This is a genomic window from Rhodococcus sp. IEGM1428 (genome assembly GCF_050321865.1).
Classification (GTDB): Bacteria; Actinomycetota; Actinomycetes; order Mycobacteriales; family Mycobacteriaceae; genus Rhodococcoides.
The window spans coordinates 395,502-452,138 of sequence record NZ_JBNQFW010000005.1 but is presented as its reverse complement, the minus strand read 5'-3'; the positions used below and the strand labels follow the sequence as shown (position 1 = coordinate 452,138).

General features: G+C 64.6%; 54 protein-coding genes (2 of these 54 running past the window's edge). 29 read left to right on the top strand and 25 right to left on the bottom strand.

The genetic code is table 11. From position 1 onward, the window contains the following. Positions 1–533: the 5' portion of an adenosine deaminase gene (locus tag ACQR3T_RS23360; RefSeq protein ID WP_428694953.1), read on the bottom strand. The gene continues 409 nt to the left of window position 1, outside the view; the window shows 533 of its 942 coding nt (coding positions 1–533); its start codon is at positions 531–533; its stop codon lies beyond the left edge, outside the window. Positions 534–543: 10 nt separating this feature from the next. Beyond that, positions 544–1,335 (bottom strand): enoyl-CoA hydratase/isomerase family protein, encoded by a 792-nt coding sequence (locus ACQR3T_RS23355; RefSeq protein WP_032380885.1) that lies wholly within the window; start codon positions 1,333–1,335, stop codon positions 544–546. 89 nt (positions 1,336–1,424) lie between these two features. Between ACQR3T_RS23355 and ACQR3T_RS23350 the strand changes: the two genes are divergently transcribed. Then, entirely contained in the window at positions 1,425–2,570 is a 1,146-nt protein-coding gene (locus tag ACQR3T_RS23350) for an acyl-CoA dehydrogenase family protein (RefSeq protein ID WP_428694952.1), read from the top strand. A 92-nt stretch (positions 2,571–2,662) separates the two neighbouring features. Here ACQR3T_RS23350 and ACQR3T_RS23345 read toward each other — a convergent pair whose 3' ends face one another. The 3 genes from ACQR3T_RS23345 to ACQR3T_RS23335 all read right to left on the bottom strand — a co-directional run bounded on the left by ACQR3T_RS23345 (position 2,663) and on the right by ACQR3T_RS23335 (position 5,239). Then, positions 2,663–4,117 (bottom strand): DHA2 family efflux MFS transporter permease subunit, encoded by a 1,455-nt coding sequence (locus ACQR3T_RS23345; RefSeq protein WP_428694951.1) that lies wholly within the window; start codon positions 4,115–4,117, stop codon positions 2,663–2,665. A gap of 9 nt (positions 4,118–4,126) precedes the next feature. Further along, complete coding sequence (locus ACQR3T_RS23340; protein ID WP_428694950.1) at positions 4,127–4,762, bottom strand: PadR family transcriptional regulator; 636 nt, start codon at positions 4,760–4,762, stop codon at positions 4,127–4,129. A gap of 273 nt (positions 4,763–5,035) precedes the next feature. After that, a complete protein-coding gene (locus tag ACQR3T_RS23335) occupies positions 5,036–5,239 on the bottom strand; it encodes a cold-shock protein (protein WP_008714360.1) in 204 nt (67 codons plus the stop codon). Between the two features lie 173 nt (positions 5,240–5,412). Here ACQR3T_RS23335 and ACQR3T_RS23330 point away from each other — a divergent pair, with 173 nt between their 5' ends. Both ACQR3T_RS23330 and ACQR3T_RS23325 read left to right on the top strand, forming a co-directional pair. Beyond that, positions 5,413–6,156, top strand: a complete 744-nt coding sequence (locus tag ACQR3T_RS23330) for a GNAT family N-acetyltransferase (RefSeq protein WP_428694949.1) — start codon at positions 5,413–5,415, stop codon at positions 6,154–6,156. Between the two features lie 83 nt (positions 6,157–6,239). Further along, a complete protein-coding gene (locus ACQR3T_RS23325) occupies positions 6,240–7,256 on the top strand; it encodes a glutathione S-transferase family protein (RefSeq protein WP_428694948.1) in 1,017 nt (338 codons plus the stop codon). A 19-nt stretch (positions 7,257–7,275) separates the two neighbouring features. On the opposite strand, the gene ACQR3T_RS23320 is transcribed toward ACQR3T_RS23325, so the two are convergent. Further along, positions 7,276–7,656 carry a VOC family protein gene (locus ACQR3T_RS23320; RefSeq protein WP_032380634.1) on the bottom strand — a complete coding sequence of 127 codons (381 nt, stop codon included), beginning with the start codon at positions 7,654–7,656 and terminating at the stop codon, positions 7,276–7,278. After that, entirely contained in the window at positions 7,653–8,507 is an 855-nt protein-coding gene (locus ACQR3T_RS23315) for a helix-turn-helix domain-containing protein (RefSeq protein ID WP_428694947.1), read from the bottom strand. The genes ACQR3T_RS23320 and ACQR3T_RS23315 overlap by 4 nt, the downstream gene beginning before the upstream one ends. 97 nt (positions 8,508–8,604) lie before the next feature. Here ACQR3T_RS23315 and ACQR3T_RS23310 point away from each other — a divergent pair, with 97 nt between their 5' ends. The 6 genes from ACQR3T_RS23310 (at position 8,605) to ACQR3T_RS23285 (ending at position 20,107) form a co-directional block, all read left to right on the top strand. Further along, on the top strand, positions 8,605–9,324 hold the full coding sequence (locus ACQR3T_RS23310) for a hypothetical protein (protein ID WP_428694946.1): 720 nt from the start codon (positions 8,605–8,607) through the stop codon (positions 9,322–9,324). A 43-nt stretch (positions 9,325–9,367) separates the two neighbouring features. Beyond that, on the top strand, positions 9,368–10,207 hold the full coding sequence (locus ACQR3T_RS23305; protein ID WP_032380637.1) for an LLM class F420-dependent oxidoreductase: 840 nt from the start codon (positions 9,368–9,370) through the stop codon (positions 10,205–10,207). A 110-nt stretch (positions 10,208–10,317) separates the two neighbouring features. Next, complete coding sequence (locus ACQR3T_RS23300) at positions 10,318–11,448, top strand: ABC transporter ATP-binding protein (RefSeq protein ID WP_428694979.1); 1,131 nt, start codon at positions 10,318–10,320, stop codon at positions 11,446–11,448. Further along, complete coding sequence (locus ACQR3T_RS23295; RefSeq protein WP_032380638.1) at positions 11,445–12,215, top strand: ABC transporter permease; 771 nt, start codon at positions 11,445–11,447, stop codon at positions 12,213–12,215. Before ACQR3T_RS23300 ends, ACQR3T_RS23295 begins: the two co-directional genes overlap by 4 nt. Positions 12,216–12,446: 231 nt before the next feature. Next, complete coding sequence (locus ACQR3T_RS23290) at positions 12,447–16,175, top strand: ABC transporter ATP-binding protein (protein WP_428694978.1); 3,729 nt, start codon at positions 12,447–12,449, stop codon at positions 16,173–16,175. Positions 16,176–16,285: 110 nt separating this feature from the next. Then, positions 16,286–20,107 (top strand): multifunctional oxoglutarate decarboxylase/oxoglutarate dehydrogenase thiamine pyrophosphate-binding subunit/dihydrolipoyllysine-residue succinyltransferase subunit, encoded by a 3,822-nt coding sequence (locus ACQR3T_RS23285; RefSeq protein ID WP_428694945.1) that lies wholly within the window; start codon positions 16,286–16,288, stop codon positions 20,105–20,107. A gap of 274 nt (positions 20,108–20,381) precedes the next feature. Here ACQR3T_RS23285 and ACQR3T_RS23280 read toward each other — a convergent pair whose 3' ends face one another. Further along, positions 20,382–21,032 carry a TetR/AcrR family transcriptional regulator gene (locus tag ACQR3T_RS23280; protein WP_428694944.1) on the bottom strand — a complete coding sequence of 217 codons (651 nt, stop codon included), beginning with the start codon at positions 21,030–21,032 and terminating at the stop codon, positions 20,382–20,384. 69 nt (positions 21,033–21,101) lie between these two features. Between ACQR3T_RS23280 and ACQR3T_RS23275 the strand changes: the two genes are divergently transcribed. From ACQR3T_RS23275 to ACQR3T_RS23265, 3 genes are read left to right on the top strand one after another with little or no spacing between them, the layout of a single operon-like run. Then, positions 21,102–22,670 (top strand): flavin-containing monooxygenase, encoded by a 1,569-nt coding sequence (locus ACQR3T_RS23275; RefSeq protein WP_032375903.1) that lies wholly within the window; start codon positions 21,102–21,104, stop codon positions 22,668–22,670. Further along, positions 22,667–23,500, top strand: coding sequence for an SDR family NAD(P)-dependent oxidoreductase (locus ACQR3T_RS23270; protein ID WP_428694943.1), 834 nt, complete (start codon positions 22,667–22,669; stop codon positions 23,498–23,500). Before ACQR3T_RS23275 ends, ACQR3T_RS23270 begins: the two co-directional genes overlap by 4 nt. A gap of 12 nt (positions 23,501–23,512) precedes the next feature. After that, on the top strand, positions 23,513–24,466 hold the full coding sequence (locus ACQR3T_RS23265; RefSeq protein WP_032375905.1) for an alpha/beta hydrolase: 954 nt from the start codon (positions 23,513–23,515) through the stop codon (positions 24,464–24,466). On the opposite strand, the gene ACQR3T_RS23260 is transcribed toward ACQR3T_RS23265, so the two are convergent. Further along, entirely contained in the window at positions 24,422–25,309 is an 888-nt protein-coding gene (locus ACQR3T_RS23260; protein WP_428694942.1) for a glycine betaine ABC transporter substrate-binding protein, read from the bottom strand. The two genes, ACQR3T_RS23265 and ACQR3T_RS23260, sit on opposite strands and share 45 nt — an antisense overlap. A 206-nt stretch (positions 25,310–25,515) precedes the next feature. Here ACQR3T_RS23260 and ACQR3T_RS23255 point away from each other — a divergent pair, with 206 nt between their 5' ends. The 4 genes from ACQR3T_RS23255 to ACQR3T_RS23240 are packed head-to-tail and all read left to right on the top strand — an operon-like array spanning position 25,516 to position 28,992. Next, entirely contained in the window at positions 25,516–26,490 is a 975-nt protein-coding gene (locus ACQR3T_RS23255; protein ID WP_052069833.1) for an ABC transporter substrate-binding protein, read from the top strand. Next, complete coding sequence (locus ACQR3T_RS23250; protein ID WP_032375907.1) at positions 26,490–27,641, top strand: ABC transporter ATP-binding protein; 1,152 nt, start codon at positions 26,490–26,492, stop codon at positions 27,639–27,641. The genes ACQR3T_RS23255 and ACQR3T_RS23250 overlap by 1 nt, the downstream gene beginning before the upstream one ends. After that, positions 27,638–28,303: an ABC transporter permease gene (locus ACQR3T_RS23245; RefSeq protein ID WP_032403036.1), complete on the top strand. Its 666-nt coding sequence runs from the start codon at positions 27,638–27,640 to the stop codon at positions 28,301–28,303. Before ACQR3T_RS23250 ends, ACQR3T_RS23245 begins: the two co-directional genes overlap by 4 nt. After that, positions 28,300–28,992 carry an ABC transporter permease gene (locus ACQR3T_RS23240; RefSeq protein ID WP_269607232.1) on the top strand — a complete coding sequence of 231 codons (693 nt, stop codon included), beginning with the start codon at positions 28,300–28,302 and terminating at the stop codon, positions 28,990–28,992. Before ACQR3T_RS23245 ends, ACQR3T_RS23240 begins: the two co-directional genes overlap by 4 nt. Before the next feature lie 100 nt (positions 28,993–29,092). Here ACQR3T_RS23240 and ACQR3T_RS23235 read toward each other — a convergent pair whose 3' ends face one another. The 4 genes from ACQR3T_RS23235 to ACQR3T_RS23220 form a co-directional block, all read right to left on the bottom strand. Continuing rightward, the gene (locus ACQR3T_RS23235; protein WP_428694941.1) at positions 29,093–30,298 is read right to left on the bottom strand and encodes an NAD(P)-dependent malic enzyme; all 1,206 of its coding nucleotides are present in this window, start codon (positions 30,296–30,298) and stop codon (positions 29,093–29,095) included. 267 nt (positions 30,299–30,565) lie between these two features. Continuing rightward, positions 30,566–30,859, bottom strand: a complete 294-nt coding sequence (locus tag ACQR3T_RS23230; RefSeq protein ID WP_428694940.1) for a hypothetical protein — start codon at positions 30,857–30,859, stop codon at positions 30,566–30,568. Then, a complete protein-coding gene (locus ACQR3T_RS23225; protein WP_032375910.1) occupies positions 30,856–31,470 on the bottom strand; it encodes a MarC family protein in 615 nt (204 codons plus the stop codon). The genes ACQR3T_RS23230 and ACQR3T_RS23225 overlap by 4 nt, the downstream gene beginning before the upstream one ends. Continuing rightward, positions 31,467–32,303 (bottom strand): PHP domain-containing protein, encoded by an 837-nt coding sequence (locus ACQR3T_RS23220; RefSeq protein ID WP_428694939.1) that lies wholly within the window; start codon positions 32,301–32,303, stop codon positions 31,467–31,469. The genes ACQR3T_RS23225 and ACQR3T_RS23220 overlap by 4 nt, the downstream gene beginning before the upstream one ends. A gap of 57 nt (positions 32,304–32,360) precedes the next feature. Here ACQR3T_RS23220 and ACQR3T_RS23215 point away from each other — a divergent pair, with 57 nt between their 5' ends. Beyond that, positions 32,361–33,449: a magnesium and cobalt transport protein CorA gene (locus tag ACQR3T_RS23215; protein WP_032375912.1), complete on the top strand. Its 1,089-nt coding sequence runs from the start codon at positions 32,361–32,363 to the stop codon at positions 33,447–33,449. A gap of 140 nt (positions 33,450–33,589) precedes the next feature. Continuing rightward, entirely contained in the window at positions 33,590–34,558 is a 969-nt protein-coding gene (locus ACQR3T_RS23210; protein ID WP_428694938.1) for a lipase, read from the top strand. A 5-nt stretch (positions 34,559–34,563) separates the two neighbouring features. On the opposite strand, the gene ACQR3T_RS23205 is transcribed toward ACQR3T_RS23210, so the two are convergent. Continuing rightward, positions 34,564–35,157 (bottom strand): suppressor of fused domain protein, encoded by a 594-nt coding sequence (locus ACQR3T_RS23205; protein ID WP_428694937.1) that lies wholly within the window; start codon positions 35,155–35,157, stop codon positions 34,564–34,566. A gap of 95 nt (positions 35,158–35,252) precedes the next feature. Here ACQR3T_RS23205 and ACQR3T_RS23200 point away from each other — a divergent pair, with 95 nt between their 5' ends. The 4 genes from ACQR3T_RS23200 to ACQR3T_RS23185 all read left to right on the top strand — a co-directional run bounded on the left by ACQR3T_RS23200 (position 35,253) and on the right by ACQR3T_RS23185 (position 38,881). Beyond that, positions 35,253–35,969, top strand: a complete 717-nt coding sequence (locus tag ACQR3T_RS23200) for a metallophosphoesterase family protein (RefSeq protein WP_032375944.1) — start codon at positions 35,253–35,255, stop codon at positions 35,967–35,969. Continuing rightward, positions 35,959–36,819, top strand: coding sequence for a hypothetical protein (locus ACQR3T_RS23195; RefSeq protein WP_032375913.1), 861 nt, complete (start codon positions 35,959–35,961; stop codon positions 36,817–36,819). Before ACQR3T_RS23200 ends, ACQR3T_RS23195 begins: the two co-directional genes overlap by 11 nt. A gap of 144 nt (positions 36,820–36,963) precedes the next feature. Continuing rightward, a complete protein-coding gene (locus ACQR3T_RS23190) occupies positions 36,964–38,400 on the top strand; it encodes an MFS transporter (RefSeq protein WP_032375914.1) in 1,437 nt (478 codons plus the stop codon). Between the two features lie 193 nt (positions 38,401–38,593). Further along, positions 38,594–38,881: a hypothetical protein gene (locus tag ACQR3T_RS23185; RefSeq protein ID WP_032403030.1), complete on the top strand. Its 288-nt coding sequence runs from the start codon at positions 38,594–38,596 to the stop codon at positions 38,879–38,881. A gap of 61 nt (positions 38,882–38,942) precedes the next feature. Here ACQR3T_RS23185 and ACQR3T_RS23180 read toward each other — a convergent pair whose 3' ends face one another. The 6 genes from ACQR3T_RS23180 to ACQR3T_RS23155 form a co-directional block, all read right to left on the bottom strand. Continuing rightward, entirely contained in the window at positions 38,943–40,112 is a 1,170-nt protein-coding gene (locus tag ACQR3T_RS23180) for an ABC transporter ATP-binding protein (protein ID WP_032375915.1), read from the bottom strand. A gap of 5 nt (positions 40,113–40,117) precedes the next feature. Next, positions 40,118–40,951 carry a carbohydrate ABC transporter permease gene (locus ACQR3T_RS23175; protein ID WP_032375916.1) on the bottom strand — a complete coding sequence of 278 codons (834 nt, stop codon included), beginning with the start codon at positions 40,949–40,951 and terminating at the stop codon, positions 40,118–40,120. Continuing rightward, complete coding sequence (locus ACQR3T_RS23170) at positions 40,951–41,901, bottom strand: carbohydrate ABC transporter permease (protein WP_032375917.1); 951 nt, start codon at positions 41,899–41,901, stop codon at positions 40,951–40,953. Before ACQR3T_RS23170 ends, ACQR3T_RS23175 begins: the two co-directional genes overlap by 1 nt. After that, positions 41,898–43,220 (bottom strand): ABC transporter substrate-binding protein, encoded by a 1,323-nt coding sequence (locus ACQR3T_RS23165; protein WP_032375918.1) that lies wholly within the window; start codon positions 43,218–43,220, stop codon positions 41,898–41,900. Before ACQR3T_RS23165 ends, ACQR3T_RS23170 begins: the two co-directional genes overlap by 4 nt. Positions 43,221–43,415: 195 nt before the next feature. Beyond that, complete coding sequence (locus ACQR3T_RS23160; protein ID WP_008714301.1) at positions 43,416–43,904, bottom strand: general stress protein; 489 nt, start codon at positions 43,902–43,904, stop codon at positions 43,416–43,418. A gap of 69 nt (positions 43,905–43,973) precedes the next feature. Then, positions 43,974–44,930, bottom strand: a complete 957-nt coding sequence (locus ACQR3T_RS23155; RefSeq protein WP_428694936.1) for an HpcH/HpaI aldolase/citrate lyase family protein — start codon at positions 44,928–44,930, stop codon at positions 43,974–43,976. Between the two features lie 59 nt (positions 44,931–44,989). Here ACQR3T_RS23155 and ACQR3T_RS23150 point away from each other — a divergent pair, with 59 nt between their 5' ends. From ACQR3T_RS23150 to ACQR3T_RS23125, 6 genes are all read left to right on the top strand, one after another. Next, on the top strand, positions 44,990–46,264 hold the full coding sequence (locus ACQR3T_RS23150; RefSeq protein WP_032375920.1) for a magnesium transporter MgtE N-terminal domain-containing protein: 1,275 nt from the start codon (positions 44,990–44,992) through the stop codon (positions 46,262–46,264). Positions 46,265–46,284: 20 nt separating this feature from the next. Further along, positions 46,285–46,830: a DUF1003 domain-containing protein gene (locus ACQR3T_RS23145; RefSeq protein ID WP_052064891.1), complete on the top strand. Its 546-nt coding sequence runs from the start codon at positions 46,285–46,287 to the stop codon at positions 46,828–46,830. 122 nt (positions 46,831–46,952) lie between these two features. Beyond that, positions 46,953–47,825, top strand: coding sequence for a lytic transglycosylase domain-containing protein (locus ACQR3T_RS23140; RefSeq protein WP_032375922.1), 873 nt, complete (start codon positions 46,953–46,955; stop codon positions 47,823–47,825). Between the two features lie 61 nt (positions 47,826–47,886). Then, positions 47,887–49,023: an Mrp/NBP35 family ATP-binding protein gene (locus tag ACQR3T_RS23135; RefSeq protein ID WP_032375923.1), complete on the top strand. Its 1,137-nt coding sequence runs from the start codon at positions 47,887–47,889 to the stop codon at positions 49,021–49,023. Positions 49,024–49,115: 92 nt separating this feature from the next. After that, on the top strand, positions 49,116–50,573 hold the full coding sequence (locus tag ACQR3T_RS23130; protein ID WP_428694935.1) for an amino acid ABC transporter substrate-binding protein/permease: 1,458 nt from the start codon (positions 49,116–49,118) through the stop codon (positions 50,571–50,573). Continuing rightward, complete coding sequence (locus ACQR3T_RS23125) at positions 50,570–51,343, top strand: amino acid ABC transporter ATP-binding protein (RefSeq protein WP_094704189.1); 774 nt, start codon at positions 50,570–50,572, stop codon at positions 51,341–51,343. Before ACQR3T_RS23130 ends, ACQR3T_RS23125 begins: the two co-directional genes overlap by 4 nt. A 161-nt stretch (positions 51,344–51,504) precedes the next feature. On the opposite strand, the gene tatB is transcribed toward ACQR3T_RS23125, so the two are convergent. The 4 genes from tatB to sigE all read right to left on the bottom strand — a co-directional run bounded on the left by tatB (position 51,505) and on the right by sigE (position 54,571). Then, positions 51,505–51,969, bottom strand: a complete 465-nt coding sequence (tatB, locus tag ACQR3T_RS23120; protein ID WP_032375925.1) for a Sec-independent protein translocase protein TatB — start codon at positions 51,967–51,969, stop codon at positions 51,505–51,507. 18 nt (positions 51,970–51,987) lie between these two features. Next, entirely contained in the window at positions 51,988–53,520 is a 1,533-nt protein-coding gene (locus tag ACQR3T_RS23115; protein ID WP_428694934.1) for a S1C family serine protease, read from the bottom strand. Positions 53,521–53,601: 81 nt separating this feature from the next. Then, positions 53,602–53,928, bottom strand: a complete 327-nt coding sequence (locus ACQR3T_RS23110; RefSeq protein WP_032375948.1) for a zf-HC2 domain-containing protein — start codon at positions 53,926–53,928, stop codon at positions 53,602–53,604. Positions 53,929–53,944: 16 nt separating this feature from the next. Then, the gene (gene sigE, locus ACQR3T_RS23105) at positions 53,945–54,571 is read right to left on the bottom strand and encodes an RNA polymerase sigma factor SigE (RefSeq protein WP_052058682.1); all 627 of its coding nucleotides are present in this window, start codon (positions 54,569–54,571) and stop codon (positions 53,945–53,947) included. A 239-nt stretch (positions 54,572–54,810) separates the two neighbouring features. Here sigE and ACQR3T_RS23100 point away from each other — a divergent pair, with 239 nt between their 5' ends. Continuing rightward, positions 54,811–55,422 (top strand): O-methyltransferase, encoded by a 612-nt coding sequence (locus ACQR3T_RS23100; protein WP_032375949.1) that lies wholly within the window; start codon positions 54,811–54,813, stop codon positions 55,420–55,422. 67 nt (positions 55,423–55,489) lie between these two features. Here ACQR3T_RS23100 and glgC read toward each other — a convergent pair whose 3' ends face one another. Then, on the bottom strand, positions 55,490–56,637 hold the 3' portion of the coding sequence (gene glgC, locus ACQR3T_RS23095; RefSeq protein WP_032375927.1) for a glucose-1-phosphate adenylyltransferase. It continues 67 nt past the right edge of the window; only the last 1,148 of its 1,215 coding nucleotides appear in the window; its start codon lies off the right edge, out of view; it ends in the stop codon at positions 55,490–55,492.

Genomic DNA, 56,637 nt, shown 5'->3' with positions numbered 1-56,637 from the left:
GCGAACACATCGACGAACAGCGACGGCGGGTAGCCCACCTCGGCGGAATCGAGACCGAGGCCGATGATCGGAGCCTGCATCGCCAACAGGTCGTCGAGCAGTTGATTCGCGTGCAGTACCGGCTTGTCGCGCAGAATCGACGCGATCAGCCCACTGGTGACGCCGAATTCGCGCTCACTGGTCGCACACGCGTCGGCCAATCCCTCCACGACGGCCTGGAGCGGGACACCGCGCTCGGTGTGCGCCTGCGGGTCGAAGAAGATCTCCGCGTGCGTCACCCCGGCCTGCGCGGTCCGGCGGAAGTAGGCCCGGGCCAGATCGGCGAAATCCTCGGCGGTCTGCAACACGGCCATGTTCGCGTAGTACAGATCGAGGAAGGACTGCAGGTCCGTGAACTCGTACTTCGCGCGCAGTTCGTCTATATCGTTGTACGGCAGCGTGATTGCGTTGCGCTCGGCAAGATCGAAGATCAGCGGAGGTTCGAGCGACCCTTCGATGTGCAGGTGCAGTTCGGCCAGCTGATCGTTACTCACTCATACGATTCTACTTGCCCGTGTACGTCGCCTTACCCGGGCCGACCTCGAGGAAGCTCGCGACCGCACCGCGCAGATCCTCGGTCTCGAACAATGCGCCCGAGACCTCCGAGGTGATCTCGTCCGCGCGGGCGACGCCACCGGAACGCCACGCTGCCACAATCTGTTTGGTTGCCGCGTGCGCGACGGTGGGGCCGTCGGCCAGTCGATGGGTCAGCGCGAGTGCCGCCGCGTCGACGTCGTCGTGGATCTGATTGACCACGCCCCACTCCTTCAGCGTCTGCGCGTCGTACAGATCTCCGGTCATGACGAGCTCGCGAGCCCGACCCGAACCGGCACGCTCGGCCAGACGCTGCGGTCCACCCATCGACGGCGTCAACCCGACGACGGTCTCGACGAGACCGAACTTTGCCTTCGGTCCGGCCAGGATGATGTCGCAGGCCAACGAGATCTCGAACGCCGCGGTGAGCGTCAACCCGTGCGCGGCGTAGATCACCGGGCAGGGCAGAGCCTCGAGCGGATGCGCGATGCTTGCGAACAAGCCACGCCACAGATCGGCACCCTGCGCAGCGGACAGGCCCTGGAACACGTGCACGTCGACGCCTGCCGAGTTGACCTTGCCCTCGGCGCGCAGCAGCACTGCACGGGGCGGACTCGCGACGAGATCGGCGATATCGGCGGCCACCGCGTCGAACATCGCCTGGTCGAAGAGGTTGAGCGGACCGTGATCGAAGGTGAGCACAGCGATCTCTGCGCCGGCATCGGTGGTGGATCGGACGAGCGAAGTGGGTGCGTCAGCCATGGTTCGCATAGTGCCACACCCGTCTCGGACGGTTGTTACCAGCGAGTATTGTGCGCAGATAAGTCACCGTTACCGAGAGGAACACATACATGAAGCGCAGCCTGTTCGAGGCCGATCACGAGGACTTCCGTGCATCGGTGCGCGAGTTCGTCACCCGAACCATCACCCCGGTCGAGGAGAAGCTCGTCGAACAGCGGTACATCGACCGCGAGATCTGGCTCGAAGCAGGACGCAACGGCTTCCTGGGCCTCGAAGTACCGGAGGAATACGGCGGCAGTGGAGCGGAGGACTACCGATTCAACGCCGTCCTCGCCGAGGAACTCGCCCACTCGAGTGCCGCGGTGGCGTCGTGCTTCGGTATTCACGTCGACATCGTGGCTCCGTATCTCGTCAAGCTCACCACCGAGGAGCAGAAGAAGCGTTGGCTGCCCGGCTTCTGCAGCGGGGAGATCCTGACCGCGATCGCTATGACCGAGCCGTCCGGCGGCTCGGACCTGGCCGCGCTGAAGACCACCGCCGTCAAGGACGGCGACGACTTCATCATCAACGGATCCAAGACGTTCATCACCAACGGCAACTCCGCGGACCTCGTCATCGTCGCGACCCGCACGACGCCGGAGAAGAAGGCCAAGGGCATCACGCTCTTCGCCGTCGAGAACGGCACCGAAGGGTTCTCTCGTGGCCGTAAGCTCGACAAGGTCGGTCAGCCCGAATCCGACACCGCCGAATTGTTCTTCGAGAACGTGCGGGTGCCGAGCTCGAACATGATCGGCGAATTCGACGGCGGCTTCATCCACATGATGCAGCTGCTCCCCCAGGAACGCATCAGCTGCTCGGTGGCCAACCTCGGACACGTCCGCCCCATTCTGGAGGAGACGCTGCAGTACGCCAAGGACCGCAAGGCATTCGGTCAGCAGATCGGCTCGCTGCAGTGGAACAAGTTCCTGCTCGCCGAGCTCGTCACCAAACTCGATGTGGCACAGGCGTACATCGACAACTGCATCGCCGCCCACGGAATCGGAGAGCTGACGGCCATCGATGCGGCCAAGGCCAAATGGTGGAGCTCGCAGGTGCAGAACGAGATCCTCGACCACTGCGTCCAGCTGCACGGCGGCTACGGATTCATGAACGAATACCGCGCCGCCCGCGCCTGGAAAGACGCTCGCGTGACGAAGATCTGGGCCGGATCGAACGAAATCATGAAGGAACTGATCGGCCGGGATCTGGGCCTGTAGAGCAGCTTCGCCGCATGTGCACGCGGAGCCTGCGGTCGTTCCGCAGGCTCCACTCCGGCTTCGTAGTGGGCTACGAAGTTCCGTGCACATGGCTACTTGAAGGCGGGCCGGGCGTAGAAGCAGACCGCGATCATGCCGACGATCAGCACGGCGGCGGGCAGAATCAGCGACTGCGACATGGCGGCGGTGAATCCGTCTCGCAGCATTTCGGGTACGCGACCGGCGAATTCGTTTGCGCCCGAAGCAGATCCACCGGTAGGTAGTTCGGCGGCCAAGCGCGATTGGATGAGCGCGCCGATGCCGGCGCTACCGAGTACCGAGCCGATCATGCGCGTGGTGTTGTAGATGCCCGAGCCTGCGCCTGCCTGACTCATCGGCAGATTGCGGGTTGCGGTGGCCGCCAACGGAGACCAGATCAACGCATTCGCCACGCCCATCGCCGCGATCGGCAGAAGCAGCTTCCAGATCGCGGTGGTGGGCGTCATCTCGTACGCGAACCACAGCAGCGCGGCGGCCAGGATGAACAATCCGGATCCGGCGATGTAGCGGGGATGCGTCTTGTCGACGAGCTTGCCGACATTGGGCGCGAGGATTCCGGTGAGCAGCGCCATCGGCACGAACAGCAGTGCCGACCGGGTAGGCGTCAAACCGGTGACACTCTGCGCGTAGAACATGATCGGCAACATCATGCCGGACATCGCGAAGCCCATGGCTGCGATACCGATGTTGGACAACGAGAAGTTACGGTCGCGGAACAGCGCCAAAGGCACCAGCGGCTCGTTCTTGTTCACGGACTGCCAGTAGACGAACCCCGCGAAGACGAGCAACCCCACACCGATGAGGATCCAGACGCCGGTACCCCAGTCGTACTTCTGACCTTCCTGAATGCCGAAGACGATGCAGAAGAGCCCGATGGCACTGAGCGCAACGCCCAGTAGATCGAACTTGTGATCGTGGGTCGGCAACACCGGAACGAACTTCAGCGCCAACGCAATTGCGATAATTCCGACCGGCACGTTGATGAAGAAGATCCACTCCCAGCCGAGCGAGTCGACCAGTACACCGCCGAGAATCGGCCCGACGAGCGTCGCGACGCCTGCGACTGCGCCCCATGCTCCCATCGCAGTTCCGCGCTTCTCCGCCGGAAACACACGAGTGATCACGGCCATCGTCTGCGGGGTGATCATCGCCGCGCCGAGACCCTGAACCGCACGCGCCGCGATGAGCATCTCGATCGATCCCGACAGTCCACACCACACGGACGCGAGGGTGAAGAGCACGAGGCCGGCGATGTACAGGTTCTTCGGGCCGAACTTGTCACCCATCCGACCCGTGACCAGCAATGGAACGGCATAGGCCAGGAGGTACGCACTGGTGACCCAGATGACGTTGTTGATGTCCGTGTTCAGACCGGCGAGAATCGCGGGCTGAGCGACGGCCACGATGGTGGTGTCCACCAGAATCATGAAGAAGCCGAGGCACAGCGCCCACAGGGCGGGCCACGGTCTGATGTCGTTGTGCAACGGCGCGGTCTCGACGGCGTTCATAGTGTTCTCCTAGTGCCCCGAGGCGTGGGGGTCGTGTGGTCGGTGCCGATCGGTCAGGGTGGCGTGTTGTGCGGAAATGGCATGCGGCCACTCGAGCTCGCCGCTGTCGAGGCGATCGATGTAGCTCGTCAACCACTTCACTTCAGCGGCCAGCATGTGGTAGGTGTAATCGATTCCGGCCCAGTAGATTTCGGACGACTTGCGCTCTCGCGCCAGGAGCTGGAATCCGGACAGTTCCTCGATCTCTCGAGCCAGGTCTTCGATACGCGCACGGAGCAAAGCGATCGCCTCGGACGCCGGTAGGTTGTGCATCTCGGACAGGCCGAGGGTGAACTGTGGATATTCGCGCACCGGGGAACGAAGGATCTCGGCGAGCCGATCGACGAGGACCCGCCTACCGGCGGGGGTGATCTCGTAGGTCGTGCGCTCGGGACGATTTCCCCCGCGGTCGGTTCCGACCTCGGCGATCAACTCCTGCCCATGGAGTCGAGCAACTGCGTGATACAGCGATCCGGGACGGACCTTGACGATTCGGTCCTCTTTGCGCTCGAGGAGGAGCTGATACATCTCGTAGGGATGCATCGCACCCTCCGAGAGCAGGGCGAGGACCGAGACCCCCAGCGGATTCACTGCATCCCCTCGCATCGAACCCCCCATCTCGATATCCCAATCGAATTATTCCAGTTGGAATATACGGTGATGGTTCGATGAAGCGCAACCCGGACAATGCTCTGACCTGGGCATCAATCGGACATACAGCGCGCAAGGGACACCGACCGAAGTCGATGTCCCGTTCGAACAGACGAAGGCCGGATACTCGGAATTACTTCCGTGTATCCGGCCTTGTCACCGAGTTTCTGGTGGAGATTACTTCGAGAAGGTCACTCCGCCAGGAGAAATCGGGTTACGAAGCTTGAATCAGATGGCGCGGACGCCGGTAGCCTGGGGGCCCTTCTGACCCTGGCCCACCTCGAACTCCACGCGCTGGCCCTCGTCGAGCGACTTGAAGCCGCTACCCTGAATCTCCGAGTAATGAACGAAAACGTCCGGTCCGCCACCATCCTGCTCGATGAAGCCGAAGCCCTTTTCGCCGTTGAACCACTTCACACTGCCCTGCGTCATTCTGTAAACCTTCTGTAAGCGAGCTAGATCTTCACGTCGAAGCTCTAATCTCAAATGCGAGTCTGCCATCTATCGGCGCTGAGCGAAACACCGGGGGCAAAAAAGTTCGAAAGATTGCTTTTGGACGGTGAAACCAGAACGTCGCCCACGGGCTCGATGGCTAGTCTCGACTCGTGGATTTCCCCCTTTTCGACGCCGGCCGGTTCGACTCCCACAAACTCGACATCGTTCGCCTGGCCTGGTGTCGGCAACTCGGCCTGGACGACACGGCTCTCGACACCGACGCCGACCGCGTCGAACATCTCGTTTCGACGGACAACATCACCGTGTTGTTACTGGCCGGGACCACCGTGATCGCAGGGCCGTCCTGGGCAGTGGATGCCTCCCGCTCGATCACCGGCCGCCCCGGTGCGGACCGAACCTGGATGTCCTCGCTACTGGGCGACCGCTCGGCGCACTACGAGATCGGCACCCACTCGCTGGCGTACGGCTCGGACATCGGCCATTCCATCGATGTGCACGATCCGCTGATATCCCACGATGCTGTGCACGTCCGCAACCTGGCGGCGAAGTGCGACGATGCCGACGTTGCCGAGGCCTTCGGAGAATCGGTCTCGCGGAATTGGTTCACGCTGCTCGGCGACGACAGGCCCGCAGACTCGGCGCACTCGCTCGCCTCCGCGGGCTATTCGGAAGAGCAGCTGATTCTGGCCGACATGCGCGTCCTGACCGACCCGGATCATCGCCGACGGGGTCACGCTCAGGTGGTCGGCCGACTCGCTACCAACGACGCCATCGACGAGGGCTTGATCCCGCAGTGGCGCTCGCGACCCGAGAACTCCATTGCCCGACGCCTCGCCGCGCGGCTGGGATACACCGAAATCGGCGTGTGCCACACAGCTGCGGTTCGACCCTGACCCGGTTGAGGAGTCTCCGAACTGGGTAGCGTCGAGACAACCGCCAGTGCGCCAGAACATGAATAGGTGAGGAGTTCGAGAGTATGGCCGACGATGCCGCATACGTGGAACCGGGCAAGGAATTCAAGCGCGACACCAACTACATACCGACACGGATCACCGCCGATGGCAGGGACGGTTATCCGGTGGAGCCGGGACGGTATCGCCTGATCGCTGCGCGCGCCTGCCCGTGGGCTCATCGGTCCATCATCGTACGTCGCCTCCTGGGACTCGAAGATGTTCTCTCCCTGGGCATTCCGGGCCCGACCCACGACCCGCGCAGCTGGAACTTCCAAGAGGAGCCCGGCGGGATCGATTCGGTTCTGAAAATCGAGAGGCTGCAGGACGCCTACTTCGCCCGGTTCCCCGACTACGAACGCGGCATCACCGTCCCCGCCATCGTCGACGTCCCCACAGGTGAGGTCGTGACCAACGACTACCCACAGATCACGCTGGATCTGTCCACCGAATGGACGAAGTACCACCGAGACGGCGCCCCCGATCTGTACCCCGACGCATTGCGCGGAGAGATCGACGACGTCGCCGATCTGGTCTTCAAGGACGTCAACAACGGCGTCTACCGCTGCGGATTCGCAGGTTCACAGGAGGCATACGACAAGGCCTACGACAGACTCTTCAACCGCCTCGACTGGCTCGGCGAACGCCTGTCCACGCAGCGCTACCTCGTCGGAGACCACATCACCGAAGCCGACGTACGCCTGTTCACCACCCTGGTGCGCTTCGACCCCGTCTACCACGGCCACTTCAAATGCAACCGCAGCAAGCTCAGCGAGATGCCGGTGCTGTGGAACTACGCCCGAGACCTGTTCCAGACCCCCGGTTTCGGCGACACCGTGGACTTCGACCACATCAAGCGGCACTACTACGAGGTACACCGCGACATAAATCCATCCGGCATCGTGCCGAAGGGCCCGGATCTGCAGGGCTGGCTCGAACCACACGGACGCGAAGCGCTCGGCGGATCACCCTTCGGCGACGGCACCGCTCCGCCACCGCCGAAGCCGGACGAACTGGTCCCGCCCGAGCACTGGGTGAAGTAACCGCCACGCGGGGTGAGGCCTACGCCCCGGCGTAGGTGCCGAAGCTCCAGTAGACCCCTTCGGCGTCGCGACAGGTGAATCCGCGGCTGCCGTAATCCTCTTCGCGCAGCCCCTGCGTGACATTGCCGCCCGCCGCGACGATGCGATCGTGGATGCCGTCCGGGTCGTCGGTGACGATGTAGATCGAACCGACGCCCGGCGGCATCTCGCCGATGGCACCCGCGTCGCGCACACTGCCCAGCATCACCCCACCGCCCTCGGGCCAGCGCAGTTCCGCATGATCGACGCGGTCGCCCTCGCCGTACACCGCGCGCTCCTCGAATCCCAACACGTCGACGATGAATCGGATGGCGTCGCGTGCGTTGTCGTATTTCAGAGTGGGCCAGATATGTGTCGTCATGAACCGATACCCTCCTCGTCACCGGCCGCGGAGTCTTGGAAAAATGAGAACATCTCGCGCTCGCGCCACGTCGTCGGCGACATACCCGCCATCACACGCCATTCGCGGTTCATGTGCGGCTGGTCGTAGAAGCCGCATTCGGATGCCACCGCAGCGAGGTCGGAACAGGCCGGATCACGCAACCGTCGATGCGAACGATAGAAGCGAGCGATACGCACCGCTTCCTTCGGACCGACACCGAACTCCGAACTGAACTTCGACACCAAATGCCTTCTGCTCCAACCGATATCGAGCGCAACGTCCGCGACCTTCGGAACCGAACCCGAGGTGAGTGCGTGCCACGCCCCGATCAACCGGGAATCGACTTCGCACTCTCGAAGGCGACGCAACAAGATCTCGTCCACCACATCGAAACGAGCCGCCCACTCCGGAGCCGCACAAACTCGCGCACGGAGTTCGACCGCGTCTGCGCCCAGCACTTCGTCGAGGTCGACCAGCCACTCCCCCAGCTCTGCTGCGGGGACTCCCAGCAAGGCTCTCGAGCCGAGCGGCGTCAACGACAACTGGATTCCCGACTGATTGCCGTTGTGCACGATCGTCACCGGCGAGGTGGTGATTCCGCTCGCCAGCGTCTCGAATACGCCCGCACCCTGACGCGGAGCCCGGGCGATCTCCAGACTCGGCTCCATCGCCACGATGACCGTCAAATAAGGGCCCGGCATTCCCACGTGCTCAGCCGGTGCCAACCCACGCGTCCGATACCCCTCGTACGGCCGCACGAACGGGCGCAACGCCGCACACGGCGCGCGGCGCGCGCCGTCGGACACCACCTCGCTCGGAGGAATCTGCACTTCGCGAGTCTAAATTGCCCCGTACGTGTGCAACGGAGAATTCGCGGGTAACTCCCCCGACTAGCGTCAACGACGTTCGCAACCGGAAGAGGTATCGATGGCAGGCAACAAGGACGACGCTCAGGTCGAGATCTCGAGCGGAGGCAAGCTCGAACGGGCCCTGGTCAACATCCTGGACAACGCCAGCCGCCTACAGGGACCCGCCGTCGACAAATACGTCGCGCACGTGCGTCGAGCACATCCGTACGACACCCCAGCACAGATCATCGAACGACTGGAGAAGCGATTTCTGCTCGCGGTCACCGGCAGTGGTTCCGCCGTGGGCGGTGCTGCAGCTGTTCCCGGAATAGGAACTGTCGCCTCGCTCGCCGCCGTGGGTGCCGAAACCGCCTTCTTCATCGAGTCCTCGGCACTACTGACGTTGTCGGTCGCATCGGTGCACGGCATCCCCGTCGAGAACCACCAGCAGCGGCGCGCGTTGGTGCTGTCGGTTGCGCTGGGCGAATCGGGCATTCAGATAGTGCAGCGCACGGTCGGCAAGACCGCCAAGAATTGGGGTCCGCTGATCACGTCCCGCATCCCCGGCGGCTCGATGGCCAGCATGAACAAATCCCTCGTGAAGAAGTTCATCACCAAGTATCTTGCCAAGCGCAGCGCGCTGTTGGTCGGCAAGATGCTGCCCGCCGGAATCGGTGCGGCGATCGGCGGCGCAGGCAACCGCGTGGTGGGCAAGGGAGTCATCAAGAACGCGCGTGACGCCTTCGGTCCGCCACCCGCGCGGTTCCCGGAAAACCGGATCATCGAACCGGACGAGTGAGAACGTACGGAATCTTCGCGAGCGTGCGGCGTTGTAACCCCACATGACTTCCACACCTGAACTCGGCAAGTACGGCGTCTGGCGACTTCACTCGGCGTTCACTCCCGAACTGTCTCGTGCCATCGAGTCATTCGGCTACGGAACTATCTGGCTCGGCGGTTCACCGCCCGCCGATCTGACCACTACCGAGGAGATCCTCGACGCCACCGAGACGGTCGTCGTGGCCACCGGCATCGTCAACATCTGGTCGGATTCGGCCGCCGACGTCGCGCAGTCGTATCACCGGTTGGAGCAGAAGCATCCGGGACGATTCCTCCTCGGAATCGGTGCCGGCCACCCGGAGGCAACGCAGCAATACACCAAGCCGTACGACGCTCTGGTGGCGTACCTCGACGCTCTCGACGAGGCCGGAGTTCCGGTGGAACGACGGGTGCTCGCCGCGCTCGGCCCCAAGGTTCTTGCGCTCGCCGCCGATCGCACGGCCGGTGCGCATCCGTACCTGACCACCCCCGAGCACACCCGTGAGGCGCGAGAAGCATTGGGGCCGAACAAGATTCTGGCACCCGAACACAAAGTGGTTCTGGAATCCGACCCACAGAAGGCCCGAGAGATCGGCCGACCGCCGGTGAACAACCCCTATCTTCACCTTCGCAACTACACCAACAATCTGAACCGGCTCGGCTACTCGGACGACGAGATCGGTGACGGTGGCAGCGACCGACTGATCGACGCTCTGGTGGCGCACGGCACGGCCGACGCGATCGCCGGGCGGTTGAACGAACACCTCGCCGCAGGCGCGTCCCACGTGACACTGCATTCTCTTCCCGACGACGCCGATCCGCTCGAGACCTACCGCGACATCGCCGCCGCGCTGCTTCGCTGACACAGGGGCCGCACCCGCGACGAAGTCGGTCTCACCCCGTAGCCTCGTGTACCGGTTGCCGCGTGCAACCGGTACACGTGCAGTTCGACGGCCAGGGGGATTCCGCAGCGATGACCAGCTACTCGGGAGCAGCGCTGGAAGCGCAGGCACTGACCAAGCAATTCGGCACCGTTCGGGCGGTGTCGGACCTGAGTTTCGTCGTTCCGCGCGGCACCGTCACCGGATTCCTCGGCCCCAACGGCTCGGGTAAGACGACCACACTGCGCATGCTGCTCGGGCTCGTGGCACCCACCTCGGGGATCGGTCTCGTGAACGGCGCACCATTCGGTGCAGCAACACACCCGGCCCACACAGTGGGAGCCGTTCTCGACTCGCTGAGTATGCACCCCAAACGGAGCGCCGCTCATCACCTGAAGATCTACACCGCGGCAATCGGCGTGCCCGACAGCCGCGCCCTCGACGTATTGCACCTGGTCGGCCTCGGCGATGCCGCCCACCGCCCCGCAGGCGGCTTCTCCCTCGGCATGCGGCAGCGTCTGACGTTGGCGACAGCCCTGCTCGGAGACCCCGAAATCCTCGTGCTCGACGAACCGGCCAACGGTCTCGACCCCGAGGGGATCGCCTGGCTCCGCGATTTCCTGAAGGCATTCGCGGCCTCGGGGCGGACGGTCCTGATCTCGAGTCACATTCTTCGTGAAATCGAGCAGACCGTCGACAATCTGGTGATCGTCAGCGCCGGCTCGTTGATGTACCAGGGTTCGATCGCACAGTTGCGGTCAACCCGTCCGAGCCGCGTACTCGTGGCGGCATCGGACCCGGCGACACTGGCGATCGCACTGGCATCGAACGGCCTCAACGACACCCAGCTCCTGCCCGACGGCCGCATCGGCGTCGCAGGCACCGACGCGGCCACGATCGCACGCATCGCCGCAAACGCCGATGTCACGGTGTTCGGCACCACCGCAGAGCACGTCGATCTCGAGCAGGTGTTCCTGTCGATGACGGCGGGGCAGTACACCGCGGCACCGGTCGGTCAGAATCCGTACGGGCCGCCGCCGGGACAACAGCAGGGTTATGCACCACCGCAGAACTACGGTCCGCCTCCCGGTTACGGCCCGCCTCCGGATTACGGCCCAACTCCGGGTTACGGCCCAACTCCGGGTTACGGCCCAACTCCGGGTTACGGCCCACCTCCGCCCGAATACGGTCCGCCGCAGAACTGGAACGGGGGCCGGCGATGAATGCGCTGCTGACGTCGGAGATCCGCAAGGTCACGACGCTGAAGTTCTGGTGGGCACTGGCGATCGCGCCGATCGTCGTCGGAATCTTCGCGTCCGTCATCACCTCGGTGATCGCGAACCAGTTGGGTCCGTACGAGGAGGACCTCGATATCTCGGGTGGTGTCGCCTCGATCGGACTGTACGTCGCCGCCGGAGCCGCAATCCTCTTCGCCGGGATCTTCGGTGCCGTCAATGCCGGTACCGAGTTTCGCCACAAGACCATCACCACCAGCTTCTTGACGGCCCGCGGCCGCGACGGGGTGATCGCCGCCAAACTCATCGTCACCGCTCTGTTCGGACTCGGGTACGGCCTGGTCGTACTGCTGGCCAGCCTGATCTGTCTGCTGATCTTCAACGACCGGACTGTCATGCTCGACGGCCCGTTCATCGGTGTGGTCGCGTCGTGCCTGCTGGCCGTCGTGCTGTGGTCGATCATCGGTGCGGGGCTGGGCCTGCTGCTCAAATCCCCGACGTGGGCGGCCATCGTGCTCGTCGCCTGGCTGCCGTTCGGCGAGGGTCTGCTCTCGCTGATCCTCTTCGGGGTGGGGTTGGGACCTGTTGCCACCGTGCTCCCGTCGAACCTGACCCTGCCGACGATGGCGGCCACACAATTGGACGGCGCCGGCGATCTGGCGTCGTGGCCGTGGGCCCCGCTCGGGCTTGCATTGTGGGCCGCGATCCTCACCGGCGGCGGCTGGTTTCTGGCCCGTACTCGCGACATCGACTGAGGTCGGAACCGGTAGCCACGATCGCCGACGAATGCTGTCGGTGATCGGGTCTACTTTGGTCTATCGATGGCACACAGTAATTCGGTGACGAACCGCGGCGCGGCAGTTGATCGCGACGCGGCGAACAACGGCACCCTCGTCGAGTCCGTTCCGCCACGTGATGATGTCCCGGCCGACAGCGCAGCGTCGAGCGCCCCACGTGGTTGGGTCCGCCGCCTGGCAGCGCAATGCATGCTGCACCGGCGCACGGCGCTGGGCGCACTGGGTGTGACGATGATCGCCGCCGTCATCGACATCTCGTTTCCGCTCCTCACCAGAGTGGCGATCGACGACGCGACAGCAGGCAAAGGCGACGTGATTCTCACGGTCGCCGTTGCTATCGCACTGTTGGGTCTGGTGCGATTCGCCTGCCAGTTCGGCAGGCGCATGCTCGCCGGCAGGCTCTCGATCGACGTTCAGCACGATCTACGTCTGGATCTGCTTGCATCGTTGCAGCGGCTCGACGGTCGCAAACAGGACGAGATCCGTACCGGTCAGGTCGTGTCGAGATCGATCACCGACCTGCAACTCGTCCAGGGTCTACTGGCCATGGTGCCGCTCTCGGCCGGAGCGATTCTGCAGTTCGTCCTCGCCCTGGTGGTGATGGCGTATCTCTCGCCGTTGCTCACCGTCGTCGCAATCCTCATCGTTCCCGCGGTGAGCATCGTGGTCTACCGAATGCGGCCGACTCTCTTCGCCGCCACCTGGTCTGCTCAACAGCGTGCCGCCGATCTGGCGCAGCATGTCGAAGAGACCGTCACCGGAGTTCGAGTGGTCAAGGGCTTCGGTCAGGAAGCCCGCGCGGTCGATCGCATCGAACAGCTCGGTCGCACGTTGTTCGCCGAGCGCATGCGGTCGGCGAAGATCAACTCGCGGTTCGCGCCGTCGATGGCCACCATTCCGCAGCTCGGTCTCGTCGGAGTCATCGCCCTCGGCGGATACCTCGCGCTGCAGGGCCACATCACCATCGGCACGTTCCTGGCCTTTGCGACCTACGTCGCCACGCTGTCCGCCGTCACCAGGACCGTCTCGTCCGTGGTGATCATGGCCCAGCTCTCGCGCGCGGCCGTGGAACGCGTCTACGAGGTGGTCGACACCGAGCCGTCCGACCCGGAACCGGCGCGGCCTCTTCCGTTGCCCGACGGACCTCTCGGGGTTCGCATCCGTGAGGTGACGTTCGGATTCGAGCCCGAGCGGGACGTACTCACCGATCTGAGCCTGACCATCTCGCCCGGGGAGACCGTTGCCGTCGTCGGACATGCGGGTTCCGGGAAAACCGCACTCGCCCTCCTGCTGCCCCGCTTCTATCGCCCTGCCGAGGGGCACATCGAGCTGACGTCCAACGGTACTTCGATCGATATCGACGACCTCGACTCCACATCACTGCGCGAGGCGGTGTCACTGGTGTTCGACGAGCCGTTTCTGTTCTCCGACACCATCGCCGCCAACATCGCCCTCGGCAGGCCCGACGCCACTGCCGACGACATCGAGCGCGCGGCGCGCCTGGCGCAGGCCTCCACCTTCATCGACGCCTTGCCCGAGGGATACGACAGCCTGGTCGGCGAACGCGGGCTCACACTTTCCGGAGGACAGCGCCAGCGCATCGCTCTGGCGCGCGCCCTCCTCGTGGAACCGCGAATTCTGATTCTCGACGACGCCACGTCCGCCGTCGACGCAGAGACCGAAGCAGCAATATTCGACGCGTTGCGTGGCATCCGGACGCGCGCGACTCTCGTCCTCGCTCATCGACGCTCGACCCTGACACTGGCCGACCGCGTCGCCGTGCTCGACAACGGTCGGATCATCGACACCGGAACAGTCGACGAACTCGACCGGCGCTGCCCGTTGTTCCGCGCTCTCCTGGCCGGTGGTGACGACGAACCGGGCACCGGGCCGGCCCACGACCCGATCGAGCAGCCCTCTCCCGAGACGCTCTGGCCCGTGACCGCGCCAGAATCGTCGGCCGAGCCCAACAGCGTCGCAGCGCCGGGAGGCGGCGGTGGGCACGGAACTGCGATGGCGGGAGCGTTCGGCTCGCTGGCACCGACACCCGCCATATCCGCGGCCGTCGCGGCCCTGCCTCCGGCAACCGAGGACCCGGGCGCATCGGGCTCCGATCTCCGTCGACCCGACCCGGGATTCCGATTGTCGAGACTGCTCGGCCCGGTCCGGATGTTGCTCGCCGCCGTGGTCGTTCTGCTCGCACTCGACTCGTTGGCCTCCATCGCCTTTCCCTCACTCGTTCGCTACGCGGTGGACAGTGGAGTGGCGCGCGGAGACTCGAACACGCTGTGGATCGCCACGTCGATCGGCGTCGTACTGGCAGCGGCGAGTTGGTTCGTCGTCTGTTGGACGACGGTCATCACTGCGCGGGCAGGCGAGCGAGTGCTGTTCGGCCTCCGAGTTCGCAGCTACGCGCACATTCAGCGACTCGGCCTCGACTACTACGAGCGTGAGCTCTCGGGCCGCATCATGACTCGGATGACCACCGACGTCGATGCACTGTCGTCGTTCATCCAGACCGGGGCATCGACCGCTGTGGTGAGCGTGTTGACCGTCGTCGGTATCGCGGCCGCCCTGCTCGTCACGGACCTCACTCTCGGCCTGGTGGCGTTGGCGGTCGTGCCGCCCCTCGCCGTGGCCACCGTGATCTTCCGCCGGATCTCGTCGGCGGCGTACTCGGCGTCCCGCGAGCGCATCTCGATCGTCAACGCCGACTTCCAAGAGAACGTCACGGGCCTGCGCGCCGCACAGGCGTACCGGCGTGAGGAGTACGCCGCATCCCGGTTCGCCGAACGCTCCGACCGTTACCGATCCAGCCGAATGCGCTCGCAGACCGCGATCTCCGTGTTCTTTCCGCTCATCACGTTGCTCTCCGACATCGCCCTCGCCGTCGTCGTGTTCGTCGGCGCACATCAGATCGCCACCGGCACCACCACCGCGGGCACCCTCGTGGCGTTCGTCCTGTATCTCGGACTGCTCTTCGGACCGATCCAGCAGCTCTCGCAGGTGTTCGACGGTTACCAGCAGGCACGGGTCGGCGTCGGACGCATCGGCGATCTGTTGCGCACCACGAGTTCGATCGAGACCGCCACGACCGCGAACACCACCGCGCTTCCTGGCGGACGCCTCCGTGCCGACATCGACCTCGTCGACGTCGGGTTTCGCTATGCCGGAGCTCACTCCGACGCACTGAGTGAGGTATCTCTCACCATCCCGGCCGGCACCACTGTCGCATTGGTCGGGCGCACCGGAGCGGGCAAATCCACCGTGGTGAAACTGCTGGCCCGGTTCTACGATCCGACCTCCGGATCGGTGCGCGTCGGCGGACACGATCTGCGCGACTATCGACTGTCCGACTATCGGCAACGACTGGGCGTCGTACCGCAGGAAGCGCACCTGTTCACCGGAACCGTCGCGTCGAACATCGCCTACGGCAGACCCGATGCCAGCCGCGCCGACATCGAGAACGCGGCTCGCTCGGTGGGCGCTCTGACCACCATCGCTGCACTTCGCGGCGGTATGAACCAACCCGTCGGAGAGCGCGGCCAGGGGCTCTCCGCAGGCCAACGGCAACTGATCGCGCTGACGCGAGCCGAACTGGTCGACCCCGATCTGCTCCTCCTCGACGAGGCAACCGCCACGCTCGATCCGGCCACCGAACGCACCGTCCTCGCGGCGAGCAATGCCGTCGTTCGTACCCGCACAGCAGTGGTGGTCGCGCACCGATTGGCGACCGCCGCACGGGCAGATCTGATCGTCGTCGTGGACGGCGGACGTATCGTGGAGACCGGACGACATTCGGACCTTCGCGCCCAGGGCGGTTTCTACGCTCGGTTGTGGACTGCGGCCGAAACGAACCGGGGGAATAATTCGATAGTCCAGGGAGTCATCGACAACGAGGCCGATGGTTACCGGTGAGTACATATCACAGCTACGTCCCGGGCGCACGTGAGCTGGACCAAAGGTCTAGCCTGGACTTGTACGCGCGCTGAACGGGAACGAAGACAGAAACGAGGCGAACTACTGCCGTGAGCAGCAGCTCTACTACCCAATTCGGACAAAATCAATGGCTGGTCGACGAGATGTACCAGCGATTCAAGCAAGACCCTTCCTCCGTCGACGCGAGCTGGCACGAGTTCCTCACCGGTTACGACCCCGAGGCCGTGACCGACGAGGCCGCCGGCAGCTCGAACGGTGCGTCCGGTAACGGCAACGGCGCAGCCTCGAACGGTAGTTCGGCCAAGTCCGCTCCCCCCGCAGCACCCGCGCCTCCCGCCAAGCCTGCCGCCTCGGCTCCGCAGAAGGACAGCGCTCCCAAGGCCGACGCTCCGAAGGCCGCAGCGCCCAAGGCTGCCCCGAAAGCCGCCGCTCCCAAGGCCGAGCCCGCAAAGCCTGCGGCCGCTGCAAAGCCTGCCGAGAAGAAGGCCGCTCCGGCGAAGCCAGCCCCGGCAGCAGCCGAATTCGGCGAAGAGTCGAGCAAGATCCTGCGCGGCGCAGCAGCAGCGGTAGCGAAGAACATGTCGGCCTCGTTGCAGATTCCCACTGCAACCAGTGTGCGTGCGATTCCGGCGAAGTTGATGGTGGACAACCGTCTGGTCATCAACAACCACCTCGCGCGTACCCGCGGCGGCAAGATCTCGTTCACGCACCTGCTCGGCTACGCCATCGTGCAGGCCGTCAAGGCGTTCCCGAACATGAACCGCCACTTCGCCGAGGTCGACGGCAAGCCGAACGCCGTCACTCCGGCCGCGATCAACCTCGGTCTGGCGATCGACTTGCCCGGCAAGGACGGCAACCGCTCGCTCGTGGTCGCTGCCATCAAGAACACGCAGGACTTCACGTTCACGCAGTTCTACAACGCGTACGAGGACATCGTCCGGCGCGCCCGCGACGGCAAGCTCACCGGTGAGGACTTCCAGGGCGTCACCATTTCGCTGACCAACCCCGGCGGAATCGGAACCGTGCACTCGGTGCCGCGTCTGATGAACGGCCAGGGTGCCATCATCGGTGCCGGAGCAATGGAGTACCCGGCAGAGTTCCAGGGTGCCAGCGACGAGCGTCTCGCCGAGTTCGGCGTCGGCAAGCTCATGACGCTGACGTCCACGTACGACCACCGCATCATTCAGGGTGCGGAGTCGGGTGACTTCCTCAAGACGATCCACAACCTGCTGATCAGCGACGAGTTCTACGACGAGCTGTTCCATTCGCTCAAGATCCCGTACGAGCCCATCCGCTGGCGCAAGGATCTGCCCGAGGGCACGGTCGACAAGAACACCCGCGTGCTCGAGCTCATCGCGGCGTACCGCAACCGCGGTCACCTGATGGCAGACACCGACCCGTTGCAGTTCACCAAGGACAAGTTCCGGATGCATCCGGACCTCGACGTGATCAGCCACGACCTGACGCTGTGGGACCTCGACCGCGAGTTCAAGGTCGGCGGATTTCACGGCCGGGACAAGATGAAGCTGCGCGACGTGCTCAGCGTGCTGCGCGACTCGTACTGCCGTCACGTCGGCGTCGAGTACACCCACATCCTCGAGACCGAGCAGGTCTCGTGGCTGCAGGAGCGCGTCGAGGCAAAGCACGTCAAACCGACTGTGGCGCAACAGAAATACATTCTGAGCAAGCTCAACGCGGCCGAGGCCTTCGAGACGTTCCTGCAGACCAAGTACGTCGGGCAGAAGCGCTTCTCGCTCGAAGGCGCGGAAGCGGTCATTCCGATGATGGACTCCGTCATCGACCAGAGCGCGGAATATGCCCTCGACGAGGTCGTCATCGGCATGCCGCACCGCGGCCGGCTGAACGTGCTCGCCAACATCGTCGGCAAGCCCTACTCGAAGATCTTCACCGAGTTCGAGGGCAACATGAACCCGGCCGCCGCACACGGCTCCGGCGACGTGAAGTACCACCTCGGTGCCGAGGGCACGTACATCCAGATGTTCGGGGACAACGACATCAAGGTCTCGCTCACCGCGAACCCGTCGCACCTCGAGGCCGTCGACCCTGTTCTCGAAGGCCTCGTCCGTGCCAAGCAGGACCTGCTGGACAAGGGCACCGGCCAGGGCGGCTACTCCGTCCTGCCGCTGATGCTGCACGGAGATGCTGCCTTCGCCGGCCAGGGCGTCGTCGCCGAAACACTGAACCTGTCCGATCTGCGGGGCTACCGCACCGGCGGAACAGTGCACATCGTCGTCAACAACCAGGTCGGCTTCACCACGTCGCCGGAGTTCTCGCGTTCGTCCGAGTACTGCACCGATGTGGCCAAGATGATCGCTGCGCCGATCTTCCACGTCAACGGCGACGACCCCGAGGCCTGTGCCTGGGTCGCTCAGTTGGCGGTGGACTTCCGTCAGAAGTTCCACAAGGACGTCGTCATCGACATGATCTGCTATCGCCGTCGCGGTCACAACGAGGGCGACGACCCCTCGATGACCCAGCCGGCGATGTACGACGTGATCGACACCAAGCGCAGCGTCCGCAAGAGCTACACCGAATCGCTCATCGGCCGTGGAGACATCTCGCTCAAGGAAGCGGAGGATGCTCTTCGCGACTACCAGGGTCAGCTCGAACGCGTCTTCAACGAGGTACGCGAACTCGAGAAGTACACCCCGGAGCCCAGCGAGTCGGTCGAACTCGACCAGCAGTTGCCGGCCAAGCTCACCACGGCCGTCGACAAGGCCGTGCTGCACCGCATCGGCGATGCCCACCTCGACGTCCCGGACGGGTTCAACGTGCACCCGCGCGTCAAGCCGGTGCTCGAAAAGCGTCGCGAGATGGCGCACGAGGGTAAGGTCGACTGGGCCTTCGGCGAGCTGTTGGCACTCGGATCGCTGGTGGACGAGGGACGCAATATTCGCTTCTCCGGCCAGGACACCCGCCGCGGCACGTTCACCCAGCGGCACTCGGTGATCATCGACCGCAAGACCGGTGCCGAGTACACGCCGCTGCAGAACATCGGCAGCGACAACCCCGGCAAGTTCATGGTGTACGACTCCGCGTTGAGCGAATTCGCGGCCGTCGGCTTCGAGTACGGCTACTCCGTGGGCAACCCGGACGCACTGGTGATGTGGGAAGCGCAGTTCGGCGACTTCGTCAACGGCGCTCAGTCCATCATCGACGAGTTCATCTCCTCCGGTGAAGCCAAGTGGGGTCAGCTCTCCGACGTCGTGCTGCTGCTGCCGCACGGCCACGAGGGTCAGGGTCCCGACCACACGTCCGGACGCATCGAACGCTTCCTGACGCTGTGCGCCGAGGGCTCGATGACCGTCGCGCTCCCCTCGACCCCCGCGAACTACTTCCACCTGCTGCGCAGGCACGCGCGTGACGGCATTCGTCGCCCGCTGATCGTCTTCACCCCGAAGTCGATGCTGCGCAACAAGGCAGCAGTGAGCAACATCGAGGACTTCACCGACGGCAAGTTCCACTCGGTGTTCGACGAGCCCACCTACGACACCGGCACCGGCGACCGCAGCGCGGTCAAGCGAGTGCTGATGGTCAGCGGCAAGCTCTACTACGAGCTCCTCGCTCGTAAGCAGAAGGACAACCGCGAAGACGTCGCGATCGTCCGCGTCGAGCAGCTCTACCCCGTGCCGGTCCGTCGGATCCGGGAAGCGCTCGAAAGCTACCCGAACGCAACGGAATTCCGTTGGGTTCAGGAAGAGCCTGCGAACCAGGGTGCATGGCCGTTCTTCGGTCTCGCACTGCCCGAGCTCATGCCCGAGAAGCTGGTCGGCATCAAGCGCATCTCCCGTCGCGCAATGTCCGCACCGTCGTCGGGCTCGAGCAAGGTGCACGCCGTCGAGCAACTCGAAATCATCGACGAGGCCTTCAAGGCAGTCGGCGAAGACTAGATCTGCGACAACTACAGCGGCCCACTTCTTCGGAAGTGGGCCGCTGTTGTCGTTGCTGGGCTCCCCGGGGTTGGGATCAATGTGGGATTCAGTCGCTCAGATTGCAACAAAGGCGCATTCATCCGACTGGGGCAACGACCGCCTACTGGATGAATGCGAGATTCAGTCGGTCAGACTGCAACAAAGGCGCATTGATCCCAACCGGGGAGGGCGTCGGTCAGGCGGGAGCGGGCGGTGGGGGCTGGCGGGGGCGTGCAGCGGGGGAGGGCGTCGGTCAGGCGTCCGCGTCGGCGTCGGTGCCCAGGAGTGCGGAGATCATGCTCGGTGCCAGGGCGACGGCAGGCAGGGCGTTGACATTGAGGTCGATGAGTTCGTCACGGCTGATGTGGGGATCCCGGAGCCAGGTGATGGTCGCTTCCTCCACGAAGGCGATCCAACCGCGGACGGCGAGGTCGATGGTGGGGGTCACGTCCATGTCGAGGCCGGCGAGTTGGACGAGAGTGCGCTCGGCCATGGTGGTGCGGGTCTGCTCGAACACCTCGCGCATCAGGGGGTCTCCGCTCGCGGTGCCGCGAAGCAGGGAGATGAAAGTGTCGCGCTTCTCGGTGACGTAGTCGACGTAGTTGGCGATGGAGTCGCGGAGAATCTCGAAGGGTTCGAGGTCTGGATCGGGGGCGGTGCGTTCGATCATCGACCGGGATGCCTCGCGGACTATTTCGAGGTGAAACTCCTGCTTGGACGAAAAATAGTGGAACAGTAGGCCTCGCGAGACACCTGCTTGGTCTGCGATGTCCTCGACGGAGATCTGCTCCAGAGGTCGGTCGGCGAGCATTTCGGTACCGAGCTCGATCAGTTGAGCTCGGCGTTGCTCGGGACTGAGTCTGGTCCTCTTCGTCGTCGCGCCGGGGCTGTTCACGTACGCCATGCAATCACCCTACTGAATATTAGTCAATAACTATTGACTCACACTCAATAAGCTTCTACGCTCCCCTACATGAGTCTTCCCGTAACAGATACTTCGGACCGTGCAACGTCGCCGCGTCACGTCGATACGCTGATCATCGGCAGCGGATTCGCCGGCCTCGGTGCGGCGATCAAGCTGACGAAGGCAGGCAAGAAGGACTTCGTCGTCATCGAAAGAGGCCATGACGTCGGGGGCACCTGGCGCGACAACACCTACCCCGGTGCCGCCTGCGACGTGCCGTCGCACCTGTACTCGTACTCGTTCGCCCTGAATCCCGACTGGACCCGGTCGTTCTCCACGCAGCCCGAGATCCAGAAGTACATCGCCGGGGTGGCGCGCAAGTACGGCGTCATGGACAAGCACGTGTTCGGCACGGATGTGACCTCGGCTCGATGGAACGCCGAGACCAACCGCTGGGACGTCGAGACGACCTCCGGCAACTACACCGCGAAGATCGTCGTCTCGGCCGTCGGCGCACTGTGTGAGCCGAACCTGCCCGACATCAAGGGCATTCACGACTTCGAGGGCGACGTCTTCCACTCCGCCCAGTGGAACCACGACGTCTCCCTTGCCGGCAAGCGCGTCGCCGTCATCGGCACCGGCGCGTCGGCGATCCAGATCGTGCCCGCCATCGCAGGCCAGGTGCAGCACCTCGACGTGTATCAGCGCACCGCGCCGTGGATCCTCCCGCGCGCCGATCGCCCGTACACCAAGCTCGAGCGCTTCGCCTTCAAGCACGTTCCCGGATTCCAGCGTCTCTCTCGCGCCGGCATCTACGCGATGCGTGAGACCCAGGTCGTCGGATTGGCCAAGGCTCCGGCCTTCATGAAGCCCCTGCAGTGGGCGTCGGAGAACCACCTGCGCACCCAGATCAAGGACAAGGCGTTGCGCGCCAAGGTGACGCCGAACTTCCGCATCGGCTGCAAGCGCATGCTGATCTCGAACGCGTACTACCCGGCTCTCGCCCAGAGCAACGTCGACCTCGTCACCGACGGCATCGCGGAGGTCCGCAAAGGATCCATCGTGACCAAGGACGGCACCGAGCGGCCGATCGACGCACTCGTCGTCGCCACCGGCTTCCACGTCACCGACTCCCCCGCGTACCAGGGCATCACCGGTAAGGACGGTCGCACGCTGGCCGAAACCTTCGACGACGGTGGCCAGCAAGGTTACAAGGGCGCAGCGGTGGCGAACTTCCCCAATATGTTCTTCCTGGTGGGGCCGAACACCGGCCTCGGGCACACCTCGATGGTCTTCATGATCGAGTCGCAGATCAACTACTTGGTCGACGCGCTGAACACCATCGACAAGCACGACATCGGCACCATCGAAGTGCGCAAGGACGTGCAGGACGAGTACAACGTGACCCTGCAGGACCAGCTGTCCAAGAGTGTGTGGATGAACGGTGGGTGCGCCAGCTGGTACCTGGACAAGCACGGCAACAACACGACCCTGTGGCCCGGCTTCACGTTCGAGTTCCGCCGAATCACCAAGCAGTTCGATCTGGATGCGTACCGTAGCGTCGCCAGCGCAGACCTCACCTCCGGAACCTCGGCGAACACCGCCGGCAACAACACAGACAAGGTGGCCGCTCGATGAGCACATTCACAGGCAAGGTAGCCGTCGTCACCGGCGCGGGCTCGGGAATCGGCCGCGCACTGGCTCTCGAGCTGGCCGGGCGCGGAGCGAAACTGGCACTGTCCGACGTCGACACCAACGGGCTCGACGAGACCGTCCGACGGGTCGAGGCACTCGGTGCCGAGGTCAAATCGGATTTCTTGGACGTTTCCCAGCGCGAGACAGTACTGGACTACGCCGAGGCCGTCGTCGCGCATTTCGGCAAGGTCAACCAGATCTACAACAATGCCGGTATCGCGTACCACGGTGACGTCGACAAGTCCTCGTTCAAGGACATCGAACGCATCGTCGACGTCGATTTCTGGGGAGTCGTCAACGGCACCAAGGCATTCCTTCCGCACATCCAGGCCTCCGGCGACGGCCACATCATCAATATCTCCAGTCTCTTCGGCCTGCTGGCCATGCCGTCTCAGTCTGCGTACAACGCCGCGAAGTTCGCCGTCCGCGGGTTCAGCGAGTCGCTGCGGATGGAAATGCTGATCTCGAAAGCTCCGGTGAAGGTGACCGTGGTGCACCCCGGCGGCATCAAGACCGCCATCGCCCGCAACGCGACCGTCGCCGAGAACTTCGACCAGGCCGACGTCGCCAAGTTCTTCGACAGCAAGCTCGCCAAGACCACCCCGATCGATGCAGCCAAGACCATTCTCAAAGGCGTCGAGAAGGGCAAGGGTCGCGTGCTCATCGGTTCCGATGCCGTCGCTCTGGACCTGCTGCAGCGCATCACCGGCTCGCGGTACCAGGGCCTGATCGCTGCGGTGTCCAAGCGTGCGCTGCCGCGCACGAAGAAGTAGGCGGGTCGCGTCGTGAAAGCCTTCTACGTTCCCCTGCCCATCGTGGCAGCAACGCTCAAGCCCTTCTACCGCCTCGCACTGAATCCACGCCTGTCTTTCCGGGCGCAGCGTGCCCTCCTCGAGGCTGCGGCTCCGGCGCAGACGCTGCCGCACGGAACGGTCTCGCAGAAGATGACACTCGCGGGCCGCAAAGCCGAGCGTGTCACCGTCGGTGCGACCGAGCGCGACACCGCAATTCTGTATCTGCACGGCGGCGCGTACACGATCGGATCGATCAACACGCACCGCTCGCTGGCCGCGCACCTGGCCCGGGAATCGGCCAGTGCCGTCTACGTGCTCGACTACCGGTTGGCCCCGGAGAACCCGTACCCGGCCGCACTCGACGACGCCGTCGCGGCATTCCGCGATTTGGTTCGAGTCCACGGCTTCACCCCGGATCGCATTGCCATCGCGGGCGATTCGGCCGGCGGCGGTCTCACGGTGGCCACCGCCCGACGTCTGGTGGACGACGGAACGAGCCCGGCTGCCCTCGGACTGATCTCGCCGTGGGTCGATCCCGGTGCGCGCGACGCCCCGAAGGATCGCGATCTGGTGGTGAACACCGGCTGGTCGTACAGTTCGGCCGATGCGTATCTGAGCGCGGGCGATCCGCTCGATCAGGGCTTCGCCCCACTGCTCGGAAACCTGGACGGCCTGCCACCGATCGTCATGCACGTCGGCACAGACGAGGTCCTGTACGCGCAGATCACTGCGTTCGCGGACAAGCTGCGCCTCTCCGGCGCAGAGCTCGAACACGTGGAGTACAAGAAGCTCTGGCACGTAGCTCATCTGCAGGCGTCGATCCTGCGTGAGGCCGCTCAGGCCGTCCAGCACATGGGCGCGTATCTGGGCCGCAAGGTCAGGGCCTCGTCGAACGACGCCTCACAGGTTGCGCTCACCGAGCCAGCGGCCAGCGACATCGCCTGACGCAACACCACCACGGACCTCGCCGATCATGTCGGCGAGGTCCGCTGTCGTCAGCTCCCCCGCCACCACCGAGAAGGACCGCAGAGCACTCTCGCTCAGCACCCCGTTGCGGTAGAGCGGAACGACGTTCTGCGCCGGATAGACGTGGTCGTCGTCGGGCAGTGTTGTGAGATCTTTTGCCAGCGGGCCGAACGACGCGGTGCGAATTGCGAGAGCATCCACAGCACCCGAATTCAGGTCGTCGATGGCGAACTCTGCGTCCGGGTACACCATGAACTCCGAGAATCCGGCCCCGGTGAAGCTCGGGCTGCCCACACCCTCTGTCCTCACGTCCATCGGATGTACCTCTCCCTCGACCGTCCCCACTGTCACATCTTCCCGCCGCAGAAACTCCGTCACCGTCTCCCCGTCGTCCGACGGCGAGTCGGGAGCTACCGCAATCGCCAATCGATCCTCGGCCGTCGCGTAGTCCCCCACCGACAACCCGGCGGGCAGTGAGCGGTTCAGCTCGGTGAACACGTCCTCGGCCTCGGTTGCGCCGGCGAGCGTGTCGAAGGTGCGCAACAGGTCGCCGGTCAGGTCGGGAACCATGGACACCTCGCCGCGATCGAGGGCCGCGAGGTAGTCGGCCCGATCACCGAGGCCGTCCTTCACTTCGACGTCCACCCCCGTCGAGCGCAACCCACCGGCGTAGATCTGCGCGAGCAACTGGGAGATGTCCGAGCTGCCGGATCCGACGACGACGGGCCCGTCAGCAGGGTGGGCCGACTCGGCGGTACTGCAGCCGCCGAGGAGTCCGGCGATCGACACCACCACAGCCGTGGCCAGAACCGACGAACGCACTGTATTTTCTCCTGTTCACTGCCCGTGTGGTTTACCGATCCCGACCGCGGGGCACTAGTGCGAACGAGACGGTAGTCGAACCAACCTTATGGGCACGCTGATTTCGACTACCATCCCGAGCAGCCCGAGTCCTGGTTCTTCCGATGCCCCCAGGGGCCGATCGGCGGAAATGGGTAGGACTGTGCCCGAACCGATGGAAGGACACCATGACCACCTCCCGCATCACGCGTGCGTTCTCCGCTCCGAGGGCAGTGGCAGCTGTTGCCGCACTCGCTCTCTCGGTCACCGCCCTGACCGCCTGCGGCGGAAATTCGGATCCACTGTCCAGCGGTGGAGGCGAGACCAACACCGACACGAACTCCATCATCATCGGCTCCGCCAACTTCCCCGAGTCCGAGACCGTGGCGAACATCTACGCCGAGGCGCTGCGTGCCAACGGTTTCGACGTGAGCACCAAGCTCAACATCGGCAGCCGTGAGGCCTACATCCCCGCAGTGCGTGACGGGTCGATCGACATGATTCCCGACTACACCGGCAACCTGCTGCAGTACTTGGACGAGTCCGCAACGGCCACGTCCTCCGACGACGTGCTGGCAGCCCTGCCCGCCGCACTGGGCGACGACCTCACCGTGACGGCCCAAGCCCCCGGCGAGGACAAGGATGCGGTCGTCGTCACTCGTCAGACCGCCACCGAGCGCAACCTCACGACCGTCGGCGACCTCGCGCCGTTCTCCTCGGACGTGACCTTCGCCGGTACCCCGGAGTTCCAGGAACGAGTCGGCGGTCTGCCGGGTCTCCGCGACAAGTACGGCCTCGACATCTCGGCCGGCAACTACATCCCGATCTCGGACGGCGGCGGACCTGCCACGGTCGAGGCTCTGGTCTCCGGGCAGGTCGTCGCCGCGGATATCTTCACGACCTCGCCTGCGATCGCGCAGAACGATCTGGTGGTGCTCGAGGACCCGGAGAACAATTTCGCCGCCCAGAACATCATCCCGGTGCTGCGTACGGCGAAGCAGTCCGACAAGCTCACCCAGGTTCTCGACGCCGTGTCGGCACAGATCACCACCGAAGAGCTGATCGCGCTGAACACTTCGGTGTCCGGTGACGAGAAGGTCGAGCCCGCGGCAGCAGCAGCGGCCTGGGTCAAGGAGAAGGGTCTGGACCAGCCGGTCAGCTGATGATCACCTTCGAGCAGGTCAACAAGACTTATCCGGACGGCACCACGGCGGTCGACTCCTTGGACCTGGTGATCGAGCCACACTCGTTCACCGTGTTCGTGGGGCCGTCCGGCTGCGGCAAAACCACCTCGATGCGGATGATCAACCGCATGATCACACCCACCTCTGGGTTGATCAGCGTGGACGGTCGCAACATCGCGGATACCGATGCCGTGAAATTGCGTCGAGGCATCGGCTACGTCATCCAGAGTGCAGGGTTGCTTCCGCATCGCACCGTCGTCGACAACGTCGCTACTGTGCCCGTGCTCAACGGCGAATCTCGTCGCGCAGCACGCAAAGCCGCACTCGACGTTCTCGAGCGTGTCGGCCTGGATCCGGCGTTCGCCTCGCGCTACCCGGCGCAGCTGTCCGGTGGGCAGCAACAGCGGGTGGGCGTGGCACGAGCGCTGGCCGCGGACCCGCCCATCCTGTTGATGGACGAGCCCTTCAGCGCGGTGGACCCGGTGGTTCGTGAGGAGCTGCAGACCGAGATGCTGCGCCTGCAGGCCGATCTCAAGAAGACGATCGTCTTCGTCACCCACGACATCGACGAGGCCGTCCGGCTCGGTGATCACATCGCGGTCTTCGGGCCACAGGGCCGACTGCAGCAGTACGACAAGCCCGAGACCGTACTCGCGGCACCCGCTACTCCGTTCGTGGCCGGTTTTGTCGGTCGCGACCGCGGTTACCGAGGGCTGCAGTTCCGCTCGGCGCAATCGGTGACGATGCACCCGATCCAGACGGCCATGCAGGACGAGGTGAGCGGCCTTCGGCTCGACCAGGGTCAGTGGGTTCTGGTGGTCGATTCGCAGCGACGTCCGCTCGGATGGATCGATGCAACCGGCGTGGAGAAAGTGCGCGACGGTCGGAGTATCGACGACAGCACAGCTGCAGGCGGGTCGTTGTTCCTCGAGGGCGGCGATCTGCGGCAGGCACTCGACTCGGCGATCTCGTCGCCGTCGGGCATCGGGGTTGCGGTCGATTCCTCCGGGGCGGCCGTCGGCAGTGTCGACGGCGCGGAGATACTCGAAAACCTTGCTGTACAACGCAAGTCCGAGGACGCGGAGCGCAACCGGCACCACTTCCGCACGGCCGGGGACGCAGACCAGTGACTTGGCTGTTCGACAATTTCGATGTCGTACTCGGCTACACCAAGACACACCTGTATCTCTCGCTCGTTCCACTGTTCGTCGGATTGTTGATCGCCATCCCGCTGGGCACCGTCATTCGCAACACCCGCTGGGTTCGTCGAATCACGTTGACGGTGGCCAGTATTGCGTTCACCCTTCCGTCGCTGGCCCTGTTCGTCACCATCCCGGCCGTGGTCGGTCTGCCCGTTCTCGATCCGCTGAACGTCGTGATCGCTCTGGCCGTCTACTCGACGGCGCTGTTGGTGCGCGCTGTTCCCGAGGCACTCGACTCGGTACCGTTCGCCGTCGTCGATTCCGCCGAGGCAATGGGCTACTCGACACTGCGCCGAGCAGTGACCGTCGAACTGCCACTGGCACTTCCGGTACTCATCGCCAACATCAGGGTCGTAGCGGTCACGAACATCTCATTGGTCTCGGTGGGCTCGGTGATAGGTATCGGCGGCCTCGGTCAGCTCTTCACGCAGGGCTACCAACGTGACTATCCCGACCAGATATTCGCGGGCATCATTTCGATCGTGTTCCTGGCGTTGGTGTTCGACGCGGCCCTGTTCCTGCTGGGCCGTCGGCTCACCCCGTGGACACGCCTCGGCACGGGCTCGTCGAAGAAGAAGGCACGCGCATGAATCTGTTCTCGGAGGCGTTCTCGTACATCCTCGACGGCGGAAACTGGTCGGGGCCAACGGGAATCGGCGCTCGGCTGATCGAGCACATGTGGTACAGCTTGCTGGCGGTGCTGCTCTCTGCAGTGATCGCAATACCCATCGGCCTGTTGATCGGTCATCTACGACGCGGTGAAGCGGTGATCGTCGGCCTCGTCAACGCACTTCGTTCACTGCCCACCCTCGGCATCCTGGTGTTCCTCGTTCTGGTGATCGGGTTGGGTCTGGTGCCGCCCATCATCGCGCTGGTGCTGCTCGGTATTCCGCCGCTGCTGGCCGGAACGTACTCCGGTATCGCCAACGTCGACGCGAACGTGGTGGACGCGGCCCGTGCGATGGGCATGACGGAAACCCAAGTCCTGCTTCGGGTCGAGATTCCGAATGCGCTCCCCCTGATCCTCGGCGGACTCCGCAACACCACTCTCCAGATCATCGCCACTGCGACGATCGCGGCCTACGTCAACCTCGGTGGGCTCGGCCGCTACATCTTCGACGGTCTGGCGCTGTACGACTACCAACGGGTTCTGGTCGGCGCGATTCTGGTGGCCGTGCTGACCCTCGTCGTCGACGGTCTGCTCGCCCTTGCAGTGTGGACCTCCGTTCCTGGAACCGGCCGGCTGCGCCGGATGCCCACCGGACTGGCGAAGGTCTGACTCGACCCGAAGGCCGCTCGACGACGGCGTCTTCGAACGAAAGACACCGGCGAACCACTGGCCCTGGTAGGGCTGGTTCGCCGGTGTTTCTTCCGTTTTCCTACGCGACGCCCTCGGCTCGCGCTGCTGCCGCAACTGCGTCCGCAACGGCCGGGGCGACACGAGGATCGAGTGGGCTGGGCACGATCTTGTCCGCAGCCAACTCGTCGCCGAGAACCGAGAGGATTGCCTCGGCAGCGGCGAGCTTCATGCCTTCGGTGATGCGGCGAGCGCCCGCGTCGAGCGCACCCTTGAACACACCGGGGAAGGCGAGAACATTGTTGATCTGGTTCGGGAAGTCGCTGCGTCCGGTCGCGACGATGGCGGCGTACTTTCTCGCCACCTCCGGGTGAATCTCCGGATCGGGGTTCGACAGCGCGAACACGATGGACTCCGGGGCCATCGAGGCGATGTAGCGCTCGTCGACCTTGCCTGCGGACAGACCGAGGAACACGTCCGCGCCGGCCAGGGCCTCGGCCGCCCCGCCGGACAGTGCACGCAGGTTGGTGCGCGCAGCGAGATCGGTCTTGACGCTGGTGAGGTCGTGGCGATCGGAGGAGACGATGCCCTTGGAGTCGAGCACCACCACGTCAGGGATGCCGGCCAGCAGGAGCATGTTGGCGCAGGCGACGCCCGCTGCACCGGCTCCGGAGACGACGACCTTCAGTTCGGACGTGCTGCGGCCCTGAACCTTCGCGGCCCCGTTGAGCGCAGCGAGGACGACGATGGCGGTGCCGTGTTGATCGTCGTGCATCACCGGGCATTCGAGCGCCTCGATGACCCGGCGCTCGATCTCGAAACAGCGTGGGGCCGAGATGTCTTCGAGGTTCACGGCACCGAAGCTGTGCCGCATCCGCACGATGGTCTCGACGATCTCGTCGACGTCGTTGGTGTCGAGGACGATCGGGATGGAATCGAGACCGGCGAACTTCTTGAACAGTGCGGCCTTGCCCTCCATCACCGGCAAGGACGCCCGTGGGCCGATGTCGCCCAAGCCGAGCACCGCGGAACCGTCGGAGATGACGGCGACGAGGCGATCGGTCCAGGTGTAGCGCTTGGCGAGCGCCGGGTCGGCCGCGATGGCGCGGCTGACCTGGGCCACCCCGGGGGTGTAGGCGATGGACAGATCGCGCTGGGTCTCGAGCGGCGCCGCCAACTCGACCGACAGCTTTCCGCCGAGATGTCCGGCGAAGATCTCCTCGTCGGTGATCGCGGCCGGCACTGCCGGTGCCGAGTTCGGTGCTGTGGTGTCTTCGACTGCCGTCACGGTGAAAGCTCCTCGCACTGTCGACCTCGACCAGCAAGGCGACGCATGTCAACGAAGTGAGTGGTTCTGGGAATGGAGAGCACTCGGAGTGCGCCAGTGCTGGCTGCAAACTGCCGAAAGCGTGTCTCGCAGGTGCGGCGGGTGTGCCGACACGATCAGCGATGGGCTGTAGCCCTATCGGTGGGCTCAGTGTGCCACACCGCTCGGCCACCTGACCACAGAGTCAGAAGCAAACCCCATCCACTGTCGTCATTGCCACCCCTCCCGTCATTGCCACCATTGTGTCCACAGCACCAGGCCGGTGACGACGAAGACGACGAGTGCACCGACGAACGCGGAGAACCCGCGACGATGATCCGCGATGCGCTGGGCGACCACGGCCACGGCGGCGGCGGCGATGTGTGCAGCGACGGAAAGACCCCCTGGCCCGGGGAAGCCGCGGGAGTGTCCGAGATATTGAGTGACGGCGACACCGATCGCGAGCACCACCAGACCCGCGGTGACGACACCGCTGAGCCCGCGCAGGAAGCGGAGCCCCGCTCCCGCCCTGGCCCCGGTCATCCGCCGGCCACGAATCCGCGGACCGAATCCGCGATCAACTGCACCGCAATGGCGGCGAGCAACAAACCTGCGATACGCGCCAGCAGCGAGATGCCACCTTCACCGAGAAGACGGATCAGCACCGTCGAGAATCGCAAGATCAGGAAGAACAGCACGTGAATAGTGATGATGCCCAACGCAATTGCGAGTAACGAGCCCGCGTCACCGTCGGCCTGGCTGACGTAGACGATCACTGCGGCGATGGCACCGGGACCTGCCATCAGCGGGGTCCCTAGCGGCACGAGGGCCACGTTGACGTCCTCCGCCGCGGAGTCGCCGCCCGCACCCTTGCCGGTGAGCAACGACAGAGCGATGAGCAGCAGCAGCAATCCGCCCGCGCCTTGCAGTGCCGGAATGCCGATGTGCAGGTAGCTCAGAATCGCCTGACCGCCGATGGCGAACACCGAGATGACGGTCAGCGAGACGGCGGGTGCCTGCCACGCGGCCTTGTTGCGAGCTTCCTTGCTCTTGCGGCCCACCAGGGACAGGAACACCGGGATAGCGCCCGGCGGGTCCATGATGACGAACAGGGTGATGAGTACGGTCAGGTAGAGCGTCACATCGAAGGTCATGAGCGAGCCGCCGCAACTATTCGGTCGTATTGGTCCGGGGCAGTGGTGTATTCGCCGAGTTGCACCGTCTTGTTGGTCCCGTGGTAATCCGAGGACCCCGTGACGATCAGGTCCAGTTCTGCGGCGAGATCGGCCATCACCACAGTGTCCTCGGGCGAATGATCCATGTGATGGACCTCTACTCCGCCGAGCCCCAACGGCGTCAGTTCTCGAATGTGGTCCAGGTCGAGGATGCGTCCACGCGCGCGGGCCCGAGCATGCGCGAGCACACTCACCCCGCCTGCTGCCGCGATCATCTGTACCGCAGCCTCGAGCGGAGTGTCCACCTTCTCCACGTAGTACTTGCCGCCGGTCGCCAACGGACCGGCGAACGCGGCGTTCATGTCCGGGACGTATCCGGCGTCGATCAGAGCTCGGCCGAGATGGGGACGTCCGGCTGCGGCACCGGCCGAGGCCAACACTGCGTCGGGATCGATCGGCAGACCGTCGGCCGCCATGTTCTCGGCGATGGCTCGCAACCTCGTCACCCGTTCGCCGCGCAGACGCGCGCGCTCGGCCGCGAACGCATCGTTCTCGGGGTCGAAGAGGTACGCGAGCAGGTGCACGGGAACCGGTTCGCCGTCCTCACCGCGTCCGGTGCACGAGAGTTCCATACCGCGCACGAGCGTCAGACCGGGAGGAACGGCTGCGGCCGCTTCGTCCCAGCCCGACGTGGTGTCGTGGTCTGTCAGCGCCACCACCGACAGTCCCGCCGCCGACGCCGCGTGGACCAGCTCGGCCGGACTGTCGGTACCGTCGGACGCCGTCGAGTGGGTATGAAGATCGATGAGCACCTCGACAGTGTTCCAGGCTCGCCGTCTCGTCGTTTTGCTGGCGTACGATTGCCCGCCATGCCGTCCCTTCCACCTCGACCGTCGCTACCGTCATTGCATCGACGAGGACCCAAGGCCGCACACGATCCGGGCCCGAGAATTCCGGTGCCCACGGCCCGCGCGATCGTCGACTGCGCGGTGTACGTCGACGGCTCCCGATTGCCCGGCAGATTCACCCACACCTCGGCCATTGCGGAGGTACGTGCGCGCGGCGAGGGGTTTGTGTGGGTCGGCCTGCATGCGCCCGACGACCATCAGATGAATGCGATCGCGCAGTGCTACGGACTGCACGAATTGATGGTCGAGGACACCGTGCACGCACACCAGCGACCGAAACTCGAACGCTACGACGACGTCGCATTCCTGGTGCTGCGCACGGTGAAGTACGTCGAGCACGAGTCGGTGACCACCGCCAACGAGATCGTCGAGAGCGGCGAGATCATGGTGATGGTCGGCAGCGACTTCGTCATCACCGTCCGGCACGGTGAGCATTCGGGGTTGGCCGGCGTCCGGCAGCGCCTCGAAGCGAACCCGGAACAGCTCGCACTCGGGCCGTCCGCAGTGCTGCACGCTGTGGCCGACCACGTCGTCGACGAGTATCTGGCGGTGACCGAGTCGATCGAGCGAGACGTCGACGGCATGGAAGAGGAGGTGTTCTCCCCGCACCACCACGTGCCCATCGAGAACATCTACCTGCTCAAGCGGGAGGTCGTCGAGCTGCGCCGGTCGGTTACGCCGCTGTCGACGCCGTTGGCTCGTCTGGTGCAGGAACCGAGCGTGCCGAAGGCCGTGCGACGGTATCTGCGCGACGTGCAGGACCACCACACCACCGTCGCCGAGCGGATCTCCGAGTACGACGAGGTACTCAGCTCGCTGGTCGATGCCGCATTGGCCCGGGTGACGATGCAGCAGAACCTGGACATGCGCAAGATTTCGGCGTGGGTGGCGATCGCCGCAGTACCCACCATGGTCGCGGGCATCTACGGGATGAACTTCGACAACATGCCCGAGCTGCACTGGACCTACGGCTACCACCTGATCGCGGGGATCGTCGCCTGCGTCTGCATCGGATTGTGGCGCACGTTCCACAAGAACGACTGGCTGTAGAAGCCACGCTCGACGTTGGACGTCGTCCAACGTCGAGCGTGGGTAGTTGGTGATTGCCCCGACCACCGCCGGGTGACGAACCCACCCGTTCACGCCGGATGAGACTGCAGAAGCCCTGCATCGTCATTCGGAAGGGATCGATGAGAATCCGCACGCTGATACTGGCCGTCGCCGTCGCCGTGATCTGTTCGTCCGCGCCGGGGGCCGCGTCGGCTCAGCCGGTATACGCCGATCCCGCCGGTCCGCCGCTGACCGTCGCGCAGGCCGATCTCGACAAGGCACTCACGTGCACCACGGATCTGCACGACGCCACCCACGATCCGGTTCTGCTCACCCCGGCTTTCGCCACCGATCAGCAATCGTTCGGTTGGAACTATCTGCAGTCACTGCCCGCCGCAGGGATACCGGTGTGCAGCCTCTCGCTGCCGGACGAAGGGTACGGAGACCTACAGGTCGGCGCCCAGTACGTGGTGCACGCGGTTCGGACGATGTCAGCCGACAGCGGTCGCCAGGTCGTCCTGATGGGTCACCAGCACGGCCCGCTCGACGAGCTGTGGGCGTTGACGTTCTGGCCCGACCTGCCTGCCCTGGTGTCGGATTTCATCTCCCTCGCCACCCCGTACAACGGCACCGACTCGGCCCGCTCGGGGTGCGACGACTCGCAGGAGTGCCCGCCGGCGAACTGGCAGATCGCCACCGGATCGAAGTTCCTCACCGCGCTGGCGGCCCGTCCGCTGCCCGCGGGACCCAGCTACACCTCGATCTTCACGCGCTTCGACGAGCTGATCTATCCGCAACCGCACGCCAGCACTCTCGCTGGAGCCGCGAACATCGCCGTCCAGGACATCTGCCCACTGCGACCGGTCGAACACTTCGGCATTCTCGGTGACAACGTCGCGTACAATATCGTCCTCGACGCACTCGACCACAACGGACCCGCTGTACGGCAGCGCATTTCGAAGAACCTGTGCTTCACGACGACAATGCCCCATCTGCGCTACACGCTGGAATCGTCGATCACCGGATTTGCCTACGGCCTCGGCGTTCCCCAGCATTTCGAGGACGACTCCGTGGCAACCGAACCCGAGCTGGCGTCCTACGCGCGGTAACTTCGTCAGAGGCTGGCGGCAGACCGGTTGGGATCGCGGACGTCGATCCCCGCCTCGGCCCAGGCCTCACGCAGCGCATCGGCTCCGCGCAACCGCACCCAGGCTGCCTCGGTGCCGGTGAGAGGGACGGCGGCCAGAAAGCGAACCGGATCGTAGGGCTCGGGCAGTGTCAGATCGGCGATGTCGCTCGCCCCGAGCAGCACAGCGGTGAACGGCGCGTTGGTCCACAGCGGCTCACTCAGATCGAGCAGCGCGTCCTCTACGAGTACGACGCCCTCCACCGCGGGTGACGCAGCAAGGACGGCCAGGCTCTTGTGCACGCCCGAGGCCACGCCTGCACCGCCTCGGAGAGTCAGCACCAATTCGGCTCGGGGGCCACGCGAGGGATCTGCGACGAGTTCGTTGGGATCGGCCATGGGGTGCCGGGAACAGCCGAGACTGACGTACCGGACCACGTCGGAGTCCGCGAAGAATCTCAGGACGTCCAGCGGCTCGAGGCCGAGGAACGTCACCGACGCCGACGACGGATTCTCGTCGCCGATCTCGGTCAGCAGATGTGCGCGTACCGCTGCAATGACACTGTCGCTCACGTGACCCATCCAACACTGTCGCTCACCTGACCCATCCAACACCACCGATGCCCGAGAAGTCCGTTCGGAGGTGCCACCCAACGGAGGTGGGTACCGTCGTACCCGTGGTCTCCGTTCTCGCAGTGTCCGACGAAACGATCGAATCCCTGTGGAGTCCGCAGGTGAAGTCGCTCGGAGTCGACTTGATTCTCGGCGCAGGCGACCTTCCGTTCGACTACCTCGAATACCTCACCGATGCCTTGAACGCGCCGTGCGTATTCGTTCCCGGCAACCACGACGCGGACCTCACCGGCTACTCGGCCGGACGTGCGGGATGGATGCGCGCCGGGCTCCCCACCACCTGGCCCGGGCCCGTCGGAGCCGTCAACGTCGATCGCCGAATCGTCTCCGCGGCGGGCCTGCGGATCGCCGGTCTCGGCGGGTCCATCCGCTACAACGGTGGGCCCAACCAGTGGACCCAGCGGCAGCAACGTCGACGCTCACGCACCCTGACTCGGACGTTCGCGTGGCATCGCAACGTCCGCAAAGACCTTCGGCCCCTGGACATTCTGCTGACCCACAGTCCGCCGCTCGGCGTCGGAGACGACACCGACCCCGCACACATCGGTTTCGACTGCCTCGACGAGGTGACGCGAAGACTCGCCCCACAGTTGTTGTTGCACGGCCATATTCATCCGCACGGCGCTACGCCGGAGGATCTGACCCTGCACGGCGCAGCGGTGATCAACACCGTCGGGTACACCCTGCTCGAGATCGAACCGGGCGGACAGAGAACCGAATTCGAGGCACCGAGGATCGTGAGGCGCAGGCATGGCACGTGACACCGGATTTCCGGCCGCCGATGCGGAGAACGACTTCACCCGCCAGCGCCGACGCGCCGACGTCGCCCGTCTGGTCGGATGGCTCCGGCGTCAACCCGACGACGTCAACACCATCCTGCCGTTCGACGAGGTGGTTGCCGCGCTCGGCAAGGTGGGCGAGCGTCACCTCGGCCTGCAGGTCATTCGCGTCGAGACCATCGTCGGAAGCGTCGACCGCACTCGCGATTTCGACCGCTTCTTCCGGCCGACGTCGGCGCGCATTCGTGAACGCTGGCAGCGACTTGCAGCCGCTCAACGCCGCGGCGAGGCGATGCCCCCGATCCAGGTGTACCGCATCGGCGGCATGCACTTCGTCGTCGACGGCCATCATCGAGTGTCCATCGCGTTCGCCATGCACCGAACGTCGATCGACGCCGTGGTCACCGAGATCATCACGCGCATCTCACCCGAGGGCATCACCCGACGCGGCGACCTGCTGATCAAGGATCACCGGCGCATCTTCCTCAGTCGTGTCCCGTTGGTGGGCAAGGCCCGCGAGGCCGTCCAGGTGACCGATCCGTTCGATTACGCCCAACTCAGCGAGTCGGTCGAGGCGTGGGGCTTCCGGCTGATGCAGGAGGTCGGGGAATTCGTCGACCGCGGTACCGTCGCGCGGCGTTGGTTCGGTGAGGAGTACCTACCGGTGGTGCGCATGGTGCGCGCGGCCGAAATCCTCGAGGATCGCACCGACGCGGAGGCGTACCTCTGGATGAGCCGGGAGCGTTACCGCCTGGTGCGCGAACACGTCTGGAACGACGAGATCGTCAGCGAACTCCGGCAGAAAGCGCTGGGCAAACCCACCCGGCCATAGCAGTGCCTGCGTCGATGCTCGGCCGTCGTGGCGGCCTCGGCTCACTTCCCTGACATACAGATCTCTGATAGTTACTTAGATGCGTTCATCATTTTATTTTTTTCGGTTCCACGCATAGTCGATAGGTAACGAGGTAGTTCTTTCATGTCCACCCGCCGCATACTGCTGCCCGGACTCTGTTTCATCGTCATGACTCTCGCGGTCCTGCAGACGATGGTGGTCCCCATCGTGCTGACCATCGGCACCCAACTCGGGGTCAGCACCACCGCCGCCGGATGGGTACTGACGGCCAATCTCCTCGCGGCGGTGATCGCCACCCCGGTCATCGGGAGGCTCGCCGACCTGCACGGTAAGCGTCCGGTGCTGATCGGTGTGCTCACTGTCGTCCTCGCCGGATCTCTGCTCGCGGCCCTGACGCACTCGTTGCTGTGGCTGATCGTCGGCCGGGTCCTGCAGGGCGTGGCCTACGCGCTGTTCCCCATCGCGCTTGCCGTCCTTCGCGACGAGATGCCTCCTCGTAAGCTCGTGGGCTCGATGGCCGTCCTGTCCGGCACACTCGGCGTCGGCGGCGGGTTCGGACTGGTGTTGACCGGGCTGCTGACGGCCAACGGTGCCGACTACCACCGCGTGTTCTGGCTCACTGTTGCGTTCGTGGTGCTCGCTCTCGCGATCGCCTGGTTCGGTGTACCGGCACGTCCGAGAACCAGTGGCGGCACGGTCGACTGGTGGGGAGCTGCACTGCTCGCGGTTACTCTGCTTCTGCTGTTCCTCGCCCTGACCCAGGGCCGCACCTGGGGGTGGGGTTCGATTGCCACCATCGGGTGCGCGGTTGTCGGTGTAGTCGCGGGGGCCATCTGGTGGAACTTCGAGAAGCGCGCCGACGAGCCACTCGTCGCACCCCGCATGCTCACCCACGGCCCGTTGCTCGCCACCAACGTCGCCACCTTGTTCGTCGGTATCGGGATGTTCGTCAATTTCCTCGCCTGCTCGTACTTCGTGCAGACACCACGAGCCGTGGCCGGCTACGGCTTCACCGCGAATGTTCTCGAGGCGAGCGTCGTCTATCTGCTGCCCGGCGCGGCGGTGGGAGTAGTCGCAGCCGTCGTCAGTGGCCGTCTCATCCGGTCGTTCGGGCCGCGGCGAGTACTGATCGCAGGAGCCGCGATCGGGCTGTTCGGATTCGTCTTCGTCGCACTCGCCCACGATCACACCTGGCAGCTGATCACCGCAGGCATCGTCATCAACATGTTCGTCAGTCTTGCGTTCGCTGCCCTGCCGAACCTGCTCATCGCCGAGGTCAGCGCAGCGGACACCGGGGTGGCGAACAGCGTCAACTCGATCGTCCGGACAGTCGGTACCTCGATTGCGAGCGCCACGCTGTCCACCGTCCTGGCCATGTTCACCATCGACGGGACGGCCGTTGCCCGCGAGAGCGTGTACACCGCAGCCTTCGTCGCAGGCGCGGTGGCCTGCCTCGTCGTCGTACTCGCAGCCCTGGCCATCAGGAGCACCCCCGCCGCTCGGGAATCCGTGCGAGTGGCCGAGTCCGAGCCGACCACCACGTCGAACATGCCGGTATGACGCACTGCCGACCGCCTCACAGCAGCCTGACAGGTGACACCCTCCTCCGACCAGGACGCGGACCGTTCAGCCGCTGGTCGAGGCCCCTGGCAGGAAACTCGTAATCTACTGGGAGTCAACGAATCTGCCTTTCGGGTGACCTCATGCGTACCTAGTGTCGTGGAGGTACGAACACCGACGAGAGGCACACCTGATGAACACCAAGAAGATTCTCACCCGCGCAGCAGTCACCGGAGCATTGGTGGCCATCCCTCTGGTAGCAGTCACCGGCACCGCGTCCGCCGATCCCCTGTGGTCCGACCGCGACGATCGTGACCACAGCGCGCCGCAGTATCAGCAGAACCAGCAGCCCGATCAGTTCCGCCTGCCCGAACTGTTCCCACAGGCACCGGCACCGCAGCTGCAGAACCCGGCACCGAACGTGGTCCCGTTCGACTTCTTCCAGGGATACCAGTTACCGACCACAGGTTCCGCGTTCTGACCCATGTGAGCGGAACTTCGTAGCCCACCACGAAATTCCGCTCACATGCGCGTAGCGCTCTCTACAGCGTCAGATTGGCACCCGAGGCCTGGTCGAACACCGAGATCTTCGCCGGGTCGAACCACAGTTCCACCTGACCACCCTCGGCGGCCTTGGACTCGGCCGCCAGACGTGCAACGACCTGTGCGCCACCGAGATCGGCGATACCAGCGTCGGCTGCCAGTTCCTGCAGCTCACTGGATTCGACGCGGGCACCCTTGAGCGTGAAGTAGACGTACTTGTCGCTGCCCATCGACTCGAGCACGTCGACGGTGGCGGTGAAGGTGGCACCGCTCATCTTCTGGTAGCCGTCGATCAGCGCCGCATCCTCGAAATGCTCGGGGCGGATACCGACGACCACCTCGCGGCCCGGGTTCTTGGCCTTGATCGCATCCATCCGCTCGAGCGGGATGTCGATCTCACCGAGCGCGGTGGACACACCGTTCGAGGTGAGCTGTCCGGGAACGAAATTCATCGAGGGCGATCCGATGAAGCCGCCCACGAACAGGTTTCGCGGCTTGTCGTAGAGCTCCTGCGGCGACCCGATCTGCTGCACCAGTCCGCCGCGCAGCACCACGACGCGGTCGCCGAGGGTCATGGCCTCGGTCTGATCGTGCGTGACGTAGACGGTGGTGGTGCCCAGGCGCTTCTGCAGCCGCGAGATCTCGGCGCGCGTCTGCACACGCAGCTTCGCGTCGAGGTTGGACAGCGGCTCGTCCATCAGGAAGGCCTTGGGTGTGCGAACGATGGCGCGGCCCATGGCAACTCGCTGCCGCTGACCACCGGAGAGGTTCGCCGGCTTGCGGTCGAGGTGCTGACTCAGGTCGAGGATCTTGGCTGCCTCCTCGACCTTGGTGTTGATCTCGGACTTCGAGAGCTTCGCCAGAGTGAGCGGGAAGGCGATGTTCTGACGCACCGTCATGTGCGGGTACAGCGCGTAGGACTGGAACACCATCGCGATGTCGCGGTCCTTCGGTGCACGCTCGTTGACTCGCTCCCCCGCGATACGAAGTTCGCCCGAGGAGATGTCCTCGAGTCCGGCGATCATGTTGAGGGTGGTGGACTTTCCGCAACCGGACGGCCCGACGAGGATGATGAATTCGCCGTCGGCGATGGTGATGTCGACGTCGCTCACCGCAGCCGCGCCGTCGGGGTAGAGCTTGGTGACTTTGTCGAGAACGATTTCGGCCATGACGGTTATCCCTTCACTGCGCCGGACGTCAAGCCCGCCACGATACGTCGTTGGAAGAAGAGCACAAAAATGATGATCGGGATCGTGATGACGACTGCTGCCGCCGCGATCGACCCCGTGGGCTCCTCGAACTGAGAGCTACCGGTGAACTGCGAGATGGCCGCCGGGACGGTGACCGAACGCTCCGTTGCCGTCAACGAGATGGCGAGCAGCAGGTCGTTCCAGGCGAAGATGAACACCAGAATGGCGGCGGTGACGATGCCGGGGGCAGCCAGCGGGGCGATGACCTTGCGGAACGCCTGTGCGGGCGTCGCGCCGTCCATCTTCGCTGCCTTTTCGAGCTCCCACGGAATCTCGCGGAAGAACGCCGAGAGGGTGTAGATCGCCAACGGCAATGCGAAGGTGATGTACGGAATGATCAGTCCCGGCCAGGTGTCGAACAGTCCCAGCGAGCGGGAGATGTCGAACAGCGGTGTCACCAGCGAGATCTGGGGGAACATCGCGATGAGCAGCGCCGCACCGACGAGTGCCTTCTTTCCCGGGAAGTCCAGGCGAGCAACGGCATACGCGGCCATCGTGCCGATCACCACGGCGATCACCGTGGTGATCAGTCCGATGCCGATCGAGTTCACCAATGCCGAGGTGAACTGATTCGTCGAGAAGATGCCCTTGTAGTTGTCGAAGGTGATCGAACGCGGAATGAAGTTGCCGTCGGCGATGGTGGCCGTCGACTTGAACGACAGGCTGATGATCCACAGCAGTGGAACGAGTGCGTATAGCAGGACGAGGACGTTGACTACCGTCCAACCGACCTTCTTGCGAGGCGTAACAGTGGTCATTACTTGCGGCCTCCGTCGTCGGATCCCGGTGCCGAGGCACCGAACAGCTTGATGAACACGAACGCGATGATCGCGACGCAGAAGAAGATCAGGATGCTGATCGCCGACCCGAGTCCGAGGTTGAACGCCCCGAACAGGTTGTTGTAACCGAGAATCGAGACCGATCCGGTTTCGTTGCTACCTCGGGTGAGCACGTAGATGTTGTCGAAGATGCGGAACGCGTCGAGGGTGCGGAAGAGCACCGCAACGAGAATCGCCGGCTTCATCAACGGAATCGTGATGCGCATCAACCTGGTCCACGCGCCTGCTCCGTCGACCTCGGCCGCCTTCAGCAGATCGTCGGGCACCAGCGCCAGCCCTGCCAGGAGCAGCAGCGCCATGAACGGCGTGGTCTTCCACACCTCGGCCAACACGACGATCGCCAGCGACGGGAACTGCTCGGTGAGCGGAGCACTACCGTCGGGCAGCAGATTGGCGAGATATCCCGTGCCCGGGGTCCATGCGTAGTACCAGCTGTACGCCGCGGCGACGGTCACGATGCCGTACGGGATGAGCACCACGGTGCGCACCAGTCCACGGCCGAAGATGGTGCGGTGCATGACCAGAGCCACCGCCAGGCCGAGGACGAACTCGATGATGACCGAGATGATCGTGATGCCCGCCGTGACACCGAACGCCGTCCACCAGTACCCGTCGGAGAGCACCGTGACGTAGTTGGAGATGCCGACGAATTCACGATCCTCGGGGAACGCGAGGTTGTACTTCTGCAGGCTGAGCCAGAACGCGTAGATGATCGGATAGCCGGTGACTGCGATCATCAGAATCGCTGCGGGTGCGATGAGCAACAGTCCCAGCCGCCGTTCGGCCTTCTTGCCGTCGGAGACGTTCTTCAGGGCTGCCTGCTTGTCCAGAGGCTGCGACTGGGGCTCTGAATCGGTAGGAGCACTCATGGAATCAACCCTTCGGAATTGACGGCCTTGGTGACCAGATCAGCGAGCTTGTCCACGTCGGCTACCGGATCGATGTTCTGCGGTGGGTTGAGCGCATCGGTCAACAGAATCGAGATGCTCTGGTAGGCAGGCGAAACGGGTCGCACAGCCGCAGATTCGATGGAACCGAGGACGCCTTCCCAGGCGGGATAGACGGATTGGAACTCAGGGTCGGAATACAACGACTTCAGTACCGGCGGCACACCGCCGTTGACGGCGTTGTTGCGCTGGTTCTCTTCGTTGGTGAGGCATTCGACGGCCTCCCACGCGAGGTCCTCGTGCTGAGTGGTCTTCGCGACGCCGATGTTGAATCCACCGATGGTGACCTTGGCGGGCTCGCCGGGATTCACCTCCGGATACGGAGCGCTACGGAAGACCTCGGCGATCCGCGCGTCCTGCTGATCGGCAGGCACGTTCGCGAGATCGAGGAACGAGACGGCACCGGCGATCGCGTTCTCCTTCAGGCCGGGCAGCACGAACGGGTAGTTGACCTGGAAGGCCATCCGTCCCGATTCCATCCCGAGCCGGGCCGTCGCCTCGTCGCTCTGCGAGACCGACGGATCGTGGCCGTCGGCCGTGGCGACCCGCTTGATGATCTCGAGAGCCTTCTCGGTGGCGGCGCGATGCTCGGGAGTGTCGTTGAGAGTGACCGTCGTTCCGTCTTCCCCGACGACCGATCCACCCGCACTCTCGAGCAGCGAGTTGAACCACACCATGAAACCCTCGTACTGCTTGGCCTGGACGCCGATCTGCGCGGGCTTGCCTGCGGCCGCATTGGCCTCGGCCACGTCGATCAGCTGGTCCCACGTCTGCGGGGGCACCCCGTCGGGCACCTCGTCCGGCCGATACCAGAGCAACTGGGTGTTGGAGTTGAGCGGAACCGCATACAGCTGGTCCTGCCATTCCGCGGTGGCGAGCGGTCCTTCGAGCGTGGAGCCGTCGCGCAGCTTCGCGGACAGGTCTTCCGGGACGGGCAATGCCCATCCGGCTTCGGCGAATTCGGCCGTCCACACCACGTCGAGCGTCATCAGGTCCAGCGTCTTGTCGTTTCCGGCGAGGCGTCGCGCGAGCTGGAGACGCTGATCGTTCGCGCTCTTGGGCAGCGTCCGCTGCTCCACGCGGTATCGACCGTTAGAGGCATCCGAACACACCTGCGCCGCAGCGGCGTACTGCTCTGCGCCGTCTGCGGCGGTGTAGAAACTCAGAACCGGAACCGAACTGTCGGACGAACCACACGCTGCGAGCAACGGACTCGTGACCAGAGCCGCTGCTGCCAACACCCCTATTCTCGTCGCTTTGCCACGCCTACGACCACGATGTCTCGGCACTTTCCGCCTCCGTACGTTCAATTACTCGCGCAGCACACTGTGTGGGACTGCCGTGCACGAAAGAAACGTAACCGAACTCACTGGCATAGAGGGCGATTTGGGGCTATTCCGTTACCTGTCGGTTGCCTGGTCGTCCACCAGGTGTGATCAGATCGACAGTTTGGCGAGCAGGTCGCGTGCTTTCTCCGCCGTTCGAGGCTCGCAGAGGACGTCGTATCGACCCGCCACCAACTGCATGCTCGACGCGAAATCTCGCTGCCCCTTGGTGGCCGCGTACGGAATGGAGGCCGAGATCAACCCGAAGATGATGCCGCCGCCGACGCCGATGAGCAGGGCTCCGAAGATGTTCTCGCTGAAGATGCCGAGCACCAGGCCGAGGAACACTCCCAGCCACGCACCCGAAACGATTCCTCCACCAATGACTTTGGGCCAGGTGAGGCGGCCGAGGACGCGTTCGACCTGCATCAGGTCGACGCCGACGATCGTGACGTCCTGCACCGAGAACTCTTCGTCGGAGAGATAGTCGACGGCGCGCTGCGCCTCGGCATAGGTGGGGTACGAACCGATGGGCCAACCGGAGGGTGGCGTCGGCAGTCCCTGCCCTGGGCGACCGGACTGAGAGAGGGGATTGGTCATGCCTCCATTGTGCCCCGAAACGGACACCTGGCACACCCGTCGTGCAGGTTCACGGAGTTCGATGTGAGGTCAGGAGGTGGGCGGCTCGAACGTCGTCGTGCGCGTCAGGCCGGCCGCGCGCCCCTTCGCCGTGACGACCAGAGCCATCTTGCGGCTCGCCTCGTCGATCATCTCGTTGCCGAGCATCACCGCCCCGCGAGCGCCGCCCGCCGCGGAGGTATGGAACTCGTAGGCGTCGAGAATCATCTCGGCCTTGTCGTAGTCGGATTGGAGCGGCGCGAAGATCTCGTTGGCGGCCTCGATCTGCGTCGGATGCAGTACCCACTTACCGTCGAAACCGAGGCCGGCCGTGCGGCCCGCCGCCCGACGAAAGGCATCGAGGTCACGAATCTGCAGGTACGGGCCGTCGATCGCCTGCAGTCCGTGAGTTCGTGCGGCGAGCAGAATGGTCATCAGAATGTGGTGATAGGCGTCGCCGGTGTCGTATCCCACCGGCTGTTCGCCGACCACGAGGGTGCGCATGTTCACGCTGGCCATCAGATCCGCGGGCCCGAACACCAACGTCTGCACCCGGGGACTCGCGGTCGCGATCTCGTCGATGTTGCGCAGGCTGCGTGCGCTCTCGATCTGCGGCTCGATCCCGATCGCACCGACGTCGAGACCGTGTTCCTTCTCGAGCTGAGTCAGAAGAAGATCCAACGCCTGGACGTGCGCGGCGCACTCGACCTTCGGCAACAGGATGGCGTCGAGATTGCGGCCTGCGCCCGAGACGACGTCGATGACATCGCCGTACGTCCACTGCGTCGTCCAGTCGTTGACGCGCACGACCTTGATCTGATCGCCCCAGCCATCGGAGTTCAGCGCATCGACGATGCGCGCCCGAGCCTCGATCTTCGCGATGGGGGCGACGGCATCTTCGAGATCGAGGAAGATCGCGTCGGCAGGCAGACCCTTGGCCTTGGCGATCATCTTGTCCGAACTGCCCGGAACGGCCAGTACCGATCGCCGTAGGCCCGACGCATTCACCGCAGCACAACCCCTGTCTGATTCATACTCTGTATTGTCCAGCCTCTAACCTTGCCATCATGGCAGCACTGAGCAAGGTATTCGCGGCCAGGCTCGCAGGCCTGGGCGTCCTGGGCCCCGACGGCGAATCGATCGGCCGGGTTCGCGACGTGGTCATCTCGATGCGCGTCGGCAGAGCGCAACCGAGAGTTCTCGGCTTGGTGGTCGAATTGGCAACTCGCCGAAGAATTTTCGTGCCGATGCTCCGCGTGACCAGCATCGAGCCCAACTCGGTTCAACTCACGACCGGTAACGTCAGCCTGCGTCGATTCACCCAGCGCGCCAACGAGATTCTGGTGTTCGCGCAGATCCTCGACTCCAAGGTGCGCGTCGACGATCCCGAGCTCGACGAGCTGCACGACGCAGATTCGATCGTCGTCGACCTCGGCATCGAGCTCACCCGAACGAGGGACTGGGTGGTCGCACGAGTGGCTGTGCGTAAGCAGCGTCAGCGCCTCGCGCGCCGCGGCGCGATCCACGTCGTGGACTGGCAGCACGTGCAGGGGCTCACGCAGAACGAGCTGTCCATGCCCGATCAGGGTGTGGCGCAACTGCTCATGCAGTTCGAGGATCTTCGCGCGGCCGATGTGGCGAACGCGATGCGCGAGCTGCCCGTCAAGCGCCGTATGGAGGTGGCGCGGGCTCTCGACGACGAGCGACTCGCGGACGTCGTTCAGGAGCTGCCCGACGACGATCAGGTGGAGTTGATGCACTACCTCGGTGTGGACCGCGGTGCCGACGTGCTCGAGGCCATGGACCCGGACGACGCCGCCGACCTCCTGGGCGAGCTGCCCGAGACCGAAGCGGAATCGCTTCTGCGCCTGATGGATCCGGAGGACTCCGCGCCTGTCCGTCGCCTGCTCGAGCACTCCCCCGACACCGCCGGTGGTCTGATGACCCCCGAACCCGTCGTTCTCACCGCGTCGACGACGGTGGCCGAGGCTCTCGCCCGGGTGCGCAACCCCGACCTGACGCCTGCGCTGGCCTCCCTGGTGTTCGTCGTGCGGCCCCCGACCGCGACGCCGACCGGGCCGTACCTCGGCTGCGTCCATTTGCAGCAGCTACTGCGAGAACCCCCGGCGAGCTTGGTCGGCGGAGTGGTGGACAGCGCTCTTCCGCGGTTGTCCCCCGACGACAGCCTCACCGCCGTGACGCGATACTTCGCGACGTACAACCTCGTCTGCGGCCCGGTGGTCGACGACGAGGACCACCTGGTCGGGGCCGTGACCGTGGACGACGTCCTCGATCACCTGCTGCCCGAGGACTGGCGAGATCAGGAAGTGGCGGGACAGTGAAAGAAACAGCACGCCAGAGAATGGACACTCCGCGTGGATCGCGGATGTTCAACGTCAATCTCGACTTCGATCTCGGCAAGTCGGGCGAGAAAGCCGCCAGATTCCTCGGCACGGGGCGCTATCTGGCCATTCAGACCGGCATCGTCATCGTCTGGATCTTCCTCAACGTCGTTGCGGTCAATCTGCAGTGGGACCCCTACCCCTTCATCCTGCTCAATCTCGCCTTCTCGACTCAGGCCGCCTACGCCGCGCCGCTGATTCTGCTGGCCCAGAACCGGCAGGACGACCGCGACCGCGTCTCCCTCGAGGAAGATCGCTCCCGCGCCCAACAGACCAAAGCCGACACCGAATTCCTGGCCCGCGAACTCGCTGCGCTGCGCATCGCCGTCGGTGAGGTCGCCACCCGCGACTACCTGCGCCGCGAACTCGACGAGATCAAGGCACTGCTCGAGCACGCAACAGGTCAGCCGGTCACATCGCCGAAGAAAGCACGCAAGAAGGCAGCCGCGCGGGTGCAGGACGATGCCGGTGCGCCGGACGCCTCCGATAACGATCCGCTGCCCTGACCGCACGGCATCGCCGCTGATAACAGCCCGATAACAGAACAGTCTCGAATCAGGTACCCTCGATCCCGGTCATCAGCTCGGGCCCCGGACGTCGTCCGGGGAAATCAGGAGGTACAGCACGCGTGGGTCGTCACAGAAAAGCATCGACTTCCAAGGTTCGACGGAATTCGGTGATTGCTCTGGCAGGTCTCGTCCCCGCAGGACTCGTCACCGCCGCCACCAGCGCCGGAGCAACGGAATACATTCCGTTCGTCAGCGCGAAGACCTCGCCTGCAGCGCAGGAATCGAACTCGGTGGTCGAGACCCCGCAGCCGATCACCCAGGACCAGCAGGCCCAGCCGGTGGCGCAGGCCGAGCTTCCGGTACCGGCACCGGTCCCTGCACCCGCGCCGGTCCCTGAGATCCCGCCCACACCGGAGCTCCCCACCAACCTGGCCGTCAGCCCCATCGCGATTCCGGTGGTCAACGTCGCCGCCTACAAGAACGCCGAGCGGATCCTCGCCCAGCAGCAGCCCGGCTGCGGCATCAGCTGGACCGTCATCGCCGGCATCGGCCGCGTCGAGTCCACCCACGCCAACAACGGCAAGGTCGACGACTCAGGCGAGCTGCACGAGCCCATCCTCGGACCGGTTCTGAACGGCACCCTCGCCGGCAATCAGGTGATCCGTGACACCGACGGCGGCGCACTCGACGGCGACACCCAATACGACCGCGCAGTGGGACCGATGCAGTTCCTGCCCTCGACGTGGAACCTGTATCACGCCGACGGCAACGGCGACGGAGTCTCCGACCCACAGAATCTGTACGACGCAGCCCTGGCCACCGGCATGTACCTGTGCGACGACGGCACCAACATGCGTGACCTGGGATCCACCACCAGAGCGATCCTGCGCTACAACAATTCGATGGCCTACGTGGCGAACGTGCTGGCATGGTCGGCCGGATACGCCACCGGCATCGTCCCGACGTCGGACCAGCTCCCGCGCATTCACTGATCGGGTGTCCGCGCCTGCCCTGCTGTCCATCGACGCAGTGCCCACCGCCTAGCATGAGGCAATGGCTGTACTGACCGAATCCGACGTTCGGACCGCGCTCACGAAGGTGATCGACCCCGAGATCCGCAAACCCATCACCGATCTGGGAATGGTCAAGAGCATCGATGTATCCGCCGACGGTTCCGTCGGTGTCGGCATCTACCTCACCACCTCCGGCTGCCCGATGAAGACCGAGATCAGCGATCGCGTCAAGAACGCCGTCGCCGACGTCGCAGGCGTGGGCACCGTGACAGTCGAGCTCGACGTCATGAACGACGAGCAGCGCACCGAACTGCGCAAGTCTCTGCGCGGCGATTCCGCCGAGCCCATCATCCCGTTCGCACAACCCGGGTCCCTGACCCGCGTCTACGCGGTGGCGTCGGGCAAGGGCGGCGTGGGCAAGTCCAGTGTGACGGTCAATCTCGCGGCATCACTGACTGCTCGTGGGCTGTCGGTGGGCGTGCTCGACGCCGACATCTACGGCCATTCCGTGCCTCGCATGCTCGGCAACGACGCGCGGCCGACGCAGGTCGAGAAGATGATCATGCCGCCGCAGGCGCACGGCGTGAAGTTCATCTCGATCGCCCAGTTCACCCAGGGCAACACTCCGGTCGTCTGGCGCGGACCGATGTTGCACCGCGCGCTACAGCAATTCCTGGCCGACGTCTTCTGGGGCGACCTGGACGTGCTGCTGCTCGACCTTCCCCCCGGCACCGGAGACGTGGCAATCTCTGTCGCCCAACTCATTCCGAGTGCCGAGATTCTTGTGGTCACCACTCCGCAGCAGGCCGCGGCCGAGGTTGCCGAGCGAGCCGGAGCAATTGCCCTGCAGACCCGCCAGCGCGTCGCAGGCGTCGTGGAGAACATGTCGTGGCTCGAACTGCCCGACGGCACCCGCATGGACATCTTCGGATCCGGTGGCGGACAGGACGTATCGGACAGACTCACGAAAGCTGTCGGTGCCAGCGTTCCCCTGCTGGGCCAGATTCCCCTGGACACCGCCGTCCGCGAGGGTGGTGACGCCGGGATGCCGATCGTATTGAGCAACCCGGAATCGCCTGCGGCACAGGCATTGGAGGCCGTCGCCGCGAAGTTGGCAGTCCGCGAACGTGGACTGGTCGGAATGTCGCTCGGAATCGACTCGGCCCGCAAGCTCTAGAAACGACGGTTATACCCGACAAACGACGTCGGGAACAGGGCAGAAGCCTTAGGATTTGCCTTCAATCCTACTGTCGATAGAGAGTGGCCTTCATGAAGAAGCCGCATCGGATCAGGCCGGTCGTCGTTCCGGTTCTGATCGCCCTGATGATGACCCTGCTGGGATCGCTACTCGGTCCTGGCCTGGCATCCGCACAACCCGCCCCGCCCGCGCAGAACTACTCGATCGCGACCGACACCACGTTCGCACCGTTCGAATTCCAGGACGAGAGCGGCAAACTCGTCGGAATCGACATGGACCTGCTGGCGGCGATCTCGGTCGATCAAGGCTTCGACTACACCGTCGAGCAGGTCGGGTTCGATACCGCGCTCCAGGGCGTCACCAGCGGCCAGTTCAACGGAATGATCGCCGGCATGTCGATCACCGACGAGCGCAAAGCCACTTTCGACTTCTCCGAGCCGTACTTCGATTCCGGTGTCCAGATGGCAATTCTGGATTCCAACGACGAGATCACGGGATACGAGGATCTGCGCGGTAAGTCAGTCGCAGTCAAGAACGGCACCGAGGGCGCGACCTTCGCCGCGTCGATCGCAGATCAGTACGGCTTCACCATTCGAAGTTTCGACGACTCGGCCACCATGTTCGAGGAAGTGCGCACCGGCAACTCGGCGGCCGCCTTCGAGGACTACCCGGTGCTCGCCTACGGCATCACCCAGGGCAACGGATTCAAGACCGTCACCGATAAAGAAGCCGGTGCCAGTTACGGATTCGCCGTCGCCAAGGGCACCAACGCGCAACTGCTCGAACAGTTCAACACCGGACTGGAGAACCTGCGCGCCAACGGCCAGTACGACCAGATTCTCGACACCTACCTCAACGCCGACGCATCCACCGCGGACACGTCCATCCCCGGCCTGATCGCCAGCAGCTGGCAGTTGCTGCTCAAGGGCTTGTGGCTGACCATCGTGTTGACCGTCATTTCCATCGCCATCGCGTTGGTGCTCGGCGGAATCTTCGGCCTGTTCCGCGTCTCGACCAACATCGTGCTCCGCGGAATCGGCACCACCTACGTCGACATCTTCCGTGGCACACCGCTTCTGGTGCAGGCATTCTTCATCTACTTCGGTGTCCCCGCGGCGCTGAACTTCCAGATGTCGGCGTTCACCGCAGGCATCATCACGCTCTCGCTCAACGCCGGTGCCTACATGGCCGAGATCGTCCGCGGCGGTATCCTCGCCGTCGACAAGGGACAGATGGAGGCCTCGCGCAGCCTCGGCATCAGCTACCTCAAGTCGATGCGAAAAGTGGTGATGCCACAGGCAATTCGCACGATGATCCCGTCGTACATCAATCAGTTCGTCATCACGCTCAAGGACACCTCGCTGCTCTCGGTCATCGGCCTCGCCGAGTTGACGCAGACGGGTCGTCTGATCATCGCTCGCAACTTCGAGTCGTTCAACATGTGGCTCATCGTCGGCGTCCTGTACTTCATCATCATCATGGCTCTCACCAAGCTGTCGAACCGGCTCGAGAAGAGGATCAACAAATGAGCACCGAACTGACCAAGGACCTGCCGGTCGACAACGGTCCGGGAACGAAGATCTCGATCAAGGGCCTGCAGAAGGCGTTCGGCGACAACACGGTTCTCAAGGGCATCGACGCCGAGATCGCCAACGGTGAAGTGGTGTGTGTGATCGGCCCCTCGGGCTCGGGCAAGAGCACGTTCCTGCGCTGCCTCAACAAGCTCGAAGACATCACTGCCGGATCGGTCGTCGTCGACGGCACCGACCTCACGGGCAAGAACGTCGATCTGGACAAGGTGCGCCAGAACATCGGCATGGTGTTCCAGCACTTCAACCTCTTCCCGCACATGACCGCCCTCGAGAACGTCATGCTCGCGCCCGTCGAGACCAAGAAGATGTCGAAGTCGCAGGCGAAGGAGTCGGCTGCGAAGTTGCTCGAACAAGTCGGCCTGTCCGAGCGCGCCGACTACAAGCCGGCCAACCTCTCGGGCGGGCAGAAGCAGCGTGTCGCCATCGCGCGAGCATTGGCCATGAGCCCGTCGATCATGCTGTTCGACGAGGCCACCAGCGCACTCGACCCCGAGATGGTCGGCGAAGTACTGCAGGTGCTGCGCGACCTCGCCAAGGGCGGTATGACGATGGTCGTCGTCACCCACGAGATGGGCTTCGCGCGCGAAGTCGCGGATCGAGTGATCTTCATGGCCGAGGGCGTCATCGTCGAGGAGGGAACCCCCGACGAGTTGTTCGGTAACCCACAGAACCCACGTACCCAGGACTTCCTGAACAAGGTGCTCTAGCCGCCCGCTCTCCCGTTTGCCCACCGCGCCCCGCCCGCTACCCCCCGTCCCGGATCAATGCGCCTTTGTTGCACTCAGAGCGACTGAATCCCACATTCATCCCGGGGCGGGAGGTCGGTACCAGCAGCCGGGGTGGCCTGGCTGGCGGGCTGAGGGTGCGTCTACGTGGCGTCGGCGTCGATCGGCGGAGTATCGCCCGCTGCGAGTTTCGGCTCGTTCTTGCTCATCGACACGGCACTCCCGGATGTACTGCCCGAGGACATGCCGTTCTGTGGCGTCGGTCCGCCGAGGTTCTTCGGCTTGGTGTCGAAAGGCTTGCCCTTGAAGGTGTCGTCCAACGGGTTCTTGAAGATCGAATCGTCGCCGTCGAGCAGGTGCTTGGTGATCACCGCACGCGGCGTCATGCCCCGGAGCTGGTTGAGGTCTGCGAGCGGTTTGCGAAGGTCCTCGAAGTCGGTACCCAGCTCGTCCTTGAGCTGCTGACTCGCGCCGTTGGCGTAGTCCTTGACCTGGCGGATGGACTTGGACACCCAGCTGATGGCACCGGGAAGGCGATCCGGACCGAGGATGACCAGAGCTGCTACGAGGAGGATTACGAGCTCTCCCCAACCGATGTTGCCGAACACGCCTGCCAGCCTACGTCGTCAGTCCGAAACCGGCGTGACGGAGACGTCCACCAGCCGTCCCGAACGGACGAGTTGCACGGGTACCGCTTGGCCGATCGTGGTCTCCTGCACCGCGACCACCAGTTCGTCCGCATCTCCGACAGTGCGGTCGCCGACCTTCGTGATGACGTCCCCTTCGACGATTCCGGCCTGCTGCGCCGGGCCGTCGGTGCGCACGTTGGCGACTTCGGCACCGGCCGAGGTGTCATTGATGACCGATCGGGCGTTGATGCCGAAGTCCGGATGTCTCATGACGCCGTCCCGGATCAAGCTCTGTGCCACCTCGGTGACCTCGTCGACCGGAATCGCGAAGCCCAAGCCGACCGATCCGCCGCTCTCGCTTCGGATCGCCGAGTTGATGCCGATGACGCGGCCCTCGAAGTCGATGAGCGGGCCGCCGGAGTTACCGGGGTTGATAGCGGCGTCGGTCTGTACGGCATCGATGACCGCATCGGTGTCGGTGCCCTCCCCCGACAGCGCGACGGGACGGTCGAGCGCGCTGACGATGCCGGAGGTGACCGTCTTGTTCAATCCCAGGGGCGAGCCGACGGCGATGACGTCCTGGCCGACGCGAACGTCGCCGGAACTACCGAGCTGGGCCTCGGTGAGGTTGCCGACTTCGGTCTTGAGGACGGCGAGGTCGGTCTTGGTGTCGCGGCCGACGATGCGGCCGGGCACCTTGGTGCCGTCGGAGAAGGTGACTTCGAGTGTCGAGTTGTCCGGGTCGGATGCGGCAAGGGAGATCACGTGGTTGTTCGTCACGATGTAGCCGTCACCGCTGATCACGACGCCCGAGCCGGTGCCCCCGGTCTCCCCGAGCGTCACCTGGATCGACACGACGGACGGCAGGACCGCGTCGGCGACCTTGCTGATCTGCCCGCGCGGGATGTCGTCACCGCTGGACTGGGTCAGTGTCACTTTCTGGCTGGTCAGTGCGCCGGTCACCTCGGCGGTCAGGCGACCGAACAGGCCACCGACCAAGCCGATGACGAGTGCGAGGACACCGAGTACGACGAGAGCTCGGACCGATACCGACCGTCCGAACAACACGTCGCGGACGCCGAGTTTGGTTCCGGGAGGAAGCACAGGAGGTGGTGGAGCATCGACCGCTGCGCTGCCGAGAGATACCCGGGACGCGGGATCACGCCACGGATCGGCCGGCTCCGACGCGGCGGTGTCGCCGTCGTCGTGGGCGTCGGGATCACGCTGGAGCGATTCCTGAGCATCGTCCGGACGTCCGAATGCCTCGGCGAGGATCGGATCGGGTGGTCGAACGGACACACGCGACGGCAATTGCTCGCCGGGGCGGCGCGGTGAGAACGAGCCGTCGACGTCCTCGGGACGTCCGAACACCGAAGCCGACACCGGATCGACGGAGGGCCGATACACCGGACGCGGTGGCAACCGTGGACCTTCCGGACCGTTCTGCGCGGCCTCGAAATCCGACGGGTCGGTTCCTGCGGTCTCGGTGCTGGTCGAATTCGAAGTCACGCGTCCGGTTACCCCTCGCATACGTCGGTGTGAGAGTTCAGTATCACTCGAGCGGTCGGCTCGGCTCGATGCAGGTGAGGAGTCGGGCAGATCTCGATGTCGTCAGCGTCGGCGGCGACGCACAGCGGCGACGGACGACATGAAGGTTCGCTTGGTGTGGGCCGGCCGATCCTCGCCGGCGCACGACGGGATCTGGCTGAGCAGGCCGAGCAGAGAGTGCGGCATCGACATCTCACCCGCCCCGCGCAACGCTTTGCGCGCTTGCTGCTGGGCCTCGACCTCGGCCGCGCATTCCGGGCATTCGGCGAGGTGGTGGGCAGCACGAAGGTACGCGGGCATCCGCAATTCGCCGTCGACGTATGCCGCAACGGCCTCACTGGCCAGATGTTCGGTGGAGCTGAACTGCCGGGGCTTGCGCGCCTGCGTCATCCAACCCTCCTCGTAGCTAGTGGACACTTGCGTGACCGGAGTCGACCTTCCCGTGCACTCGAAGGTACTCGCGTAGCGCCTGGCGTCCACGGTGAATGCGACTGCGGACCGTTCCGAGCTTGACGCCCAGTGTCGCACCGATCTCCTCGTACGACAGTCCTTCGATGTCGCACAGCACAATTGCGGCGCGGAACTCGGGTGCCAGCGAGTCGAGCGCAGACTGCAGATCGGGGTCGAGCCGCGCGTCGTGGTAGATCTGCTCGGGGTTGGGCCGGTCGGAGGGGACGCGGTCGTAGTCCTCGGGCAGTGCTTCCATGCGGATGCGGCTACGGCGACGGACCATGTCCAGGAACAGGTTCGTGGTGATGCGGTGCAGCCAGCCCTCGAAGGTGCCGGGCTGGTAGTTGGACAGGGAGCGGAACACCCGGATGAACGTGTCCTGAGTCAGGTCTTCGGCATCCTGAGCGTTGCCGGACAGGCGGTATGCCAGTCGGTAGACGCGGTCGCCGTGCTCGCGAACCAGCTCGTCCCAGGACGGCATGGTGGAGTCCTCGCCGGTCGCATCGAAAACTGCGGTTCCGCTGAGGTCCTCGGGCGCGGGTACTGACTCGGGTAGACGCGCGGTGTCGCGATCGCCGTTGATCTTGTAAATAGCTGGATCCTCCTGCTCAGGACTGCGTACGTCCTTCTGACTCAACCGACGACTACCCTCGGATGTTCCAGCTCACACTTCGCAATCGAGACGGACCTTCGATTCCTCCATAGCCTGACCGACCCGCGTGTGGGTCCGGTATGAATCACCTGAGGCGCACCTGAGAATGTGTGCGTGAGATCGAGCCTCCGGCACGATAACCTCGGGGCGTGCCGACCAACGCCGAGAAGATGCTCGCCTACGCCGAAGACTCCGCTCAGGAGGACGAGGTTCTCATCGCAGCCAGAGAGCGCGCCATCGACCTCGGTGCCGCCCCGGTACCGCCGTCGGTCGGGGCGATTCTGAGTATCTTCACCCAGATGCTCGGGGCCAAGACGGTCGTAGAGATCGGAACGGGCGCAGGAATCAGCGGCCTGTGGCTGCTCGACGGGATGCGTGCCGATGGCGTTCTCACCACGATCGACACCGAGCCGGAGCACCAGCGCGCAGCCCGAGAAGCGTTCCGCGCCGGAGGAATTGCACCCTCACGCACCCGGTTGATCAACGGCTGGGCACTGGACGTGCTCCCCCGACTGGCCGACGACACCTACGATCTGGTGTTCATCGACGCGAGTCCCGCAGACCATCCACATTTCGTTGCCGAGAGCGTTCGACTGCTCCGCCCCGGTGGAGTTCTGGTGCTGCACAACGCGTTGCTCGGTGGTCGAGTCGCCGATCCCACTCAGCGCGACGCCACAGCAGTGGCCGTTCGATCCGCAGCGCGAGCGATCGCCGAGGACGAACGGCTCACGACGGTACTGCTGCCCCTCGGCGACGGTTTGATCTGCGCGTCGAGAGCGTGAGTGCGCTCCGCGCAGTGGTGCGGTTATGGGCCCTCTGCGGCACCTAACCGCACCACTGCCGCAGGCTCTAGATCCAGACGCCCTTACCGACCGATACCACTCCCCCGGCGCTGACGTTGAAGCGTTCACGATCGCGTTCGTGGTCCACACCGACGATCTCCCCGTCGCCCACGACGACGTTCTTGTCCAGGATCGCGTGGCGCACGACGGCACCCTTGCCGATCCGGACGCCGGGCATCAGGACACTGCCCTCGACCGTCGCGCCGCTGTCGATCATCACGTTGGAGCTGAGCACCGAGTTCCGCACGGTGGCGGCCGACAGGATGCAGCCGGCACCGACCACCGACTCCTGAGCCAAGCCGCCCTGAACGAATTTCGCGGGCGGCAGGTTCTCGGCCGATCCGCGGATGGGCCAGCGGCGGTTGTACAGATTGAAGATGGGGTGCACCGACACCAGGTCCATGTGGGCGTCGTAGAAGGCGTCGATGGTGCCCACGTCTCGCCAATAGCCGCGATCGCGTTCGGTGGCACCGGGCACGACGTTGTCGTTGAAGTCGTAGACCGACGCGACGCCTGCTTCGACGAGCGCCGGAATGATGTCGCCGCCCATGTCGTGGTCGGAGTCGGTGTTCTCGGAGTCGGCCTTGATGGCGTCGACGAGCACCTTGGTGGTGAACACGTAGTTGCCCATGGAGGCGTACGTGACGTCGGGGTCGTCCGGAGTTCCCGGCGGCTGCGCAGGCTTCTCGAGGAACTGGGTGATCTTGCCGTCGGCGTCGGAGTCGATGCAGCCGAACGCGAATGCCTCGCTGCGCGGAACCCTGATCCCGGCGACGGTCACGCCCGCACCGGAGTCGATGTGCTGCTGCACCATCTGCTCCGGGTCCATCCGATACACGTGGTCGGCTCCGAAGACCACGATGTACTCGGGGTCTTCGTCGTACACCAGGTTCAGTGACTGGAAGATGGCGTCGGCGCTGCCGGTGTACCACCGGGGCCCGAGTCGCTGCTGCGCCGGCACCGGAGTGATGTACTCCCCGGCGAATCCGGACAGCCGCCACGTCTGCGAGATGTGGCGGTCCAGTGAATGGGACTTGTACTGGGTGAGCACGCAGAGCCGGAGGTAACCGGCGTTGACGAGATTGCTCAGCACGAAGTCGATGAGTCGGTAGGCGCCCCCGAAGGGAACGGCCGGCTTGGCTCGGTCGGCGGTCA

Excerpts from the sequence above, each read along its gene's own strand:
- ACQR3T_RS23355 (WP_032380885.1), bottom strand. The coding sequence starts at position 1,335 with ATGGCTGACGCACCCACTTCGCTCGTCCGATCCACCACCGATGCCGGC.
- ACQR3T_RS23350 (WP_428694952.1), top strand. The coding sequence starts at position 1,425 with ATGAAGCGCAGCCTGTTCGAGGCCGATCACGAGGACTTCCGTGCATCG.
- ACQR3T_RS23345 (WP_428694951.1), bottom strand. The coding sequence starts at position 4,117 with ATGAACGCCGTCGAGACCGCGCCGTTGCACAACGACATCAGACCGTGG.
- ACQR3T_RS23340 (WP_428694950.1), bottom strand. The coding sequence starts at position 4,762 with ATGCGAGGGGATGCAGTGAATCCGCTGGGGGTCTCGGTCCTCGCCCTG.
- ACQR3T_RS23335 (WP_008714360.1), bottom strand. The coding sequence starts at position 5,239 with ATGACGCAGGGCAGTGTGAAGTGGTTCAACGGCGAAAAGGGCTTCGGC.
- ACQR3T_RS23325 (WP_428694948.1), top strand. The coding sequence starts at position 6,240 with ATGGCCGACGATGCCGCATACGTGGAACCGGGCAAGGAATTCAAGCGC.
- ACQR3T_RS23320 (WP_032380634.1), bottom strand. The coding sequence starts at position 7,656 with ATGACGACACATATCTGGCCCACTCTGAAATACGACAACGCACGCGAC.
- ACQR3T_RS23310 (WP_428694946.1), top strand. The coding sequence starts at position 8,605 with ATGGCAGGCAACAAGGACGACGCTCAGGTCGAGATCTCGAGCGGAGGC.
- ACQR3T_RS23305 (WP_032380637.1), top strand. The coding sequence starts at position 9,368 with ATGACTTCCACACCTGAACTCGGCAAGTACGGCGTCTGGCGACTTCAC.
- ACQR3T_RS23300 (WP_428694979.1), top strand. The coding sequence starts at position 10,318 with ATGACCAGCTACTCGGGAGCAGCGCTGGAAGCGCAGGCACTGACCAAG.
- ACQR3T_RS23295 (WP_032380638.1), top strand. The coding sequence starts at position 11,445 with ATGAATGCGCTGCTGACGTCGGAGATCCGCAAGGTCACGACGCTGAAG.
- ACQR3T_RS23290 (WP_428694978.1), top strand. The coding sequence starts at position 12,447 with ATGCTGCACCGGCGCACGGCGCTGGGCGCACTGGGTGTGACGATGATC.
- ACQR3T_RS23280 (WP_428694944.1), bottom strand. The coding sequence starts at position 21,032 with ATGGCGTACGTGAACAGCCCCGGCGCGACGACGAAGAGGACCAGACTC.
- ACQR3T_RS23275 (WP_032375903.1), top strand. The coding sequence starts at position 21,102 with ATGAGTCTTCCCGTAACAGATACTTCGGACCGTGCAACGTCGCCGCGT.
- ACQR3T_RS23270 (WP_428694943.1), top strand. The coding sequence starts at position 22,667 with ATGAGCACATTCACAGGCAAGGTAGCCGTCGTCACCGGCGCGGGCTCG.
- ACQR3T_RS23255 (WP_052069833.1), top strand. The coding sequence starts at position 25,516 with ATGACCACCTCCCGCATCACGCGTGCGTTCTCCGCTCCGAGGGCAGTG.
- ACQR3T_RS23250 (WP_032375907.1), top strand. The coding sequence starts at position 26,490 with ATGATCACCTTCGAGCAGGTCAACAAGACTTATCCGGACGGCACCACG.
- ACQR3T_RS23240 (WP_269607232.1), top strand. The coding sequence starts at position 28,300 with ATGAATCTGTTCTCGGAGGCGTTCTCGTACATCCTCGACGGCGGAAAC.
- ACQR3T_RS23230 (WP_428694940.1), bottom strand. The coding sequence starts at position 30,859 with ATGACCGGGGCCAGGGCGGGAGCGGGGCTCCGCTTCCTGCGCGGGCTC.
- ACQR3T_RS23225 (WP_032375910.1), bottom strand. The coding sequence starts at position 31,470 with ATGACCTTCGATGTGACGCTCTACCTGACCGTACTCATCACCCTGTTC.
- ACQR3T_RS23215 (WP_032375912.1), top strand. The coding sequence starts at position 32,361 with ATGCCGTCCCTTCCACCTCGACCGTCGCTACCGTCATTGCATCGACGA.
- ACQR3T_RS23210 (WP_428694938.1), top strand. The coding sequence starts at position 33,590 with ATGAGAATCCGCACGCTGATACTGGCCGTCGCCGTCGCCGTGATCTGT.
- ACQR3T_RS23205 (WP_428694937.1), bottom strand. The coding sequence starts at position 35,157 with ATGGGTCACGTGAGCGACAGTGTCATTGCAGCGGTACGCGCACATCTG.
- ACQR3T_RS23195 (WP_032375913.1), top strand. The coding sequence starts at position 35,959 with ATGGCACGTGACACCGGATTTCCGGCCGCCGATGCGGAGAACGACTTC.
- ACQR3T_RS23190 (WP_032375914.1), top strand. The coding sequence starts at position 36,964 with ATGTCCACCCGCCGCATACTGCTGCCCGGACTCTGTTTCATCGTCATG.
- ACQR3T_RS23185 (WP_032403030.1), top strand. The coding sequence starts at position 38,594 with ATGAACACCAAGAAGATTCTCACCCGCGCAGCAGTCACCGGAGCATTG.
- ACQR3T_RS23180 (WP_032375915.1), bottom strand. The coding sequence starts at position 40,112 with ATGGCCGAAATCGTTCTCGACAAAGTCACCAAGCTCTACCCCGACGGC.
- ACQR3T_RS23175 (WP_032375916.1), bottom strand. The coding sequence starts at position 40,951 with ATGACCACTGTTACGCCTCGCAAGAAGGTCGGTTGGACGGTAGTCAAC.
- ACQR3T_RS23170 (WP_032375917.1), bottom strand. The coding sequence starts at position 41,901 with ATGAGTGCTCCTACCGATTCAGAGCCCCAGTCGCAGCCTCTGGACAAG.
- ACQR3T_RS23160 (WP_008714301.1), bottom strand. The coding sequence starts at position 43,904 with ATGACCAATCCCCTCTCTCAGTCCGGTCGCCCAGGGCAGGGACTGCCG.
- ACQR3T_RS23150 (WP_032375920.1), top strand. The coding sequence starts at position 44,990 with ATGGCAGCACTGAGCAAGGTATTCGCGGCCAGGCTCGCAGGCCTGGGC.
- ACQR3T_RS23145 (WP_052064891.1), top strand. The coding sequence starts at position 46,285 with ATGGACACTCCGCGTGGATCGCGGATGTTCAACGTCAATCTCGACTTC.
- ACQR3T_RS23135 (WP_032375923.1), top strand. The coding sequence starts at position 47,887 with ATGGCTGTACTGACCGAATCCGACGTTCGGACCGCGCTCACGAAGGTG.
- ACQR3T_RS23130 (WP_428694935.1), top strand. The coding sequence starts at position 49,116 with ATGAAGAAGCCGCATCGGATCAGGCCGGTCGTCGTTCCGGTTCTGATC.
- ACQR3T_RS23125 (WP_094704189.1), top strand. The coding sequence starts at position 50,570 with ATGAGCACCGAACTGACCAAGGACCTGCCGGTCGACAACGGTCCGGGA.
- ACQR3T_RS23115 (WP_428694934.1), bottom strand. The coding sequence starts at position 53,520 with ATGCGAGGGGTAACCGGACGCGTGACTTCGAATTCGACCAGCACCGAG.
- ACQR3T_RS23110 (WP_032375948.1), bottom strand. The coding sequence starts at position 53,928 with ATGACGCAGGCGCGCAAGCCCCGGCAGTTCAGCTCCACCGAACATCTG.
- ACQR3T_RS23100 (WP_032375949.1), top strand. The coding sequence starts at position 54,811 with ATGCTCGCCTACGCCGAAGACTCCGCTCAGGAGGACGAGGTTCTCATC.